At 62.1% G+C, this 40861-nt stretch carries 47 protein-coding genes; 33 read left to right on the forward strand and 14 right to left on the reverse strand.

Translation table 11 applies throughout. The features are described 5' to 3' along the window. The 18 genes from Q7J58_RS06860 to Q7J58_RS06945 all read left to right on the forward strand — a co-directional run. The coding region (locus Q7J58_RS06860; RefSeq protein WP_304825272.1) for a type I restriction-modification enzyme R subunit C-terminal domain-containing protein at window positions 1-275 on the forward strand (275 nt) is incomplete at its 5' end. A gap of 18 nt (window positions 276-293) precedes the next feature. Further along, window positions 294-620 carry a nucleotidyltransferase domain-containing protein gene (locus tag Q7J58_RS06865; protein ID WP_304825274.1) on the forward strand — a complete coding sequence of 109 codons (327 nt, stop codon included), beginning with the start codon at window positions 294-296 and terminating at the stop codon, window positions 618-620. Further along, window positions 592-936 (forward strand): HepT-like ribonuclease domain-containing protein, encoded by a 345-nt coding sequence (locus Q7J58_RS06870; RefSeq protein WP_304825275.1) that lies wholly within the window; start codon window positions 592-594, stop codon window positions 934-936. Before Q7J58_RS06865 ends, Q7J58_RS06870 begins: the two co-directional genes overlap by 29 nt. Before the next feature lie 50 nt (window positions 937-986). Next, complete coding sequence (locus Q7J58_RS06875) at window positions 987-1439, forward strand: hypothetical protein (RefSeq protein WP_304825277.1); 453 nt, start codon at window positions 987-989, stop codon at window positions 1437-1439. After that, window positions 1436-1594 carry a type I restriction-modification enzyme R subunit C-terminal domain-containing protein gene (locus tag Q7J58_RS06880; RefSeq protein ID WP_304825278.1) on the forward strand — a complete coding sequence of 53 codons (159 nt, stop codon included), beginning with the start codon at window positions 1436-1438 and terminating at the stop codon, window positions 1592-1594. The genes Q7J58_RS06875 and Q7J58_RS06880 overlap by 4 nt, the downstream gene beginning before the upstream one ends. Then, window positions 1591-2547, forward strand: a complete 957-nt coding sequence (locus Q7J58_RS06885) for a restriction endonuclease subunit S (RefSeq protein WP_304825281.1) — start codon at window positions 1591-1593, stop codon at window positions 2545-2547. The genes Q7J58_RS06880 and Q7J58_RS06885 overlap by 4 nt, the downstream gene beginning before the upstream one ends. An 18-nt stretch (window positions 2548-2565) precedes the next feature. Further along, window positions 2566-2937, forward strand: a complete 372-nt coding sequence (locus tag Q7J58_RS06890; RefSeq protein WP_304825381.1) for a restriction endonuclease subunit S — start codon at window positions 2566-2568, stop codon at window positions 2935-2937. Between the two features lie 9 nt (window positions 2938-2946). After that, window positions 2947-4605 (forward strand): hypothetical protein, encoded by a 1659-nt coding sequence (locus tag Q7J58_RS06895; protein ID WP_304825284.1) that lies wholly within the window; start codon window positions 2947-2949, stop codon window positions 4603-4605. Between the two features lie 27 nt (window positions 4606-4632). Continuing rightward, on the forward strand, window positions 4633-4872 hold the full coding sequence (locus tag Q7J58_RS06900) for a hypothetical protein (protein WP_304825286.1): 240 nt from the start codon (window positions 4633-4635) through the stop codon (window positions 4870-4872). After that, the gene (locus Q7J58_RS06905; protein ID WP_304825289.1) at window positions 4869-5315 is read left to right on the forward strand and encodes a hypothetical protein; all 447 of its coding nucleotides are present in this window, start codon (window positions 4869-4871) and stop codon (window positions 5313-5315) included. Before Q7J58_RS06900 ends, Q7J58_RS06905 begins: the two co-directional genes overlap by 4 nt. Window positions 5316-5442: 127 nt before the next feature. Then, window positions 5443-5613, forward strand: a complete 171-nt coding sequence (locus Q7J58_RS06910) for a hypothetical protein (protein WP_304825292.1) — start codon at window positions 5443-5445, stop codon at window positions 5611-5613. A 6-nt stretch (window positions 5614-5619) separates the two neighbouring features. Next, window positions 5620-6459 (forward strand): ATP-binding protein, encoded by an 840-nt coding sequence (locus Q7J58_RS06915; RefSeq protein ID WP_304825294.1) that lies wholly within the window; start codon window positions 5620-5622, stop codon window positions 6457-6459. Window positions 6460-6464: 5 nt separating this feature from the next. Then, the gene (locus Q7J58_RS06920) at window positions 6465-7355 is read left to right on the forward strand and encodes a GIY-YIG nuclease family protein (protein WP_304825296.1); all 891 of its coding nucleotides are present in this window, start codon (window positions 6465-6467) and stop codon (window positions 7353-7355) included. After that, on the forward strand, window positions 7352-8095 hold the full coding sequence (locus Q7J58_RS06925; RefSeq protein ID WP_304825299.1) for a HipA family kinase: 744 nt from the start codon (window positions 7352-7354) through the stop codon (window positions 8093-8095). Before Q7J58_RS06920 ends, Q7J58_RS06925 begins: the two co-directional genes overlap by 4 nt. Next, window positions 8092-8928, forward strand: coding sequence for a DUF3037 domain-containing protein (locus Q7J58_RS06930; RefSeq protein WP_304825302.1), 837 nt, complete (start codon window positions 8092-8094; stop codon window positions 8926-8928). The genes Q7J58_RS06925 and Q7J58_RS06930 overlap by 4 nt, the downstream gene beginning before the upstream one ends. Before the next feature lie 106 nt (window positions 8929-9034). Next, the gene (locus Q7J58_RS06935; protein WP_304825305.1) at window positions 9035-9688 is read left to right on the forward strand and encodes a hypothetical protein; all 654 of its coding nucleotides are present in this window, start codon (window positions 9035-9037) and stop codon (window positions 9686-9688) included. 7 nt (window positions 9689-9695) lie between these two features. Then, window positions 9696-11198, forward strand: a complete 1503-nt coding sequence (locus tag Q7J58_RS06940; RefSeq protein ID WP_304825307.1) for a class I SAM-dependent DNA methyltransferase — start codon at window positions 9696-9698, stop codon at window positions 11196-11198. 22 nt (window positions 11199-11220) lie between these two features. Beyond that, on the forward strand, window positions 11221-11649 hold the full coding sequence (locus Q7J58_RS06945; protein ID WP_304825310.1) for a PPC domain-containing DNA-binding protein: 429 nt from the start codon (window positions 11221-11223) through the stop codon (window positions 11647-11649). A 22-nt stretch (window positions 11650-11671) separates the two neighbouring features. Here the strand turns inward: Q7J58_RS06945 and Q7J58_RS06950 are convergent, their stop codons facing one another. The 3 genes from Q7J58_RS06950 to Q7J58_RS06960 form a co-directional block, all read right to left on the reverse strand. Further along, the gene (locus Q7J58_RS06950; RefSeq protein ID WP_304825312.1) at window positions 11672-12916 is read right to left on the reverse strand and encodes an FAD-dependent oxidoreductase; all 1245 of its coding nucleotides are present in this window, start codon (window positions 12914-12916) and stop codon (window positions 11672-11674) included. After that, window positions 12913-13236, reverse strand: a complete 324-nt coding sequence (locus Q7J58_RS06955) for a 2Fe-2S iron-sulfur cluster-binding protein (RefSeq protein WP_304825314.1) — start codon at window positions 13234-13236, stop codon at window positions 12913-12915. Before Q7J58_RS06955 ends, Q7J58_RS06950 begins: the two co-directional genes overlap by 4 nt. 62 nt (window positions 13237-13298) lie before the next feature. Then, a complete protein-coding gene (locus Q7J58_RS06960; RefSeq protein ID WP_304825317.1) occupies window positions 13299-14477 on the reverse strand; it encodes a cytochrome P450 in 1179 nt (392 codons plus the stop codon). Window positions 14478-14588: 111 nt separating this feature from the next. Between Q7J58_RS06960 and Q7J58_RS06965 the strand changes: the two genes are divergently transcribed. Then, window positions 14589-15527 carry a helix-turn-helix domain-containing protein gene (locus tag Q7J58_RS06965; RefSeq protein ID WP_304825319.1) on the forward strand — a complete coding sequence of 313 codons (939 nt, stop codon included), beginning with the start codon at window positions 14589-14591 and terminating at the stop codon, window positions 15525-15527. Window positions 15528-15707: 180 nt separating this feature from the next. Here the strand turns inward: Q7J58_RS06965 and Q7J58_RS06970 are convergent, their stop codons facing one another. Then, window positions 15708-16664, reverse strand: coding sequence for a LysR family transcriptional regulator (locus tag Q7J58_RS06970; protein WP_304825322.1), 957 nt, complete (start codon window positions 16662-16664; stop codon window positions 15708-15710). Window positions 16665-16758: 94 nt separating this feature from the next. Here Q7J58_RS06970 and Q7J58_RS06975 point away from each other — a divergent pair, with 94 nt between their 5' ends. Both Q7J58_RS06975 and Q7J58_RS06980 read left to right on the forward strand, forming a co-directional pair. Continuing rightward, window positions 16759-17100 carry a protocatechuate 4,5-dioxygenase subunit alpha gene (locus tag Q7J58_RS06975; RefSeq protein ID WP_336623478.1) on the forward strand — a complete coding sequence of 114 codons (342 nt, stop codon included), beginning with the start codon at window positions 16759-16761 and terminating at the stop codon, window positions 17098-17100. Between the two features lie 16 nt (window positions 17101-17116). Continuing rightward, entirely contained in the window at window positions 17117-17962 is an 846-nt protein-coding gene (locus tag Q7J58_RS06980) for a class III extradiol dioxygenase family protein (protein WP_304825324.1), read from the forward strand. Window positions 17963-17995: 33 nt separating this feature from the next. Here the strand turns inward: Q7J58_RS06980 and Q7J58_RS06985 are convergent, their stop codons facing one another. Further along, window positions 17996-18982: an NADPH:quinone oxidoreductase family protein gene (locus Q7J58_RS06985; RefSeq protein WP_304825327.1), complete on the reverse strand. Its 987-nt coding sequence runs from the start codon at window positions 18980-18982 to the stop codon at window positions 17996-17998. Window positions 18983-19139: 157 nt separating this feature from the next. On the opposite strand from Q7J58_RS06985, the gene surE reads away from it, so the two are divergent. From surE to rlmD, 5 genes are all read left to right on the forward strand, one after another. Further along, window positions 19140-19949: a 5'/3'-nucleotidase SurE gene (gene surE, locus Q7J58_RS06990; protein WP_304825330.1), complete on the forward strand. Its 810-nt coding sequence runs from the start codon at window positions 19140-19142 to the stop codon at window positions 19947-19949. Further along, window positions 19946-20794, forward strand: coding sequence for a protein-L-isoaspartate(D-aspartate) O-methyltransferase (locus Q7J58_RS06995; protein WP_304825333.1), 849 nt, complete (start codon window positions 19946-19948; stop codon window positions 20792-20794). Before surE ends, Q7J58_RS06995 begins: the two co-directional genes overlap by 4 nt. Window positions 20795-20908: 114 nt before the next feature. Continuing rightward, window positions 20909-21769 (forward strand): peptidoglycan DD-metalloendopeptidase family protein, encoded by an 861-nt coding sequence (locus Q7J58_RS07000; protein WP_304825387.1) that lies wholly within the window; start codon window positions 20909-20911, stop codon window positions 21767-21769. Between the two features lie 44 nt (window positions 21770-21813). Then, the gene (locus Q7J58_RS07005; protein WP_304825336.1) at window positions 21814-22599 is read left to right on the forward strand and encodes a 3'-5' exonuclease; all 786 of its coding nucleotides are present in this window, start codon (window positions 21814-21816) and stop codon (window positions 22597-22599) included. Window positions 22600-22637: 38 nt separating this feature from the next. Then, complete coding sequence (gene rlmD / locus Q7J58_RS07010; RefSeq protein ID WP_304825338.1) at window positions 22638-24101, forward strand: 23S rRNA (uracil(1939)-C(5))-methyltransferase RlmD; 1464 nt, start codon at window positions 22638-22640, stop codon at window positions 24099-24101. 114 nt (window positions 24102-24215) lie between these two features. Here rlmD and Q7J58_RS07015 read toward each other — a convergent pair whose 3' ends face one another. Further along, window positions 24216-24911: a Bax inhibitor-1/YccA family protein gene (locus tag Q7J58_RS07015; RefSeq protein ID WP_304825339.1), complete on the reverse strand. Its 696-nt coding sequence runs from the start codon at window positions 24909-24911 to the stop codon at window positions 24216-24218. 255 nt (window positions 24912-25166) lie between these two features. Here Q7J58_RS07015 and Q7J58_RS07020 point away from each other — a divergent pair, with 255 nt between their 5' ends. Then, window positions 25167-25574: a heme-binding protein gene (locus tag Q7J58_RS07020; RefSeq protein WP_304825342.1), complete on the forward strand. Its 408-nt coding sequence runs from the start codon at window positions 25167-25169 to the stop codon at window positions 25572-25574. A gap of 169 nt (window positions 25575-25743) precedes the next feature. On the opposite strand, the gene Q7J58_RS07025 is transcribed toward Q7J58_RS07020, so the two are convergent. From Q7J58_RS07025 to Q7J58_RS07055, 7 genes are all read right to left on the reverse strand, one after another. Beyond that, window positions 25744-25968: a hemin uptake protein HemP gene (locus Q7J58_RS07025; protein ID WP_304825344.1), complete on the reverse strand. Its 225-nt coding sequence runs from the start codon at window positions 25966-25968 to the stop codon at window positions 25744-25746. A 3-nt stretch (window positions 25969-25971) separates the two neighbouring features. Further along, window positions 25972-26391 carry a biopolymer transporter ExbD gene (locus Q7J58_RS07030; protein WP_304825347.1) on the reverse strand — a complete coding sequence of 140 codons (420 nt, stop codon included), beginning with the start codon at window positions 26389-26391 and terminating at the stop codon, window positions 25972-25974. Between the two features lie 18 nt (window positions 26392-26409). Then, window positions 26410-27156: a MotA/TolQ/ExbB proton channel family protein gene (locus Q7J58_RS07035; RefSeq protein WP_304825350.1), complete on the reverse strand. Its 747-nt coding sequence runs from the start codon at window positions 27154-27156 to the stop codon at window positions 26410-26412. Window positions 27157-27182: 26 nt separating this feature from the next. Next, window positions 27183-27881 carry an energy transducer TonB gene (locus tag Q7J58_RS07040; protein ID WP_304825353.1) on the reverse strand — a complete coding sequence of 233 codons (699 nt, stop codon included), beginning with the start codon at window positions 27879-27881 and terminating at the stop codon, window positions 27183-27185. Window positions 27882-28162: 281 nt separating this feature from the next. Beyond that, window positions 28163-29365, reverse strand: a complete 1203-nt coding sequence (locus Q7J58_RS07045) for an alpha-hydroxy acid oxidase (RefSeq protein WP_304825356.1) — start codon at window positions 29363-29365, stop codon at window positions 28163-28165. After that, window positions 29362-30048 carry a Fe2+-dependent dioxygenase gene (locus tag Q7J58_RS07050; RefSeq protein ID WP_304825359.1) on the reverse strand — a complete coding sequence of 229 codons (687 nt, stop codon included), beginning with the start codon at window positions 30046-30048 and terminating at the stop codon, window positions 29362-29364. Before Q7J58_RS07050 ends, Q7J58_RS07045 begins: the two co-directional genes overlap by 4 nt. Window positions 30049-30082: 34 nt before the next feature. Next, window positions 30083-32224, reverse strand: coding sequence for a TonB-dependent siderophore receptor (locus Q7J58_RS07055; RefSeq protein WP_304825390.1), 2142 nt, complete (start codon window positions 32222-32224; stop codon window positions 30083-30085). A 435-nt stretch (window positions 32225-32659) separates the two neighbouring features. Between Q7J58_RS07055 and ahpC the strand changes: the two genes are divergently transcribed. From ahpC to Q7J58_RS07080, 5 genes are all read left to right on the forward strand, one after another. After that, the gene (gene ahpC, locus Q7J58_RS07060) at window positions 32660-33223 is read left to right on the forward strand and encodes an alkyl hydroperoxide reductase subunit C (RefSeq protein ID WP_304825362.1); all 564 of its coding nucleotides are present in this window, start codon (window positions 32660-32662) and stop codon (window positions 33221-33223) included. Between the two features lie 227 nt (window positions 33224-33450). Then, complete coding sequence (gene ahpF / locus Q7J58_RS07065; RefSeq protein ID WP_304825364.1) at window positions 33451-35040, forward strand: alkyl hydroperoxide reductase subunit F; 1590 nt, start codon at window positions 33451-33453, stop codon at window positions 35038-35040. Between the two features lie 318 nt (window positions 35041-35358). Continuing rightward, a complete protein-coding gene (locus Q7J58_RS07070; RefSeq protein WP_304825367.1) occupies window positions 35359-35619 on the forward strand; it encodes a DUF4212 domain-containing protein in 261 nt (86 codons plus the stop codon). Between the two features lie 15 nt (window positions 35620-35634). After that, window positions 35635-37488, forward strand: a complete 1854-nt coding sequence (locus Q7J58_RS07075; protein ID WP_304825370.1) for a sodium:solute symporter family protein — start codon at window positions 35635-35637, stop codon at window positions 37486-37488. A gap of 202 nt (window positions 37489-37690) precedes the next feature. Next, a complete protein-coding gene (locus Q7J58_RS07080; RefSeq protein WP_304825373.1) occupies window positions 37691-38068 on the forward strand; it encodes a hypothetical protein in 378 nt (125 codons plus the stop codon). Between the two features lie 67 nt (window positions 38069-38135). Here the strand turns inward: Q7J58_RS07080 and Q7J58_RS07085 are convergent, their stop codons facing one another. After that, window positions 38136-38957: a pyruvate, water dikinase regulatory protein gene (locus Q7J58_RS07085; RefSeq protein ID WP_304825376.1), complete on the reverse strand. Its 822-nt coding sequence runs from the start codon at window positions 38955-38957 to the stop codon at window positions 38136-38138. 266 nt (window positions 38958-39223) lie between these two features. On the opposite strand from Q7J58_RS07085, the gene ppsA reads away from it, so the two are divergent. Beyond that, window positions 39224-40861: phosphoenolpyruvate synthase (gene ppsA / locus Q7J58_RS07090; RefSeq protein ID WP_304825378.1), on the forward strand; the 1638-nt coding region annotated here is incomplete at its 3' end.

A 40861-nucleotide genomic window follows, 5' to 3' on the forward strand; every position in this document is an offset into this window, starting at 1 on the left:
AATCTCCATCCCCGAATTCCCCCCCTCTCCCTCGGGGAGAGGGCCGGGGTGAGGGCTCCCCCGGCTCCCCGCCCCCGCATCCCCCCTTCACCCCCGACCAACTCCACTGGCTAGAAATGATCCGCGACCACATCGCCGCCAACCTTGGCATCGACATTGAAGACTTCAGCTACGCCCCCTTTGAACAAGAAGGCGGGCTGGGTAAGGTGCACCAGCTCTTTGGCGCGGAACTGCCCAAGGTCATTGAGCAATTGAATCGGGAGTTGGCGGCATAATTCCAGCGAGAAAACACCATGATCAGCCTTATCGAACAACACCGTCCTGAAGTCGCCACGCTATGCGGCCGCCTTGGCGTGCAAAGCCTAGAGGTTTTCGGTTCGGCGGCAGACGGCGCGTTTGACCCGGCGCGTAGCGATATTGACTTTCTGGTGACCTTTAGCGCCGAAGACCGACGCAACCTCTTTCACCGTTACTTCGAGCTACAGGAGTCGCTGGAAAAGCTTTTTGACCGTAAGGTGGATCTGGTATCCACCGCTGCGCTAAGCAACCCATATTTCATTGCTGCAGTGAACCAGTCACGCCAACCCGTCTATGCAGCCCCGCGCCCCCAAGCTGCTTGAAGACATCCGCAGTGCGGCGGAGTTTGTCAGGGTGGAAACCCAGGGTTTGACGCTCCAGGAGTTCCAGCACAACCGCGTGCTGCGTCATGCGGTGGAGCGCAATTTTGAAATCATCGGCGAGGCCATGCGCCGACTCGAAAAAGACGACCTAGCCACTGCTGCCCGCATCACCGACTACCGCCGCATCATCGCTTTTCGCGATGTGTTGATTCATGGTTACGACATCATTGATCCGGCTATCGTCTGGGGCGCGATTGAAGATGACCTCGCACCTTTACTTGCGGATGTTCATGCGCTACTGAATAGCGTGGTTTAACGGTGGACAACCTGCGCTGCCCGCACGCGTCCATTCCCCGCAACCCGCGCATGGCCGAGCCCCTGTTTCTGGCCCGCTACATCGAAAAAGCAGGCACCGGCACGCTGGACATGATTGACCTGTGTGCCCAGGCGGGCCTGGCCACACCGGCGTTTCGGCAAGACGGCGGGCAGTTTGTGCTGACCCTGTGGCGGCCCCAAGGGGGGGCTGTTGGGGGCGAGTTGCCTCCAGCCGCACCCAGCGGCGGCACCAAGCTGGCACCAAGCAGGGACCAAGTCAGAATCCTCGCCAAAGCCAGCAACGGCGTGGCTTTGACCGAGCTGATGCAAGTGGCCAAGCGCAGCGACCGCACCAAGTTCAGGCACCAAGTCATTCAGCCCCTGATACAAGACGGCTGGCTGGAAATGACCCACCCCCAATCCCCCCGCAGCCCACAACAGAAATACCGCCTGACCGCGCAAGGCCAGGCGCTGCTGGACGAACAAGCCAAAGGCAAAAAATGATCCGCGACCCCATCGCCGCCAACTTGCGGCTAAACATCGAAGACTTCAGCTGCGCCCCCTTTGAACAGGAAGGCGGACTGGGCAAGGTGCTCCAGCTTTTTGGGGCCGAGCTGCCGCAGGTGATTGAGACGCTGAATCGGGAGTTGGCGGCGTGAGTGATGGTCAGGCTGCTGAGGTGATGTCCCGTCCCCTCGCCAAAGGTTGGCAATGGATTCAACTCGGAAAATACGTTGAAAACCTCGATGGTCGTCGTATTCCGGTTTCCCAAAGGGAAAGGGAAGCGCGGCGTGGTGACTTTCCCTACTACGGCGCGTCGGGCGTCATCGACTCGATTGACGGTCACACCCACGATGGCGAGTTCGTTTTGATTGGCGAAGACGGCGCCAATTTGTTGACTCGCTCTAAACCGATTGCTTTCCAGGCGACGGGAAAGATCTGGGTCAACAACCATGCGCATGTCTTGCGCTGCAAGCCTGGTTATTCAAACGCCTACCTGGCGTACTACATCAACTCCATCGACCTTTCGCCATACGTGACCGGCACAGCGCAGCCCAAGCTGAGCCAGTCGATGATGAACAAGATTCCAGTGCCTGTTGCGCCGCCCGAGCAGCAGGTCGAAATCGTCGCCGAAATCGAAAAGCAGTTCTCCCGCCTCGACGAAGCCGTCGCCAACCTCCAGCGCGTCAAGGCCAACCTCAAACGCTACAAAGCCGCCATCCTCAAAGCTGCCGTCGAAGGCCGCCTCGTAGAAACCGAAGCCAGCCTCGCCCACCGCGAGGGCCGTAGCTACGAAACCGGCGAAAAACTCCTGCAACGCATCCTCGAAACGCGGCGCAGCGGATGGGCGGGGCGCGGCAAGTACAAGGAGCCAGAGGGGCCTAAGTCGCAAGAGCTGCCCGAGGTGCCCGAAGGATGGACATGGGCCACGCTTCCTCAAATTGGTGAACTGAATCGAGGCAAGTCCAAGCACCGACCACGTGATGACAAGTCACTGTATGGCGGCCCCTACCCCTTCATCCAGACCGGTGACGTGCGCCGATCTGATGGCTCTATTGCCGAGTTTTCGCAGACCTACAGCGAAGCCGGCTTACAGCAAAGTCGTCTGTGACCGACAGGAACGCTCTGCATCACGATTGCCGCCAACATTGCCGAGACAGGAATATTGCAGATGAAGGCCTGTTTTCCGGACAGCGTGGTGGGGTTCATTGCCGATCAAGGGCCGATAACGACCGAATACGTCGAGGTTTTCATTCGGACCGCGAAAGAAAACCTGGACCGTTTTGCTTCAGCGACGGCCCAGAAGAACATCAATTTGGAAGTGCTGCAGGCGGTGGCAGTACCCACGCCACCGCTTGCAGAGCAGAGGCGCATTGTTGAAGAGTTGGATCGAATCCTGTCGATTCTTCGAGGAGTGGATCGCGAAGTCGATGCCAACTTCCAGCGCGCTCAGACGTTACGTCAGGCGACGTTGGTAAAGGCGTTCGCCATATCTGCGTAAGGGTTAAGTATGCCTGTGCAATTGAAACGAAGCCTGCTTACTTCATTCGACGAAGTTGAAAGCCACGCGAGTGGTCACGGTGGCGATCTTAATGCTCGTGGCTCATACAACACGTTGGATTTTGTAGTGCGACTGCGCCGTGATGTTCATTTGGCTCTTGAACCTTTCGGAGATAATCTGGACTTCAAACACGTTCGCACCTTTGAGGAAGTACAAGCCTTCTCAACCTACCTCCATGAGACTGTTCACTGGTGGCAGCACATTGGTACAACGGCGGGACTGATGCTCAGTTTTCTGCAGCCCGCGCATGCACACTTGAATCGACGCCATTTAGATGAGCTCTTGGGGCGCTTTGGCCCAGTCAAGCCATTAACACTGCTTGCTGAGCAATTACTCGACGACGACAAGCAAGATGGAGCACTGAATGCTGTGCTGAATAATTGGCACGATTTGGAGTTTTTCCGAAGGCTCGCATTGGACCCTGTCGGTCAGGTCGAGTCAGTAGCCGGTCATGCCTATTTCCACAGCGTCGGGCACTCCTACCAAATGGCTATTGGCGCTACCAGTTGGCTTATCGGTGCAACACTCGATCCTAACTATCAAGTTCTTCCGCATCCCAAGGATTGGGAGTCTGCTATGGACTCCTTGCGTGAAGCGAAAGAAGAGGGTTTCTATCGGGGATCTCCGATTAAAGTCCCGATGCTTGGTTTGAAACACATTTTTGAAGGGCAGGCTAGGTTTACGCAAATTCAATACTTGTATTGTGGATCCGGTCGAGAGTTGAGGTGGCAGGACCTGAGGGAGTTAGGGATGCTCAATGGGGTCTACGTTCATGCTTTCAATACCTTCTTGCAGTTGGTTAATAAAGAGTGGCCCGAAACAATTGAAGATCCATTGGTAGGGCTTTTCTTGTTGATTTGCGACCTCTCGCTTTCGCCATCTGAGGGGCTCTTCCTGCCGATGACTGATCCTTCAGCGTTAATTTGGTCAACAGATCCAGGTTGGCGTTTCATGTTTCTTTGTCGCATTGCGAAAAGTAAAGGCAAGGAAATCCTCGGATCAATTATTGACTACAGCGCAGATGATTACTGGCGAGTCAGTGAATCGCTCAGTGCTGTTTTGTTGAGCCCGAGTCCACGTACTCTGGCGGAAACCATTGTGGACTGGTCAGTAGGACATGAAGCCTGGATTGAATTGGCTGCAGAGGCAAAGACATTTGATTTCCAACTCGGGAACTATCCAATCCGCGTTTTGCTATCGCGCTTTGTGCAGTTTCAGAAAGACAAGTTGGATTTCCCGCATTTCTTCTGCTGGCCCGGGATGTGTATGACTACGGATCAACGTATCGCAGACCCGGCAGCAGTTTTGCGTCTTTTCAATGAGCACGAGGCGTTGTTTCTAAATAAGGCAGATGACCTTGATGTCTTTCCTCGATTGCTTAAAGGCGTGGATGAGTCAAAGTTACAGAGCCTGGTGGACGACTTCTATGCTTGGGTAACTATGTACGAGTTCACCCGGCAATGGCTAGTCGAGGCGGGCGATTTTGATTACGACTTTGGATGGCTCAGTAGCAAGTTTTCCAAGGATGACATGAAGAATTGGGTGGACCAATCTTTCAAGCTATCGACGGGCATCTTGCCGGCTGACTTCAAGGTCATTCAACGGTAGTAACTTACAACTTTGGTGCTTTGATTTGTGACCCCTTTCTCCCTCCGAATCTTCGTCGCCGACGGCGACCCCGACGGCTTGCGCATCGTCGAGCGCTTCAACGCCAGCGCCCGCGCCGTGGTGTTCCCGCGGGCCTTGCTGCCGCAGGTGAAGGCCCGGCCCGAGTCCGCCGCAGCAGCAGGTTGGTGCTTGATGCTGAAGGCGCACCTGCGCGGATTTCTGGATCATTTGCGCATCCTTGACCATCGTTCGCTTTTCCAGCCATGAGCAATGCCGACCTGTCCGCTTTGCTGGACCGCCTGAGAGCCGAGCCTCGCGAGACCGAGTGGCTGGAGTTCAAAGCCAACCGCTACGACCCACAAGCTAAGCGGCTGAAGGCGGCCAAGCTGGTGGAAGGCCGCTACCCCAATCTTCTGGTCGCCGGGAGCGTGTCGGCCGCCACCGGTGACAAGGCTCGGCACATTCGCAACCGGGGCTTTGACAACCGCTACTACCGTGACCTGATCGTGGACCTGGTGCGCGAACACCAGCCAGTGTCGCGGGAAGACATCGACAAACTGCTGCTGGACAAGTTGCCTGAGGTTCTGAGTACCCAGCAAAAGGCTTCCAAGGTTCATAACCTGCTGACCTCTCTGTCTGGTAAGCGGATTCAAAACGTGGGAACCCGGCAGGTTTCCAAGTGGGTACTGTTGGCGCCGGAAAAACAATGATCAGGGAAACCTAACAAAGCGCTTGTGGCAAGCGCACCCAGAAAGTCTTTTAAATTCAAGCACTTGAGCTTTGTTTTTTTGCTAAACGCTTTGTTGAACAAAGAACATGCATGGCGTTGAACCACTTATGCAGTCCCCTTTCTCCCTCCGCATCTTCGTCGCCGACGGCGACCCCGACGGTCTGCGCATCGTCGAGCGCTTCAACGCCAGCGCCCGCGCCGTGGTGTTCCCGCGGGCCTTGCTGCCGCAGGTGAAGGCTCGGCCCGAGTTGCAGCAGTCCGGGGTGAATTTTTTGTGAGCCACCATGCGCCAACTTGACCTGTTCTCCGCCCTCCAGTCCAGCACCGAGGGCATCGACACCGAATTCAAATCGGCGCGGGGCGGGTTGCCGGGCAGTTTCTGGGAGTCGTATTCCGCGTTTGCCAACACGCAGGGCGGCACCATCGTGCTGGGTGTGGCCGAAAAAACCGCCGGTTTGGTGTGGGAGGGCGTGCCCGCTTTGCAGCCTGACCGCGTGAAGCTGGTGCTGCCGATGGTCAGCTTGATTCCCGACGAGGTGGAAAAGGCGCTGCGCCTGCGCTTTGGCGACCGGTTTGCCCAGCTGGACAAAACGGCGGTGCAGGCGGTGGTGACGGCGCAGGTGGAAGGCGGCGTGACCAATGGCCGCATGCAGGAAATCACCGGGGAGCACTCGAAAGACATCACCGGCGTGTTGCAAGGGTTGGTGCGCGATGGCCTGCTGACGCAGCAGAACCAGCGCCGTTGGGCCAGCTACCGGGTGGCGGAGGACTCCCCTCATTTGGCGGGGAACTCCCCCCAAGACTCCCCCCAATGGGCTGGGGACTCCCCTCATTTGGCGGGTAGCTCCCCTCATTTGCAGCCTGAACTCCTGTCATTGGCTGAGCCCGCGCGAAACAAAAAGAAGCTGCCAGTGGCTGAAATGGAGGGTCTGGTCTTGCTGCTGTGTGAGGCGCGTTGGCTGACTTCCAAGGAGCTTGCTCTGCTGCTCAGCCGTGATGCGGAGAACCTGCAAAGTCGCATCCTCGGCGGGATGGTGAAAAAACATCTGTTGGAACTGCGCTTCCCCGATGTACCCAACCGCCCCGATCAAGCGTATCGCACGGTCGCCAAGGCACCTGAATGAACAGCATGAGCACCCCTTTCTCCCTCCGCATCTTCGTCGCCGACGGCGACCCCGACGGTCTGCGCATCGTCGAGCGCTTCAACGCCAGCGCCCGCGCCGTGGTGTTCCCGCGGGCCTTGCTGCCGCAGGTGAAGGCCCGGCCCGAGCTGCAGCAGACCGGGGTGTACTTGTTGCTCGGTCCGCGGCCAGACGGCGAGGGCGAACTGCTCTACGTGGGCGAGGGCGATCCGATCCTCCCGCGCCTGCAAGACCACCAGTCGAAGAAAGACTTTTGGACCCGCGCCATCGGCTTTGTGGCGGTGGGCGGGCTGCTGAACAAGGCGCATGTGCAGTTTCTGGAAGCGCGGCTGATCGCGCTGGCCCGCGCGGCCAAGCGCGTGCCGCTGGACAACGGCAACTCGCCTGGCGAACCCACCCTGAGCGAGGCCGACCGGGCCGACATGGAGGTGTTTCTCAGCCACATGCTGGGCATGCTGCCGGTGCTGGGGGTGCATGCGTTTGAGTCCGCGCCGGCGGCCGCGGTATCGGTGTTGACGGCCGGTGGGCCCGGGTCTGCGGTGCCTGCCTTGCTTTACTGCAATGGCAAAGGTGTGGAGGCCACGGGGTACGAGTCCAGCCAGGGTTTTGTTGTGAAGGCGGGTTCGCAGGCGGTGAAGGCTGTGACGGCCAGTTTCACCCAGATGGCTGGTGCTTGCGAGGTTCGGGACGACCTGCTCAAGAACGGGGTGCTGGTGGATGAGGGGGACGCCTTGCGGTTCACACAGGACTATGTGTTTTCCGCGCCGTCGTCGGCGTCAGACATCGTGCTGGGTGGCTGCACCAACGGACGCCTGACCTGGAGGGATGCGAAGGGGCGGACGCTGAAGGAACTGCAGACGGCGGAGGCGAGCACATGATCGTCATTGAAGAAGTGATCAAGCGGGCTGAGCAGGGCCAGACAGCGCCTTACTTGTGTCGTGCAGACGATGGGCAGGTGTATTTCGTCAAGAGTGGCGCGCTGCCCAAGCGCGAGCTGGTGGCGGAGTGGTTGGCCGCCCATCTCGCGAAAGAAGTGGGCCTGCCGATTCCCGTGTTTCACCTGGTCGAGGTTCCCGAGGCGCTGTGTGACCGCAGGATGGGGCCATGGTTGAGGGACCTGGTGCCCGGTGTGGCGTTCGCGTCGCTAAGGGTGGAGGCCGGGGATTTTGCATGGAGCATGACAACGCACGTTCCCCCGCAGCAGCGGGCGCTGATCGTGGCGTTTGACTGGTGGATTCACAATGCGGACCGGACACTTTCGGCGCTGGGGGGGAACCCCAATCTGCTGTGGCGCCAGGGTGAGCACGGTGGAGAAGTGGTGGTGTTCGACCACAACCTGGCGTTTGAAATCGGGTTCAATGTCGAGGCATTTCTGGATTCCCACGTTTTCGCCGACGACCTCAAGCTGCTTGCCTCTGACTGGGTGGCGCGAGAACAGGTTCGGCAAGGATTTGTAGCGGCTCTCCACTCGTTGGAGGGGGTGTGCGCTAACATTCCCGAAGCTTGGCATTTCGCAGATGCCGAGCAGACCGTGCAGGCTGCATGGAACCTGCCGGAGTTTGTGACGACGCTGGAGCGTTGTCAGGACGATCAGACCTTCTGGAACCTCACACCATGAAAACCGCATGCCATTACGCGATCGTGCTCTTCATGCCCTTCGTGGAGACCGAAGAGTTTGCCAATGTCGGCGTGGTCTTGTTCGCGCCAGACGGGCGCTACTTTGGCTTCCGGCTGCTCGGCAACCGCACGAGCCGGATCACCAACTTCTTTGAACAGATGGAAGTGGCCTCTTATCGCGCCTTCATGCGCGATCTGCGGGAAGAGCTGGTGCGGGTGAGCACTGCTTTCAAGACCATGGGTACCGACCGGCGTTTGAAGACGCTGGATGTGTCGGCCACTTGGGCCATGTGGTCGGAGCTGATCAAGCCGCGCGCCAGCCTGGTGCGGTTCGGCGAGGGGCGGGTCGTGCTCGCCAGCGACCCGGAGGCCAAGCTCAACGATCTGTTCGGCTACTACGTGGAGCGCAATTTCGTGACGCGCGAGTACCGTGAGCAGGTGTTGGAGCGCAATGTTCGCCAGGTGCTCAAGGCGGCTGATCTGGCCAAGCGCTTTCAACCTGCGCGCGTGGGCAATGAGGAATACCACGCGCAGTTTCCTTTCGTCCAGATGGACGGCGAGACGCCGGTGAAGGTCATCAAGGCTCTGACACTGAGCCAGCCTGACCCGGCGCGGATCATTGACCACGGCGGGCAGTGGGTATTGCGCGTGACGCAGTTGCGCAAGCGTGGGCTTTTGCCTGAGCACGTGCTTTTTGCGGTGGACGACGACGCCAAGGCCACAGGTTTGCGCGCCCGTGCACGGGAAGAAGTGCTGGCGGAGCTGCGAGGGCTGAATGTTGAAGTGGCGGGCCTGGGGCAAAACCAGCGCTTGCTGGATTTCGCAAGGAACTGAGAGCAAGGGTTGCGCCCCTGAGCACTGAAAAAAATGCATGGTCGGCGTTGTCCGGCCATCTTTCGGTTGCAATAATTCGCAATTCGCAATTCGCGAATAAAGATCAATGCTGCTTAAACCCCAAGACTTGCTGCTTGCGCTCAAGCTGGTTGCCCTCGGCAGCGAGCGGTGGACCTATGCACGGCTGGCCAAAGAACTGGGGTTGAGCGCGTCCGAGGCGCACGCGGGTGTGCAGCGGTGTCTGCGATCCAGCTTGTTGCTGGAGAACGTGGCAGCGTACCCGGCAGATGAGGCGACTCGTGCAGTGCTGCTAAGCCAGGATATTTACCCAGTGATGCAACGTCGGCGCAGGGGACCGCAGGCAAATGCCTCTGGCAACCCGGTGCGCCCACACGACCGCTTTCTTGCAGAGTTCGTCATTCACGGCGCGCGATTCGTTTTTGTGCCCGACCGGACGCCAATGACTGTGGGCGTTCCCACCAGCCACAGCGCCCCCGCATTTGCCGGCGTGTTTGCACCTGGCTCCAACGACTACGTGTGGCCTCACCCGAACGGGCAGGTCCGTGGACTGGGCATAGAGCCCTTGCACCCCAACGTACCGTTTGCGGCCATTCAGGACGGCAAGCTCTATGAGATGCTGGCCCTCTTCGATGCATTGCGCGTCGGCCGCGCCCGAGAACGGGGCATGGCCATGGACAGGCTGGCTGCCATTCTCGACCCCCATACGCCAAGACCACCCAAGCCCGCTCCGAAGGGTTGAAACCGACATGAACACCAACACCCACTCCCTCGTCCAGAAGCTCTGGAACTACTGCAACGTGCTGCGCGATGACGGCATGAGCTATGGCGACTACGTGGAGCAGCTGACCTACCTGCTGTTCCTGAAGATGGCGCACGAGCGCAGCCAGCCGCCGCACAACCAGCCGAGCATCGTGCCGGCGGGCTACGGCTGGCCCGAGTTGCTGGCGCGTGACGGCGACGCGCTGTTTGACCACTACCGCCACACGCTGGAGCGGCTGGGCATGGAGCGGGGCACGCTGGGGCTGATTTTTGCCAAGGCGCAAAACAAGTTTCAAGACCCGGCCAAGCTGCGCCGCGTGGTGGCGGACCTGATCGACACCGAGACCTGGACCATCCTGGGCGCGGATGTGAAGGGCGATGCCTACGAGGGCCTGCTGGAGCGCAACGCGCAAGACACCAAGAGCGGTGCCGGCCAGTACTTCACGCCGCGTGCGCTCATCCAGGCCATGGTGGACTGCATCGCACCGCAGCCGGGCGAGACCATTTGCGACCCGGCCTGTGGCACGGGCGGCTTTCTGTTCACCGCGCACAACCACATCACCGCACACCACAAGAACCTGACGCGCGACCAGCTGCGGCACCTGAAAGAGAAGGCCTTCACCGGCTACGAGCTGGTGCAGGCCACGGCGAGGGTGTGCGCCATGAACCTGATGCTGCACGGCATCGGGTCTGAAAAGTCGGTGCCGGTGGTGGTGGGCGATGCGCTGGGTTCGGACCCCGGCGCGCGCTTTGACGTGGTGCTGGCCAACCCGCCGTTTGGCAAGAAGAGCAGCACGGTGATCGTGGGCGAAGACGGCCGCACCAGCACCGAAAAAGACATCATCGAGCGCGACGATTTCTGGGCCACCACGAGCAACAAGCAGCTCAACTTTGTGCAGCACATCAAGACGCTGCTGGCCACGCACGGCCGCGCGGCGGTGGTGCTGCCCGACAACGTGCTGTTTGAAGGTGGGGCGGGCGAAACCATTCGCCGCCGCCTGCTGCAGGAATGCGACCTGCACACGCTGCTGCGCCTGCCCACGGGTTTGTTTTACGCGCAGGGCGTGAAGGCCAATGTGCTGTTCTTCGACAAGAAGCCGGCCAGCGAAACGCCCTGGACGAAGAAGCTCTGGATCTACGACCTGCGCACCAACAAGCGCTTCACGCTCAAGACCAACCCGCTCAAACGCGAAGACCTTGAAGAGTTCGTGAGCCTCTACAACGCGGCCAACCGCAACCAGCGCGAAGCCACCTGGAGCGCGGAGCAGCCCGAAGGCCGTTGGCGCGCCTACAGCTTTGACGACATCGTGGCGCGCGACAAGGCGAGCCTCGACATCTTCTGGTTGAAAGACGATTCGCTGGCCGACAGCGACAACTTGCCAGCGCCCGCCGTGATCGCGCAGGAGATCGTGGAAGACCTGCAGGCGGCGCTGGAACAGTTCAAGTTGATCGCAGGCGACCTGGGCGCTGATGTGGTCGAAGAGGCCTGAGCAAGTTGAACGGTACAGATGCATGAAAACCCTCCCCATCCGCCTCACCCCCGGCCAGGACCTGCGCGAAGCGCTCGAAGCCGCCGTGCGCGCCCAAGGCTTCCAGGCCGCGTTCGTGCTGTCGGGCATCGGTAGTCTGGTGGATGCACGCATCCGCTTCGCCGGGGCGGACGAGCCGCTGTGTATCTGTGGGGATTCGGAAATCCTGAGCCTGTGTGGCACGGTGGGCGTGGGTGCCACGGGTGATGCCGTGCTTGGCCACTCGCATTTGCACATGGCCGTGGCGGCTGCCACGGGTGAGGTGTTTGGCGGTCACGTGGCGCCGGGTTGCCGGGTGCGGACCACGGCCGAGGTGTTGCTGGCGCTGTTGCCCGAATGGGCGTTCAAGCGCGATCTGGATGCCGCCACCGGCTACGCCGAGCTGGTGGTGATGGTGCGTGATGGCACGTGAGGCCTGAGCCTCGCGCAGCCGCTCACTTCACCAGCAGACTCGCCAGATCAAACGCCACATCGCCCGCCTGTTCGCGCGTGGGCGAGACACCCGCATCCAGCAGCTTGCGTACCAGCAAGTGGTCTTTGCTGGCGTTGACGCTGTCGGCGGCGATGAGTCGGTCGCCCTTGAAGTGATACACGGTGAAGCTGCCGGCGGCCATGTCGCCGCGCACGGCCCAGCCGTCTGCGCCCATGGAGAGGCCGGCCATCTGCAGCTTCTTGTCGTACTGGTCGCTCCAGAACCAGGGCGTGGCGGTGAAGGGGCGGTCCTGCCCGAGCAGCGCGGCGGCGGCGCTCTTGCCCTGTTCGGTGGCGTTCTGCACCGATTCGAGCCGCAGCAAGTTGCCGTCGGCCAGGCGGCGCGCGGTGCAGTCGCCGGCGGCCACGATTGAAGGGTCGCTGGTGCGGCCGCAGGCGTCGACCACGATGCCGCGGTCGCATTCAAGGCCAGCGGCTTGCGCGAGCTGGTGATTGGCGCTGACGCCGATGCCGACCACTACGAGACCTGCAGGCACGACGCTGCCGTCGGCGAGCTTGACGCCAGTCACACCTTGGGCGTCGGCTTCGATGGCGGCGACCTGCGCGCCCAGCACCAGCTGCACGCCGTGGCCGCGGTGCAGCTCGGCGTACCAGTCGCTCAGCACCGGCGCGAGCACGCGGCCGAGCAGGCGCGGCGCGGCTTCGAGCACGGTGACGGTCAGGCCCTTCTTGCGCGCGGTGGCCGCCACTTCGAGGCCGATGAAGCCACCGCCGATGACCACCACCGGGCGCTGCTGTTCGATGCACGCGGCCAGTCGGTCGGCGATGGCGCTGGCGTCGTCGCGCGTGCGCAGGGCCAGCACACCGGGCGCGTCGCCGCCGGGCAGGGGCAGGGCGCGTGGCGTGCTGCCGGTGGCGAGCACCAGGCCGGCGTAGGGCAGGGTGCTGCCTTCGCCAAGGATCACGGTTTTCGCGCTGCGGTCGATGGCCTTGACGTTCACGCCGGTGCGCAGCGCGATGTTCTTGCGCGCCAGCATCTCGGGCGCGCGCATCACCAGCTGGGCCGCTTCGATTTCGCCGGCCATCCAGGCTTTGGAGAGCGGCGGGCGGTGGTAGGGGCCGTGGGGTTCGTCGCCCAGCACCGTGATGGGACCTTCGAAGCCACCGGTGCGCAGGGCTTCGGCCGTCATCACGCCGGCCTGACCCGCGCCGACGATGACGATGCCGGCCGTGGTGTCTGCGCTCATTCCTGGCACTCCGGCAGGTGCACCACGCCGCCTTCCAGCGCGGGGCTGGCCTTGATCTGGCAGGCCAGGCGGCTGTTGGGGCGGCGCTCGGCGACCACGTTCTCCAGCATGTCCAGTTCGCCCTGTGTGGGCGGGGGCAGCACGCCGGCCAGCAGGTCGTCCACATAGCAATGGCAGGTGGCGCAGGCGCAAGAGCCGCCGCATTCGCCGACGATGCCGTCCACGCCGTTGGCGGTGGCGCCCTGCATCAGGCTCCAGCCGTCGGCCAGGTTGAGGGTGGTGGATTGGCCGTTGGCCTCGATGAAGGTGATGTTCGCCATGGTGTCTCCAGAAAACAGAAAGGCGCTGCCCGGTGGCAGGCAGCGCGATGATGGGATGCAGCTTAAGCGGCTCTGAGTTCGAGCACCAGCGGGCTGCGGAAGGTGCTGGAGGGCATCCAGGGCAACTGGTCGGCCACGCGGCGGTAGTCGGGCACCACCTTGTGGAACTCGTCGAAGGCGATCTTCACCGCCAGGCGCGCGATGGCCGTGCCGAGGCAGGCGTGCACACCACCACCGAAACCGAGGTGGCCGCGCGGCTTGCGGGTGATGTCGTACACGTCGGGGTTGGGGTATTGGCGCTCGTCGCGGTTGCCGCTGCCGTAGGCCAGGCAGACGAAGTCGCCTTCCTTCATGGTCTGGCCGTGCAGGGTCACGTCTTTCATCAGGCGGCGGCGGAAGCGTTGGGCCGAGGTGTTGAAGCGCAGGCTTTCTTCGATCGCGTCGGGCAGCAGCTCGGGGTTGGCCACCACGGCCTTGCGGGCTTCGTCAAACGTGGCGAGGTTGTAGGCGAACATCATCATGAAGCCGCCGAGCGATTCGACGCCGGCCATGATCAGCGTGGTGGTGGTCAGCAGCACCTCGCGGTCGTCCAGCCGGTCGCCGTCGATCTCGGCCAGCGCGAAGTTGCTGATCAGGTCGTTGCGCGGTTCGGCGCGGCGCATCGCGATGACCTTGGCGGCGTATTCCTGCATCCAGTTGTAGGCGGCGATGTGCTCCGGGCCCTTGGCGCGGGTGCGGGCGTCGCTCTGCACCATGAGCACGGCGTTGTCGCGCACGATCTGCTCGTCCACGATGGCCTCGTCGCCCATGGGCAGGCCCAGCGCGGCCATCAGCACCTTGACGGTGAACTGCGACGAAACTTCCTTGAAGTCGAATTGCTTCACATCTTTCAGCTGGCCGAACACCTGTTTGGCCACATCGCGGATGGGCTCTTCGAGCGCCAGCAGGTTGCGCTTCATGAACGCGTGCTGGATCAGGCCGCGCAGGCGGTCGTGTTTCGGTGGGTCGGAGCTGCCGAGCGTGGCGCCAGCGCGGCCGGGCAACTCGGTCATGAGGTTGCCGCTGGCGCTGGAGTAGGTCTGCCAGTCCTGGCCGGCGGAGACGATGTCCGCATAACGCGAGAGGATCCACATCTGGGCTTCTTCGCTCCAGAAGCAGGGCTGCTCGTCGCGCAGCTGCTTGTAATAAGGAAAGGGGTCGGCGTCAACGGCCGGCGAGTACGGGTCGAAATGGAAGCTCATGGCTTTTGTCTCCTGTGGGTGGAACCGGGTTGAACTGTAGGCTTCCCGGCGCGCATTGGCACTGCATTTAGCAGGGATAATTCTTGTACTTTTGGATCAAGGTGTTCCGCCATGCCTCAAGCGAACGACTCCCCGCCACGCACCCGGTCATCGCGCGGCCAGCCAGCGGCCATTCCGCGTTTTGCGCTCTATGGCGAGGCGGCCACGCCCGGCCAGGAGATGCTGCACATCGAAGACGTGCAGTCGCGCAGCCGGCTCTACCACTGGGAGATCGAGCCCCACGTGCACCAGGGCCTGTACCAGATCCTCTGGCTGCAAAGGGGTTCGGCCGAGGTGGTGCTGGACGAATGGCGCGCATCGGTGGCCGGGCCGGCGGCCATCGTGGTGCCGCCGGGCGTGGTGCACGGCTTTGTCTTCGCGCCCGAGACCGATGGCCGCGTGCTCACGCTCAGCGCCCGTTTTCTGGTGGAGGGCGAGTTCCAGGCGGTGGGGGAGGCGTTCCGTGCGCTTTTCTCGGCGCCGGGGGTCTTGCATTTTTCACCCGACGATGGTGAGGCCGAGCGCCTGAGCGTGCAGCTCGGCGAGCTGGCCGCCGAGTTCGCCTTGCCCGGCTCGGCCGACGCGCCGGTGGTGCAGTGGCTGGCGCGTGCCGTGGTCTGGCGCCTGGCCCGCGCGAGCGAGCAGGGCCAGCGCGAAGGCGGCGAGCGCGCCCACCAGCACCAGGCGCTGTTCACGCGCTTTCTGCTGCTGGTGGAGCAGCATTTTCTGGAGCACTGGCCGCTGGAGCGCTACGCCTCGCGGCTGGGGTTGTCCACGCAGCGGCTCAACCGCCTGGCGCGCGCGGGCAGCGGGCGCAGCGCGCTGGAGCTGGTGCACGAGCGCCTCACGCGCGAGGCTTGCCGGCGGCTGGTGTACATCGCCGCGCCCGCGGCCAGCCTGGCGCTGGAGCTGGGCTTTGAAGACCCGGCCTATTTTTCGCGCTTCTTCAAACGCCGCACGGGCCTGAGCCCGCAGCGCTGGCGCGAGGCGCAGCGCCCGCCGGTGGCGTGAAGTGCTCCCCCCCCTGCGCCGCTTCGCGTCACCCCCAAGGGAGCTGAGGGCCGCGGCTCCAAGCCTGCCTGCGCAGGCTTGGACGGCCCGAAGAAGCCTCACCTCCGGCGAGGCTGCGGCCTGCAAGGCGCACTGGCCGTCCGGCCAAGCCGGCCCGGCGGTGCCCTGGGTTGCACCGTTTCATGCGTCGGGGTGGCGCTCCGGTGCCATGGAAAACTGATCAACGCTGGGTGCCCTGGCCGCGGCGCCCGGCGCCAGCGCGTCGAGCCGTTCGCGCAGCCAGCGGTGGGCCGCGTCGTCCTGGTGGCGCCGGTGCCAGATCATGTACATGGGCAGCGTGGGGCAGGGTGTGGGCACCTCGGCGCGGGCGAACTCGCGCATGAAGCTGTCGTGCAGCAGGGCAGGCGCCGTGGCCAGCAGCGGGCTGCCGCGCAGGAAGGCGGGCAGGCCACCGAAGCCGGGCACCATGACGGCAAAGCGCCGGTGCACGCCTTGCGCGGCGAGGGTGCGGTCGAGGTAGAGCGTGCGTTTCGGTTCGTAGACCACGGTGATGTGGTCGGCGGCGAGGTAGTCGGCCAGCGTGGCCGGCGCCTCGCGCACCGCCGCGTCGTAATAGACGCAGTAGCGGTCTTCGAAGATGCGTTTCTGCACGATGTCGCTGCCTTCGGGCGGGCGCGGGCTGATGGCGATGTCGCACACGCCATCGCGCAGCATCTCCAGGCTCGGGATGTCCGACGGAATGACGCGCAGCGCCACACCGGGCGCCTGCTCACGCAGCACCCGCGCGAGCGCGGGCAGCAGCACGTCGCGCTGGAAGTCGTTGGCGGCGATGGTGACCGTGGTTTGCCAGCGCGCAGGGTCGAAGGCGCCGGTGTGGGCAAAACCCTGCAGCTGGCGCAGCAGTTCGCGCGCCTGCACCGCCAGCTCGCCCGCCCGCGCCGTGGCCACGATGCCGCGCCCGCTTTTCACGAACAGCGCGTCGCCGGTGATGCGGCGCAGCTTGTCGAGCTGGTGGCTCACGGCCGACTGCGTGACCCCCAGCGACTGCGCCGCGCCGGTGATGCTGCCCGCCTCGACCACCGCCACCAGCAGTTGCAGCAGGCGGGCATCCAGGTCTGACCAATCGAAATCATTCATGTGTCTGATGATCATTCATCTGTTTATCTTTGGCAATGGTCTGGGAATACTCGCGACTTGACACACGTCAATCCACCCCACGCAGGAGACCCCCGTGAGAAAAACCATTCCCGGCACCACGCCGTTTGACGGCGACATGGCCCAAAAAGGCTACGCCCTGAACAAAATGTGCTTCTCTTTCAATCACCAAGCCAACCGCGATGCGTTCGTGGCCGATCCCGAGGCTTACATGCAGCAGTACGGCCTGAACAACGAGCAGGCCGAGGCCATCCGCTCCAAGCAGGTGCTGGCCCTGATCGCGGCCGGCGGCAACGCCTACTACCTGGCCAAGTTCGCTGGCATTTTCGGACTGGACATGCAGGACATCGGCGCGCAACAGACCGGCATGACCAAAGAGCAGTTCAAGGCCAAGCTGGTCGCGGCCAACCATTCATAAGCAGGAGCAGATTCACATGGCACAACTCATCGGCGGCCTCGGCACGTCCCACATTCCCGCCATCGGCGGCGCGATCCACAAGGGCTTGCAGCAAGACCCCTACTGGAAGCCGTTCTTTGACGGTTTCCCGCCCATTCGCGCATGGCTGGGTGAGACCAGGCCCGACGTGGTGGTGATGTTTTACAACGACCACGGCCTGAACTTCTTTCTGGACAAGATGCCCACCTTTGCCGTGGGTGCCGCACCGCAATACTGCAACGCCGACGAAGGCTGGGGCATCCCCACGTTGCCGCCGTTCAAGGGCGAGCTGGACCTGTCCTGGCACATCATCAACACCTTGGTGGACAAAGAATTTGACATCGTCACCTGCCAGGAAATGCTGGTGGACCACGCCTGCACGCTGCCCCTCAAGCTGTTTTGGCCCGAGGGCGATTGCCCGGTGACCGTGGTGCCGGTGTGCATCAACACCGTGCAGTTTCCGCTGCCCAAGGCGAGCCGGGTTTACGCCATGGGCAAAGCGGTGGGCGAGGCCATTCGTTCCTGGGACAGCAACAAGAAGGTCGCGGTGATCGCCTCTGGCGGCTTGAGCCACCAATTGGACGGTGAACGCGCCGGCTTCATCAACAAGGCGTTTGACCTGCAGTTCATCGACAGCCTGGAGAGCAACCCGGAGTGGGCCACGCAGTTCAGCATCCACGAGATCGTGGAAAAAGCCGGCACCCAGGGCGTGGAGCTGCTGCAGTGGCTGGCCATGCGGGCAGCCCTCACGGCCGCAGCCCCCAAGGTGCGCCGCGTGCACAGCAACTACCACATACCGATTTCCAACACCGCCACGGCGGTGATGGCGCTGGAGGCCGTTTGACTTGAGACGCGGCTGTTTTCTGGCGTGGTTTGTTCAGTTCACCATCACCAGCTTGCCCTTGACCGAGCGCGAACCCATGATGGCGTAGGCCTGGGGCAGCTCGCTCATGGGCAGGGTCTGGTCGATCACGGGTTTGATCTTTCCTTGGCCATACAGGGTCGCCAGCGTTTGCATCATGTCGGCGTTGGCCTTGGGTTCGCGCCGGGCAAAGTCGCCCCAGAACACGCCGACGATGCTGGCGCCCTTGAGCAGGGTGAGGTTCAGCGGCAGGCTGGGAATGGGGCCGCTGGCAAAGCCCACCACCAGGTAGCGCCCACGCCAGGCGATGGAGCGGAACGCGGGTTCGGCAAAATCGCCGCCCACCGGGTCGTAAATCACGTCGGGGCCTTTGCCGTCGGTGGCCGCCTTGATGGCGTCGCGCAAACCTTCCTTGGGCGTGTGCACGCTGTAGTTGATGGTGGCATCAGCCCCCAGCTGGCGGCAGAGTTCGCATTTTTCGTCGCTCGATGCCGCGGCAATCACCCGCGCGCCTGCCGCCTTGGCAATCTGAATGGCTGCCGTGCCCACACCACCTGCAGCGCCCAGCACCAGCACGGTTTCGCCGGCTTTCAGGGCCGCGCGGTCCATAAGGGCGTGCCACGAGGTGGCGTAAATCATGATGAAGGCCGCCGCGTCCACTGCGGGGAAGCCGGCCGGCAGCGGCATGCACAGCGCTGCGGGCGCCAGCGTGTGGGTGCCAAAACCGCCGGTGCCACTGAGGCAGGCCACGCTCTGGCCCACCTGCAGGTGTTTCACACCCTCGCCCACGGCGCGCACCACACCCGCGTATTCCGAGCCTGGCACAAAGGGCAGGGCGGGCTTCATCTGGTATTTGTTCTGCACGATCAGCAGGTCGGGAAAGTTCAGGCTGGCCGCCTGGATCTCGATCAGCACCTCGCCCGCCTTGGGCTCGGGGGTGGGCAGTTCTTTCCAGGTCAGGGCTTCGACGCCCACAGGGTTTTCGCACAGCCAGGCTTGCATGGGGGTTCCTCGTTGGTTCGTTCAAAGCGGCCCATGATAGGCACGCAGGTGGGTGCTGGCCCAGCGGGAAAGCCCTGTGCATGTCCCTCGTGTGACGCCGGGGGTGTTCGCTTGCTGCACCGTTTTCTCAGAGGCGCCAGCACCTAAAATCAGGCGCATGAACATACTCATCTCCAACGACGATGGATACCAGGCGCCCGGCATCGTGGCCCTTTATGAAGCCATCAAGGCTTTGCCCGGTGTGCAGGTGGAGGTGGTGGCACCCGAGCACAACAACAGCGCCAAGTCCAATGCGCTCACGCTGCATTCGCCCTTGTATGTGCACACGGCCCCCAACGGGTTTCGTTACGTGAACGGCACACCGGCCGACTGCGTGCACATTGCACTGACCGGCTTGCTGGGTTACAGACCCGACTTGGTGGTGTCAGGCATCAACAACGGCGCCAACATGGGCGACGACACCATTTATTCCGGTACTGTGGGTGCTGCCATGGAGGGTTACCTTTTCGGCATTCCGGCCATTGCGTTTTCCCAGACCGAAAAGGGCTGGGCCCACCTGGACGCGGCGGCGCAAAAAGCCGCCCAGTTGGTCACGCAGCTCATGCCTTCGTTGCCCGAGGCGGCCCAGCGCGGCCAGCCTTGGTTGCTCAATGTGAACATTCCCAACCGCCCGCTGGTCGACATCAAGGGCTTCAAGGTGGCCCGCCTGGGGCGCCGCCATGCGGCAGAACAGGTGATTTCGCAGGTCAATCCACGCGGTGACACCATGTACTGGATTGGCAGCGCCGGAGCTGCCAAAGACGATGCCGAGGGCACCGACTTTCATGCCGCGGCCCAGGGCTACGCCACCATCACGCCGCTGCAGGTGGACTTGACGGACCATGAGCGTCTGCCTTACTGGGCGCCCACCGCAGCCCATTTGTCGGCACCCGGTGAGACGCCGCCCTGCACCGGAGCGCCTGCATGAAGCGCCACCTGCCGGACGCATCCCCACCGGCCCGCCCACGGCCGGGTTTTCCGGCCAAGCTGGCACCCAGCGTTCAACCCGTGGTGGGCAAATCTCTGGGGGCTTCGGCGTTCAAGCCTGCGTCATCCGTTGGGGCCGAGCCCGCGGGCGCGAAGCCGCCACAGGCCAGCGTTCAACGCCCGGTGGTGACCATCGGCCACGGCCCTGACCTGCAAGCGGTGCGCGCTGCCATGGTTCGCAAGCTGCAAGCACAAGGCTTGGCACACCCGGCGGTGCTGGCTGCGCTGCAAACGGTGGAGCGCCACCGTTTTGTGGACTCGGCGCTCGCCAGTCAGGCCTATGAAGACACCAGCCTGCCCATTGGCCTGGGCCAGACGATTTCAAAACCCAATGTGGTGGCCCGCATGCTGGAGCTGATGTGCCACGGCCGCACCGAAAAGCTGGGTCGGGTGCTGGAAATCGGCACCGGCTGTGGTTACCAGGCCGCATTGCTCAGCCATTTGTCACATGAGGTGTACAGCATTGAGCGTCTGCGTGGCTTGCACACCCGTGCGCGTGAGAACCTTCGCTGGTTTCGGCTGTCCAATCTGCACTTGCTGTTGGGCGATGGCATGCTGGGGTATGCCCAAGGGGCACCCTATGCCGCCATCATTGCGGCTGCAGGGGGCAACGACATTCCCCAGGCCTGGATCGACCAACTGGCGGTGGGTGGGCGCCTGGTGGCTCCGGCCATGGCCGAATCGGGCCGTCAGCACCTCGTGGTGATCGACAAAACCACCACGGGCGTGGTTCGCACCGTGCTCGAAACGGTTCTTTTCGTGCCCCTAAAATCGGGTGTCGCATGATGTTCTGCCTGCAGTAGGTTGGGCGTATTTTTTTGTTGGGTGTGTCCACTGGCCGCGCCGTGTTCACAGGTGGGAGCTTTCATGAACCAATTTTCAAATCCTTTGCGGGATCGCATGCCGTTTGCAGCCCGCTCGTCCAGGGCGGGTCGGGTGGTGCTGGCCGCGCTGGCCGCCTTGCTGGTGTCCGCAGGCTGCTCCACGCAGCGGCTGGCCCAGCCCGCTCCGGTGGAAGACCGGTCTGCGGTACGCCCCACCGTCAAGATACTGCCGGGTGCTGAACATGCGGGCAAACCGGGTTACTACACCGTGCGGCCAGGCGACACGCTGTACCGCATTGCCCTGGACAACGGTCAGGCCGTGCGCGACGTGCAAGCCTGGAACAACCTGAGCAGCCCCCATCTGATCGAAGTAGGCCAAGTGCTTCGGGTGGTTCCTCCCGTCAGCAGTGCTCCGGTGGTGGTCGCTGCCGCTCCGCTGGGTGCTTCCACATCAGCGGTCTCACCCCCCGGTGTGGTGGCCCGCCCGTTGGCGCCGGCCAGCACCACGGCCGCACCTGCACCTGCACCTGTGCCTGTTCCTGCGCCAGCCCCCGAACCGGCTGCCGCTGGGGACATCAACTTTGTCTGGCCCGCACAAGGCGCGGTGGTTGCCACGTTTGACGATGCCAAGAACAAAGGTATTTCGATTGCAGGGCGCGTGGGCGATCCGGTGGTGGCGGCGGCCGATGGCCGTGTGGTGTATGCCGGTGCCGGGCTGCGCGGCTACGGCAACCTGATCATCTTGAAGCACAACAACACCTACCTCACGGCCTATGCCCACAACCAGGCCTTGCTGGTGCGCGAAGACCAGGCGGTCAAGCAAGGTCAGAAAATTGCCGAGATGGGCAGCAGCGACGCTGACCGGGTGAAGCTGCATTTTGAGGTGCGCCGCCAAGGCAAACCGGTGGACCCATTGAACCACCTGCCCAAGCGCTGAGCGTGCCGTGGCTGGGTTGAACGCAACGGCGGGTTAAAAACACCATGGGATGGCCGGTTCTGGTTTTTGACATCGAGTCCATCCCCGACATCGCCGGCCTTCGGGCTTTGCGCGGCACGCCCGCTGAAGCCACCGACGAGCAGGTCTACGCCGCCTGGCTGGCCGAGCGACAGGCAAAAGGCCTAAGCGATTTCATGCCGCTGCACCTGCAGCGGGTGCTGTGCATCAGCGTGGTGTTTCGAAACTCGGAAGGTTTGCGCATCCACTCGTTTGTGGACCGTGACGACCAGAGTGAAGGCAAGGTGGTTCAGACCTTCTTTCATGCGGTGGAAAAACACATGCCCCAGCTGGTCAGCTGGAATGGCAGTGGTTTCGACTTGCCGGTGCTGCACTACCGCGGTTTGCGCCACGGGGTGGAGGCCAGCAAATACTGGGACATGGGCGAAGACGACCGCGAGTTCAAGTGGAACAACTACATCAGCCGCTACCACATGCGCCACCTGGACCTGATGGACTTGCTGGCCATGTACAGCCCGAAGAACAACGCGCCGCTGGACGCCATGGCCAAGCTGTGCGGCTTCCCGGGCAAGCTGGGTATGGACGGATCGCAGGTCTATGCCCAGTACCTGGCGGGGCAAACCGAGGACATCCGGCGCTACTGCGAGACCGACGTGATGAACACCTACCTGGTGTATTGCCGTTTCCAGAAGATGCGCGGTGGCCTGACCGAGGCCGAGTACGAACAGGAAATGGCGCTGGTGAAAGACACCCTGGGCCAACTTGCACCCACCGAAAGCCATTGGGACGAGTACCTTAAAGCCTGGGTCTGAGGTACTTCAAAGCACGGGGCCTCTGAGACAATCAGGGAATGACAGCCTCCACCCTTCACGAAAACAGCCTCCTCACCACCGCCAGCGACAACCCGCAGGCCACCCCCGCCGAAGAACTGCCCCAAGGTTGGCTCGCGGTGGAATCTCTGGATATCGACGCCCAGGGCATCGCCCGCCGACCCGATGGCAAAGTCGTCTTCATTGAAGGCGCGCTGCCGTTTGAAGTCGTCAGCGTCAACATCCATCGCAAAAAAAACAACTGGGAAGCGGGCACCGTCACCGCCATCCACCGCGAATCGGCACAACGCGTGCGGCCTGGATGCCCCCACTTCGGCCTGCATGCGGGCGCCTGTGGGGGTTGCAAAATGCAACACCTGCACGAAACCGCGCAGGTCGCGGTGAAGCAGCGCGTGCTGGAAGACAACCTCTGGCATCTGGGCAAGGTCAAGGCCGAAACCCTGCTGCGTCCCATTGAAGGCCCGGCCTGGGGCTACCGCTACCGCGCGCGGCTGTCGGTGCGTTTCGTGCACAAGAAGGGCGAGGTGTTGATCGGTTTTCACGAGCGCAAGAGCCGCTACGTGGCCGACATGAAGGTGTGCCATGTGCTGCCGCCGCACGTCAGCGCGATGCTGATGCCGCTGCGCGATCTGATTTTTGGCATGGATGCCCGTGAAACCTGCCCCCAAATTGAACTGGCTTGTGGCGACGATGTGACCGCGCTGGTGCTGCGCCATTTGGAACCCTTGTCCGACGACGACCTGACCCGTCTGCGGGCTTTTGGCGCACAACACGGCGTGCAGTGGTGGTTGCAGGCCAAAGGCCCCGACACGGTGAAGCTGCTTGACGAGACCGGCCCGGCGTTGTGCTACCGCTTGCCCGAATTCGGCATCACCATGCCGTTTAAGCCCACCGATTTCACCCAGGTCAACCCCCACATCAACCGCGTGCTGGTGGCGCGTTCGTTGCGCTTGCTCGACGCGCAAAAGCACGAGCGCGTGATCGACTGGTTCTGTGGACTCGGCAATTTCACGCTGCCCATCGCCACCCAGGCCGGTGAGGTGCTGGGTATTGAAGGCAGTGAAGCGCTGGTGGCGCGTTCGCGCGAGAACCTGGCGGGCAACCAGGCTGGGCGAGAGGCGCCGCTGGCACCCACCGCCTTTGTGGCACGCAACCTGTTTGACATGACGCCGGGCTTGCTGGTGGCCGACGGGACTGCAGATAAATGGCTGGTGGATCCACCGCGCGAAGGCGCCTTTGCCCTGGCCAAGGCACTGGCCGATCTGCATTTGCAGCCCGAACTGCGTGGCGGCTGGAGGCCCCCGAAGCGCATTGTGTATGTCAGCTGCAACCCCGCCACACTCGCTCGCGACGCGGGGTTGCTGGTGCATCAGGCGGGTTACCGCTGTGTGGCGGCGGGTGTGGTCAATATGTTCCCGCACACGGCGCACGTGGAGAGCATGGCGGTGTTCGAGCTGGACGATCGCCGGACTGTCGACGCATGACCACCAAGCAACGGCAAGCGCAGGCTCACCACGTCACCTGCGTTTGCTTGGAGCACAAAAAAGGACCCGAAGGTCCTTTTTTGAGGGGGGAAATCTTGATCCTTGGCCAGCCGTTCAGTCGCGCTCGCCGCCAAAGATGCCCAACAGGGCCAGCAGGCTCTGGAAAATGTTGAACAAACTCAGGTACAGGCCCAGCGTGGCGCTGATGTAGTTGGTTTCGCCGCCGTCCACGATGCGCTTCAGGTCGTACAGCAGGTACAGGCTGAAAACGATGATGGCCAGGGTGGCAATGGCGGCCATGCCAGCGGTGCTGCCCACGAACACGTTGACAATGGCACCCACCATGATGGCCAGAGCGCCCACAAACAGCCATTTGCTCATGCCCGACAGATCGCGCTTGATCACTGTGGAGAGATTGGCCATGACGAAGAACACGCCTGCGGTACCGCCGAAGGCGGTCATGATCAGGCTGGATCCGTTGCTGAAGCCCAGCACCCCGGCCAGCATGCGCGAGAGCATGAGACCCATGAAAAAGGTGAATGCCAGCAGCACCGGCACGCCAGCCGCGGTGTTCTTGGTTTTCTCAATGGCAAACATGAAGCCAAAGGCGCCTCCCAGGAACACGATCAGGCCCAGGCCGCCACTCAGGCTGGCGGTGATGCCAGTGGTCACGCCGATCCAGGCGCCCAGCACCGTGGGCAGCATGGACAGCGCAAGCAGCCAATAGGTGTTGCGCATCACTTTGTTGCGCTCGGCGGCCGTGGCGACGGTGGTGCCAAAAGGGCCGCTGGTTTGAACGTGGTCGGTCATGGTGGTGATCTCCTTCATCATCTGACTTGATAAAACATACATCTGCCAAGCCCGAGGGCCGACAACACTTGCGGACACATTGTAGGGTCTGGCAACCGCACGAGACCCCATGGACCAGAGCGCATTTTTTTTCGTAAGGTCACTTGTGACCTCAGAGCACCCAATCCACGCGGTATCGTCGAAGCCCTGCGCCTGAGCGTTTAAGCTTGGCTTTTTGCTACCGTATTTACGACTCAACAAACTGGAAAAAAGTTCATGAAAAACAAAGCCGTTCTCGAACTTGCTGACATCAAACAAATCGCTGCTGCAGCCGAAGCCGAAGCGCTGCAAAACAAATGGGCCGTGACGATTGCCATCGTGGACGACGGTGGTCACCTGTTGTGGCTGCAGCGGCTGGACGGCGCTCCCGCCATTTCCTCGCATATTGCACCCGCCAAGGCACACACGGCCGCGCTGGGTCAGCGCGAAAGCAAGGTATATGAGGATGTGATCAACCAAGGCCGCGTGTCGTTCCTGAGTGCACCCGCTGTGTCCGGCATGCTGGAGGGCGGTGTGCCCGTCATGAAAGACGGCCAGTGCATCGGTGCGGTGGGCGTGAGTGGCGTGAAGTCGAGCGAAGACGTGCAGATTGCCCGCGCCGGCATTGCCGCACTCGGCCTGTGAGCCGCAGGGGCGTCAGGCCCCTGAAAAAAAGGCTGGCTACCGAAAGCGCTGAAACAGGCTTTCCTGGCTGGCCAAAAAAACGACGCTGGAGCCCATGAAAGCCCCAGGTCGCCCCACGATGAAAAGGGGTGGCGCGCTGCTTGCGCCGGTGGTTTCGGGTTGTTCCGGTTTATTTGGTGAGGATCAACTTGCCGGCCCGTGTGCTTTGCAGGCGGTACACGGTGCCGTTGTGCTCGATGACAACCGTCTTCTGCCCACGCAGCAGGTCCTGGCTGGGCAATGCGGCGGCTGTTGATCCGCTCGGCTGCGGTTGCTCGGCGGTCGCCCCCAACGGTTTGTTCGTATCGTTCAAATGGCTCACGCTGTGTTTCCTCTCGGGGTCGACGGGCTGCATGGCTCACTGTCCTGTTGCGGTGGGCTCGGTGATGAACCCGATTTTGCGCACACCAGCGCTTTGCGCGGCGGCCATGGCCAGGGCCACGCGTTCGTAGCGCACCGCTTTGTCGCCGCGAATGTGCAGCTCGGGCTGCGGTGTTTGATCTGCGGCTGCGCGCAGCCGGTTGTTCAAATCGGCATCTTCAACGCGTTGCTCGTTCCAGAAGTAGGCGCCGTCGGCGTCGATCGACAGGCGGATGTTCGCCGGTTTGTCCAGCACTTTTTCGTTGCTGGCGCGTGGCAGATCGATGTTGACCGCGTGTTTGATCACAGGCACGGTGATGATGAAGATGATGAGCAGCACCAGCATGACGTCGATGAACGGGATCATGTTGATCTCGCCCAGCATGGCGTCGCTGTCTTCCTGGGTTCCAATGGCCATGGTCGTGTCCTAAAAGGTTCAGGCCTTCTTCATGGGCAGCACCTTGCCGTCGCCACCCGCTGTGACGCGGGCACCGGTGACAAAGTAGGCGTGCAGGTCGTGTGCGAAGCGGTTGAGCTTGTGGATGATGCCCTTGTTGCCCCGCAGCAAGGCGTTGTAGCCCAGGACCGCCGGAATGGCCACCACCAAGCCAAGCGCGGTCATGATCAGCGCCTCGCCAATGGGCCCAGCCACCTGGTCAATGCTGACCTGGCCCGCTGCGCCAATGCCCAGCAGGGCGTGGTAAATGCCCCAGACGGTGCCGAACAAGCCCACAAACGGCGCGGTGGAAGCCACCGACGCCAGCACCGACAGGCCGCTTTGCGCACGGGCCTGGAAGTCGTCCACGCTTTTGCGCAGCGAGCGCTCCACCCAGTCGCTCACATCCAGCGTGTCGTGCAACTGGCGCAGGGGCGGCGAGCCGTTGTGGCCGTCTTTGTGCAGGATGTGGCGTGTGGCTTCGCGCCCTTCCATGGCCACGGCCCGAAACGGGTTGCCATCGGGCTGGCCGAGTTTGTCCAGGCCCTCGGCAAAGTCGGCGCTGTGCCAGAAGCCTTCAACGCCTTTGGCTTGTGCGCGTTGGGCGCGTTGGTCAAGCGCCTTCCACAAGATGATGACCCAGGTGGCCAGCGACATGGCCAGCAGCACCAGGGCCACGGTGCGGGTGACCCAGTCGCCTTGGGTCCAGACGTGGGCGAGGCCCGAGGTGGCGAATTGCGTTTCCATGGTTTCAGACTCCGGGAGAAAAATACTTACTCAAGAACAAAACTGATCGGCACGTTGAACCACATACCTTCGGCCACGCCGTTGCGTTTGCCGGGGGTGTAGCGCCATTTCAAAACCGTTTGCAGCGCGGTCTGGTCCAGCCGCTCGTAGCCGCTGGAACTGCGAATTTCTGCCTGGGAGGCCGTGCCATTGGCTTCGATGAACACCCGCACCACCACCTTGCCTTGTTCGCCCAGGCGTTTGGACAGCGCCGGGTAGGGTGGGCGTGGGTTGTTCAGGTAGTCGGCGTTGCTGGACGGCAGTTCAATGCGGGGTGGTGCGGGCGGTGCCGGTGGGGCGGGTGGCGCAGGTGCTGGCGCGCTCACTGCGACCAGCAAAGCGGGTGGTGCGGGGTCGGGCGCCGTGACGCCTGTGGGTGCGTCGGGGGCCGGTGTGGTGTCGGCAATGGCCACAGGCTGTGGCACTGGCGCCGCGACAGGCTTGGGCTGTGTTGGCTTGGGCTTGGTGGGTCGCGCTTGTTCGGTGGGCGGTGCGGGCGGCAGCGGGGTGATCTCGGGTTGCGGTGCCTCGATCAGGTCGGCCAAGATCTGCACCGGAATCACCAGCTCAGCGGCACGGCGCAGCAAGCCGCTTTGCAGTGCCCAAAGTCCAGCCACGTGCAAACCCAAGACCGCTGCAACAATGAGCAGGCGGCGCTGGGTTCCGGTCGACGTTGTGGCAAGCATGGGGCTGAAGGGAGGCGCAAAGTCTGCGCGGGCGGCGGTCATAGTTTAGGCGTGGGACGAGACGGAGTCAGTGCCTGCGGTGGTGCGTATCGCTGCGCTTGGGTGCGACAGGCCGCAGCACCCATCGAAGGGCTGCGAGCAAGATCGCGAGACTGAACAAGAGCATTGTGAGACCAGACACCATGGCAGTTCCTTGGAAGGCGGTTGCAAAGTGGGTTCTGAAAATCAAATCATTCTACATGAGAATGATTCGTAATAATTTTAAAAAACCATTGGAATGGTCATCTTGGATGATGAGCGGTGTGCGGCGCTGTCCAGGTCACCACTGGCGGGGCGTCTGCCAGCGTGCGGCATCCGGTCAGCGCCATGGCCATTTCCAGTTCATCACGCAACAGCCGTATCACGTGTGCCACGCCGGTGGCGCCGGCGTTGGTCAGTCCGTGCAAGATGGGGCGACCGACCAGCACCGCCGAGGCGCCCAGGGCCATGGCTTTGAGCACATCGGTGCCCCGGCGGATGCCGCCGTCCACCAACACCGGCACGTTGCCCTGCACCGCCTGCACCGCCTGCACCACCTGTGGCAGCAGCCGGGCGGTGGCGGGCACGGTGTCCAGCGTGCGCCCACCGTGGTTGGACACGATCACACCGGCCGCGCCGCAGCGCACGGCCTCCACCGCATCGGCCGGGTGGGTGATGCCCTTCAGCAGCAGGGGCAGCGGGCTGATGGAGCGCAGCCACGTCACGTCATCCCAGGTGGGGGCGTGGTTCAACAAGCGGTCAAACAGGGCGCTTTGACCGGGTTGCAAGGGGGGGTGGATGGGCTGCTCCATGCCCACGAGGTTGACGGCAGACACCCCAGCGGGCAGGGCAAATCCGGCGCGGCGCTCGCGCTCGCGCAGGCCTTGCACGGGCGCATCCACCGTCAGCACCAGTGCCTCAAAGCCGGCCGCTGCGGCGCGTTGCACCAGTTCGTGGGTGAAAGCCCGGTCGGGTTGCGCATACAACTGGAACCACAAGGGGCCCCGGTCGGGGTCGGGCAGGTAGGTGCGGGCGATGTCTTCCAGCCGGGTGCTGGCCTGGGTGCTCAGCACCAGGCCGGCGCCCAAGGCGGCGGCGGCCAGCGCGGTGGCGTGTTCGCCGTGCGGGTGGGCCAGAGATTGGTAGGCCATGGGCGCCACCAGCATGGGGTGGGCCAGTGTGCGGCCCAGCAGGTGTACCCGCGTGTGGCCGCCCGCCAGGGGGCGTAGCACACGGGGCAGCAGTTCCAGGGTTTGCCAGGCCAGGGCATTGGCGTGCAGGGTGGTTTCGTCGGCGGCGCCGCCATTGAAATAGGCACACACCGCATCGGGCAGCAAGCGCTGTGCGTGCTGCGCGTGGTCCAACAGACTCACCAAGCCTGGGGGCAGGGTGCTGGCGCCGCGGCCGCTGGGGGGCTTTGATGTCGAGTCCGAACCTGTGGGGCCTGGATTGACGGATTTGCTCATACGGCGGCCCACATGCGCAGCAGGTTGTGGTACGTGCCGGTGAGTGCCGTGGTTTCGGCGGTTTCACCGTGTTGCTGGCGCAGCTTGAGCAGGTTCATGTCCAGGTCAAACAGCAGGCGGCGCTGCTCGTCGCTGCGCACCATGCTTTGAATCCAGAAAAAGCTGGCCAGGCGCTGCCCTCGGGTGACGGGGCGGACTTCGTGCAGACTGGTCCCGGGGTACAGCACGGCGTGGCCCGCGGGCAGCTTGATGCTTTGGGCGCCGTAGGTGTCGTGCACGGTCAGTTCGCCGCCGCCGTAGTCGGCGGGGTCGTTCAGAAAGACCGTGCACGACAGGTCGGTGCGCACCCGTTCGCCGGTTTGCCTGGAATGCAGGACGGCGCCGTCGATGTGAGGACCGTAGTGGTTGGATGCCCCGCTGTAGCGGTTGAACAGCGGGTTGAAAATTTTGTGCGGCAGAGCCGCTGAAAAAAACAGCGGGTCGGCCTGCACGGCGTGCAAGATGCGCTGCTGCAGTGCTTTGGCCAAGGCGCTGTCTTGGGCCAGTTGCTGGTTGTTTTTTTGGGTCACGGCCTGCCCGCCCGCGCTGGATGCGCCTGAGATCCAGGGCGCTTGTGGCCCCAGGTCAGACCGGATCGAAGCGAGTTCCTCGGGGCTGAACAGGTTTTTGAGAACGAGGATCATGGTGCAGGCCGTGGCATTGTCGCGTTAGAGCGTTTTAGAACAAGGTTTTCAGGCTCAGTTGAACGCTGCGTGCAGCGCCTGGCACATAGAAGCCGCGGTACAGCGAATCGGCGTACAGCTTGTCGGTGAGGTTGGTCACGTTGAGCTTGACCGAGGTGCTGTCTGACACCGTGTATTCGACCATCGCGTCGGCGGTGGCAAAGCTTTTGGCCACCAGCGTGCGCTGGCCTTCGGGGTTTTGTGCACCGCGGTAATTCAGGCCGGCACCCACGCGCACCCGTGGGGTGACGCGGTAGGTGGTCCACAGGCTGGCGCTGTGTTTGGGCGTGAGGGCTGGGCGGTCGCCTTGCACCTGCGCGCCGGTGCCGGCAGCGTTGAGCACCACGTTGCTTTCGTCAATGCGGGCGCTGGGAATCCAGGTGTGGTTGTAGAAAATGTCCCATTTCGGGTTGATACGGCCCGAGAGGTTGAACTCCATGCCGGTGGCATGGCGTTTGCCCGAGAGCAGGTATTGCGTTGCAGCGCTGTCGGAATCGGTGTTGCGCTCGTTGAATTTCTCGGAACGGAACAGGGCCACACCCAGGCTGGCACGGTCTTCAAACAGCTCGAACTTGCCGCCGATTTCGATGTTGCGGCTCTTCTCGGGGGGCGTGTTGGCCAGCTTGTCGTTGTTGCTGCCGGGCGCAAACGAGCCCAGCGCAAACTGGTAGGTGTCGCCCGAGGTGTTGTACGAGGTGCCTGCCGAGGCGTAGTACGAAGCGGTGGCATTGGGTTGGAACATCACCCCCAGGCGCGGACTCCACAAGCCTTCGCTGACCTCTTTGCTGTTGCCTGCAGTGTCGCTGTAAGAGCCCTTGAACTTGTCGTAGCGCAGTCCCCCCAGCAATTTGAGTTCGCTGGTGATGGCCACTGTGTCTTGCAGGTACAGACCCACGCCGCTGGCCTTGAACCGGTTCAGAGGGGGCTCGCCACGCACCACGGTGCTGACCGCGCCGTCGTTGGGCGTGCCCACGGTGGTGGTCAGGCCGCTTGGCGTGCCCGCAAAGCTGTTGTTGCGTTGTGCGTCCTCATAAGACAGGTCCACGCCCGCAATGAGGCTGTGCTTTTTGCCCCACGCCGAAAACTGGTTGGTGTAGTCGCTCTGAATCTGGGTCAGGTCGCTGGTGCCCACCCGGCCCTTGGGTGTGCGCGTGACCACGGTGGCATCGTTCAGGTTGTCGATGGTGGTGCCAGCACCGAAGCGCACCACGCTGGCCCACAAGTCACGCTCGTAGGTGCCGTGCCGCACCTGGGTTTTGATCTGGCTGTTCTGGTCGAAACGGTGCACGTGGCTGAAGCTGGCGTAGGTGCTTTCGGTTTTCAAATAGTCGCTGGCCAAGCCGTAGTAGTTTTTGGCCGGCAGCGTGGGCACGATTTCGTTGTTGACGGTGAACCAAGGGTGGTTGTAGAGCGGCTTACCATCGGTTTCCAGGTGGTACAGCCCCACCGAGAACTCGTCTTTCAGGCCAATGCCCCAGCGGTAGGTGGGCGCTATGCCTTTTTTGTTGACCTTGGCCCCATGGTTGTCGGCGTCGTGGGCCATGGCATTGATGCGCAGCGCGGCGTCGTCACCGGTCTTGATGTTGAAGTCGCCTGTGAGTCGCACCTCTTTGCCGGTGCCCACTGTGAGGTTGACCTCGTGCTGGTCCATCAAGAACGGTTGTTTGCTGACCTGGTTGACCACACCGCCGGTGGACCCTTTGCCAAACAGCATGGAAGCCGAGCCTTTGAGAATCTCGACCCGGTCGTGGTTGAAGGTGTCGCGCTCGATCAGCGGCGCGTCGCGCAGCCCATCCACGTAAATATCACCCGCCTGACCCAGCGAAAAGCCGCGCAGGCGCACATCTTCTTCTCCGGTTTCACCGGCCAGAAAGGTCACACCTGCGGTGGTTTTCAGCACCTCACGGAAATCGTCCAGGTTGCGGTCGTTCAGCAGCATTTCCGTCATCACCGTGACCGATTGCGGGATGTCTCGCAGCGCTTGCTGGCCTTTGCCGATGGTGCTTTCGGTGGTGCGCAGGTTGTTTTTGGACTGAGGCGTCTCGATCTGTTCACGCACTTCCACGGTCGCGAGGGTTTTTTCTGACGCGTTTGGCACGGTTTGCGCCATGGCGCTCACAGAGCCTGCCAGCAGCATGGCACCCAGCGGGAGCAGGGTGGCGTTGGCGGTGCCGCCTTTGAACGTTGGTGTCTGGGTGGGGAGGGCGTTGTCGGCCTGGGCGGTCTGGAGACGTTTTTTCCGGTTGGGCATGGTTGTGTGGTCAGTCGATCGGGTTTTCGGCTGGCTAAGACGCACGGCATGCGGCGTTGTGGCTGGCTAGGACGTTGAAATGTATAGCAAATGCGAACGATTCGCAATAAATTGAGAGCAATCTCCTCCTGCTGTCGCGGCACAGCGACACCGCCGCGGGTGCTGTGCTGGCGACAGTCTTGGGCATGTTGCAAAGCAACAAAATCTATGGATTGGATAGAAACTATCAATAATCCTAATCAATAGATATGGGCTATGATTTATCCATCGCCGAACAGCGAGCCCGTTCTTGAATCCCCTCAACCCAAGCAAGGAAAAACCATGTCCCTGATCAATACCCCAGTCCAGCCCTTCAAAACCCAGGCTTTCCACAACGGCAAGTTCATCGAAGTCTCCGACGAAAGCCTGAAGGGCAAGTGGTCGGTCCTGATCTTCATGCCGGCCGCCTTCACCTTCAATTGCCCGACCGAAGTGGAAGACGCTGCCGACAACTACGCCGAGTTCCAGAAAGCCGGCGCCGAGGTCTACATCGTCACGACCGACACGCACTTCTCGCACAAGGTGTGGCACGAAACCTCCCCCGCCGTGGGCAAAGCCAAGTTCCCCCTGGTCGGAGACCCAACCCACACGCTGACCAACGCCTTTGGCGTGCACATTCCTGAAGAAGGTCTGGCCCTGCGCGGCACGTTCGTGATCAACCCCGACGGCATCATCAAGACCGCCGAGATCCACTCCAACGAAATCGCCCGCGACGTCAAGGAAACCCTGCGCAAGCTGAAGGCCGCCCAGTACACCGCCGCCAACCCCGGCCAGGTGTGCCCGGCCAAGTGGAACGAAGGCGCCAAGACGATCGCTCCTTCTTTGGAACTCGTCGGCAAGATCTGAAGCAACAGTTCCACCCTGCGCCGCGCCCAGCGGCGCACCACCCCTTTCAGGGGGCAACGCAGGCGGTCCGGCCAAGCCGGTTCCGCTGCGTTCCGGGTCAACAACTGCCCTTCGTTGGTCTTTTTTCTTCTGGCAGTACCGCTGCCTTATGGGCTTCCGTCACGAGCGGGCGGCCCATGCACCAGCGGCATTGGTTCCGCATACCCATCTTTCTCAAGGAGTCCACCATGCTCGACGCCACCCTCAAATCCCAGCTCCAAACCTACCTCGGCATGCTGCGCCAGCCGATTCAGCTGATCGCTTCGCTGGACGACAGCGGTACCGGCGCCGAGATGCGCAGCCTGTTGAACGACATCGTTTCGCTCTCCGACAAGGTCACGCTGGACACCTCGGGCAACGATGTCCGCAAGCCTTCGTTCGTGGTCGCCCGTTCCGGTGAAACCCAAGGCGTTCGTTTTGCGGGCCTGCCGCTGGGTCACGAATTCACGTCGTTGGTGCTGGCGCTGTTGTGGACGGGTGGCCACCCGCCCAAGGTCGAGGCCGACGTGATCGATGCCATCAAGGCCCTGGATGGCGACTTCAGCTTCGAGGTCTACATGTCCTTGACCTGTCACAACTGCCCTGACGTGGTGCAGGCGCTCTCCCTGATGGCCATCTTCAACCCCAAAGTCAAGACCGTGGTGATTGAAGGCGGTGCATTCCAGCAAGAAGTGAACGACCGCGAAATCATGGCCGTGCCCATGGTGTTCCTGAACGGCAAGGTCTTCGGCTCCGGCCGCATGACGGTGGAAGAAATCGTGGCCAAGCTGGACACAAACGCGGGTGACCGAGATGCCGCCAGGCTCAGTGCCAAAGATCCTTTTGACGTGTTGATCGTTGGGGGTGGTCCAGCCGGTGCGGCTGCTGCGGTGTACGCAGCCCGCAAGGGTATTCGGGTGGGTGTGGCGGCCGAGCGTTTCGGCGGCCAGACCAACGACACCATGGCCATCGAAAACTACATCTCGGTGATGGAAACCGACGGCCCCAAGTTCGCTGCCGCGCTGGAAGCCCAGGTGCGCCACTACGAGGTGGACATCATGAACCTGCAGCGCGCCGACAAGATCATCCCGGCAGAAGAGCCGGGTGGACTGGTGCAGGTGCACATGGCCAATGGCGGCGTGTTGAAAGCGCGCAGCGTGATCCTGTCCACGGGTGCACGCTGGCGCAATGTCAACGTGCCTGGCGAGCAGGAATACAAAAACAAAGGCGTGGCCTATTGCCCGCACTGCGATGGCCCGCTGTTCAAAGGCAAGCGTGTGTCGGTCATCGGTGGCGGCAACTCGGGCGTGGAAGCCGCCATCGACCTGGCTGGCGTGGTGGCCCACGTCACGCTGATTGAATTTGCCGATGCCCTGAAAGCCGATGCGGTCTTGGTGAGCAAGCTCAAGAGCCTGCCCAACGTGGACATCCATGTGAACGCGCAGACCACCGAAATCACGGGTGCCGACGGCAAGGTCAACGGCCTGAAGTACAGGGACCGTGCGACGGGCGAAGAACATCTCGTGCCGCTGGAAGGTGTGTTCGTGCAGATTGGCTTGGTGCCCAACACCGAATTCCTCAAAGGCACGGTTGAGTTGAGCCGTTTTGGTGAAATCGTGGTGGACGCGAAGGGCCATACCAATGTGTCCGGCGTTTTTGCTGCGGGCGACTGCACCACCGTGCCGTACAAGCAGATCGTGATCGCCGCGGGCGAAGGCGCCAAAGCCGCGCTGAGTGCGTTTGACCACCTGATTCGCCAGCCGGTGGTGGCTGCGCCGGCTGAAGCCGCTATCGCCTGAGGCGCGCTGCGCGCCCTGTGGGTGGGGCGCTGCGATCCAAAAGTCAAAAGCCAAAAGGGCTTCGGGAAACCGAAGCCCTTTTGGCTTTTGCCGCGTGCTTTTAACCGTGCACGATCGGGTCCTTGTCTCGAAGATCATCTATTTGCTAGGGGCTTACCCTAGGGCCGCACCGGAGGGCCCTGATCAGCAATTTAGCTGTAAGGAAGCGCCTCCACAGTCGCTCCCGTAATGCCAGAAACCTCACGGTGAACGGCATGCAAAACGTGGCGGCGCAAGCCGTCGAAACTGCAAAAGCATCACTTTGAGGAGATGGCTTTCATGACAACTGATAGCAACGCAAAGGCCTACTGGTCTGCCACGCTTGGTCTGCTGACCAAGGTGCTGATCATCTGGTTTCTCGTGTCCTACGGCGCAGGTATCCTGTTTGCCGAAGCCCTGAACAACATCAAGCTCGGCGGCTACCCCGTTGGGTTCTGGTTTGCCCAACAGGGTTCCATCTACGTGTTCATCGCGCTGATCTTCTGGTACGCCAACCAGATGGGCAAGATCGACCGCAAGTTCGGCATGCAAGAAGACTGATCAAGGAAGACCACCATGGAACTCCAAACCACCATTTACATTTTCGTCGGGTTGAGCTTCGCGCTGTACCTCGGCATCGCCTTCTGGGCACGCGCGGGCAGCACGTCCGAGTTTTACGTGGCCGGCGGTGGCGTGCACCCCGTGACCAACGGCATGGCCACGGCCGCTGACTGGATGTCGGCCGCCTCGTTCATCTCCATGGCCGGTCTGATCTCCAACATGGGCTACGGCGGCGCCGTGTTCCTGATGGGCTGGACCGGTGGTTACGTGCTGCTGGCGATGTTGCTGGCGCCGTACCTGCGCAAGTTCGGCAAGTTCACCGTGCCCGAGTTCGTTGGCGATCGCTTCTACTCGAAGGCCGCTCGCAACGTCGCCGTGCTGTGTCTGCTGGTGGCGTCGCTCACCTACATCATTGGTCAAATGACCGGTGTGGGCGTGACGTTTGCGCGCTTCCTGGGCGTGTCCAGTGAGCAGGGCATCTACATCGGTATGGCGATCGTGTTTGCCTACGCCGTGTTCGGTGGCATGAAGGGCATCACCTACACCCAGGTGGCCCAGTACTGCGTGTTGATTGCGGCCTACCTGGTGCCTGCTTTCTTCATCTCCCTGAACCTGACCGGCAACTTCCTGCCGCAGTTGGGCCTGGGCTCCAGCATGGCCGGCACCGACGTGTCGCTGCTGACCAAGCTCGACCAGGTGGTGACCGATCTGGGCTTTGGCCAGTACACCACGACCCGCGCCGGTTCGATGCTGAACATGTTCTTCTACACCGTGTCGCTCATGATCGGTACCGCCGGTCTGCCGCACGTGATCGTTCGCTTCTTCACCGTGCCGAAAGTGGCTGACGCCCGTTCGTCCGCTGGTTGGGCACTGGTGTTCATTGCTTTGCTGTACACCACCGCTCCGGCAGTGGGCGCCATGGCCAAGTTGAACCTGCACGGCACCGTGAACAGCGCTGTGGGTCTGACACAGACCGTCAATGGTATCGAGGTGAATCCTGATGTTGTGAAGGCCAATGGCGACTTGTACGCCACCGAAGCCAGCCTGGTTTACGAGCAGCGTCCGGACTGGATGAAGCGCTGGGAAAAAACCGGCCTGCTGAAGTGGGAAGACAAGAACGGCGATGGCCGTATCCAGTACTACAACGACAAGACCAAGAACGAAGCCGCCAAAGGCAAGGCAGAAGCTGCTGGCTGGAAGGGCAACGAGCTGACTGTGAACGCCGACATCATCGTGCTGGCCAACCCGGAAATCGCACTGCTGCCCAACTGGGTGATCGCCTTGGTGGCTGCTGGTGGTTTGGCCGCTGCGCTGTCCACCGCTGCCGGTCTGCTGCTGGCCATTTCCTCGGCCATCTCCCACGATCTGATCAAAGGCGCCATCAAGCCTGACATCAGTGAAAAGGGTGAACTCATGGCCGGCAAGGTTGCCATGGCTGTGGCTATTTTCGTGGCAGGCTGGCTGGGCCTGAACCCACCGGGCTTTGCGGCAGGTACTGTGGCGCTGGCCTTCGGTATTGCAGCATCCACGATCTTCCCCGCGTTGATGATGGGCATTTTCAGCCGCACCGTCACCGACAAGGGTGCCATCGCCGGTATGTTGTCTGGTCTGTTCGTGGTGTTGTTTTATGTGTTTGCACACAAAGGCATTTTCTTCATCAAAGGCACCGACTACCTGGACCTGATCGGTGGTGCCAACTCGTTCTTCACGATCACCCCCGAAGCCTTCGGTACCGTGGGTGCCATGGTGAACTTTGCGGTGGCCTACATTGTGAGCAAAATGGGCAAGCCTGTGCCCAAGCACATCCAAGAGTTGGTGGAGTCGGTCCGCGTGCCCAAGGGTGCTGGTTCGGCTGCCGCTGGCCACTGAGCTGCAGCAATCGACGGGGTGTTTGGCGCAAGCTGTACGCCCTGTCTAAAAAAGGGCCCCGCTGGTTCGCTGGCGGGGCTTTTTTCGTGGAGGACAATCCGGTACTTGACGGGTTGCCTTCCAGGTCTGTTGTGCACAGCCCGTCGAGCAGGCCGTTTGCGCACAGCACATCTGTGGGCTGTTTTTAACAAGGACTTATCGGATGCACTTGCCGAGCGTATTTATATTCAACTGGGTATTTTTGTTGGCCTTGTTTCCGGTGAGCTTCTTTTGGCTGCGCCGGGCTTACCGGATTTTGGTGAAGCGCGATTTTTCCGAAGTGGCTCTCAAGAAAGGCATTCCACCAGCCAATGCTGAGAAATACGCACCCTATGAAATGACCATCAACATGATCGGTGGGGTGGTGCTGGTGGTGTTGCTGGTGGCTGTGCTGGGTTTCCAGGCGCTGGCTTCAGAGGACTGGATCGCCGTAGCCGGTGTGACGCTGTGGGTCAAGCTGTTTGCTTCGTTTGCGCTGGGCCGCCAGGCGCATGGGTTGGGGCCCAAAAAGAAGCCGGTGGCTGGCAAAGAACTCCCGTAAAGCAGGTCTGTCCAGCCGTTGCGGAGGGTGCGGGCCGATGCCAGGCGCAGCACCACCGATTCAGGGATCAGTACATCAGCCGATCGGGCTGAATTTCTTGCAAGATGGTTGTGGCAATCTCTTCGATGGACTTGGTGGTGGTGGACAGCCAACGAATACTTTCGCGGCGCATCATGCTTTCAGCCTCGCTGATTTCCATGCGGCAGTTCTCCAGACTCGCGTAGCGCGAGTTGGGACGCCGTTCGTTGCGAATTTCGCTCAACCGCTCGGGTGAAATCGTGAGGCCAAAGATTTTTTTGCGGTGCGGCACCAATGCGGGTGGCAGCTTGCGGCGCTCAAAATCTTCCGGAATCAGTGGGTAGTTCGATGCCTTCAGTCCGTACTGCATGGCCAGGTAAAGCGAGGTGGGGGTCTTGCCGCTGCGGCTCACGCCCACCAGGATCACGTCAGAGCCTTGCAAGTCCTTGTGGCTTTGGCCGTCGTCGTGAGCCAGCGAGAAGTTGATGGCCTCAATCCGATCGTTGTACGCTTGGCTTTTTGACGCATCCGAAAACCGCCCAACGCGGTGGTTGGACTTGAGGCCCAGCTCTTGTTCCATGGGCTCGACAAAGGTGCCAAACATATCCAGCAGCAAGCCTTGGCTGTGCTCCTTGACCACCTGCAGCACGTCCATATTGACCACGGTGGTGAATACCAGAGGGCGCCTGCCTTCCACCTCGGCGGTGTGGTTGATTTGCCGTATGGCTTGGTGGGCCTTGTCCACGCTGTCAATGAACGGCAGACGGACCCGCCGCACAGTCGTTTCAAACTGCGCCAGGATCGCGTTACCAAAAGTTTCGGCGGTGATGCCTGTGCCGTCTGAGATGAAAAAGACTGTTCGGTTGGGCATGGTGGTGGCGTGCTGGTGCGAAAGGTTGGCAAAAAAGGTTGCGAAAAATTCAAACCGTGGCGCAGCGGCTTTCACGTTCGGACAGGTTTTTGCACAGCCTCGTCCGGTGCATGCACCCTACAATCACGCATCACGGCCAAAGCCATTATCCCGGTTCCAGCCGCCAGATTTCAGCCCCTTTGCCCGGTGCCAGACCCACAACAGAACCACAGGTCGCAAGCACGGTGCATGGAGCCCCCGGTTTTTTAACCTTGAGGAGTTTTTCCATGTCCAACCTGTTTTCTCCGACCGATCTGGTCGTGCCGTTCGAGCATCTGCGGATGACCGATGTTGACGCTGTCGGGGGCAAGAATGCCAGCCTTGGCGAAATGATTTCGCAGCTGCCCAGTGGCGTGAAAGTGCCCACCGGCTTTGCCACCACCGCCCATGCGTTTCGTGAGTTTCTGCAGTTTGACGGCCTGACCGAGCGCATCAACGCGCGCCTGGATGCGCTGGACACCGAAGACGTGCGCGCGCTGGCCGAGGCCGGTGCCGAGATCCGCGCCATGGTGGAAAACCAGCCGTTCCCGGCCGATCTGGAAAAAGCCATCCGCGATGCGTTCACCACGCTGGTGGGTGAGAACGACAAAGCCACCTTCGCCGTGCGCTCATCGGCCACCGCCGAAGACCTGCCCGACGCCTCCTTCGCCGGCCAGCAGGAAACCTTCCTCAACGTGCACGGCATCGACGAAGTGCTGCACAAGATGAAGGAAGTGTTCGCCTCGCTGTACACCGACCGCGCCATCAGCTACCGCGTGCACACAGGCTTTGCCCACGCCGACGTGGCCCTGTCCGCCGGTGTGCAGCGCATGGTGCGTTCCGACACCGGTGCGGCTGGCGTGATGTTCACCATCGACACCGAGTCCGGCTTCGAAGACGTGGTCTTCATCACCTCCAGCTACGGCCTGGGCGAGACGGTGGTGCAGGGCGCCGTGAACCCCGACGAGTTCTACGTGCACAAACCCATGCTGAAGGCTGGCAAGCGCGCGCTGATCCGCCGCAACCTGGGCAGCAAGCTGATCCAGATGACCTTCACCACGGCCGAAGAAAAAGCAGACGAGGGCGCGCTCAAGGGCAAGCTGGTCAAGACGGTGGACGTGCCGGTCGAACTGCGCAACCGCTACAGCCTGACCGACGCCGACGTCGAGCAGCTGGCGCACTACGCCATGGTGATCGAGCAGCACTACGGCCGCCCGATGGACATTGAGTGGGGCAAGGACGGCACCGACGGCCAACTCTACATTCTGCAGGCCCGCCCCGAGACGGTGAAGAGCCAGTCGGCCGGCAAGACCGAGGTGCGCTACAAGCTCAAAGGCAAAGGTGCTGTGCTGGCTTCGGGCCGAGCCATTGGCCAGAAAGTGGGCACTGGCCCCGTGCGCCTGGTGAGCCACATCAGCGAGATGGACAAGGTTCAACCGGGTGACGTGCTGGTGACCGACATGACCGACCCGAACTGGGAACCGGTGATGAAGCGCGCCAGCGCCATCGTCACCAACCGGGGTGGCCGCACCTGCCACGCCGCCATCATCGCGCGCGAGTTGGGCATTCCGGCTGTGGTGGGTTGCGGGAACGCCACCGAGTCGCTCAAAGACGGCACACTGGTCACGGTGAGCTGCGCCGAGGGCGATACCGGCCACATTTACGACGGCCTGCTGGAAACCGAGATCACCGAAGTGCAGCGCGGCACCATGCCCGAGGTGGACGTGAAGATCATGATGAACGGGGGCAACCCCCAGTTGGCGTTCGACTTTTGCCAGATTCCCAATGGCGGCGTGGGTCTGGCGCGCCTGGAATTCATCATCAACAACAACCTCGGCGTGCACCCCAAGGCCATTCTGGACTACCCGAACATCGATGCTGACTTG

The sequence above is a fragment of the Hydrogenophaga sp. genome (genome assembly GCF_030656115.1).
Lineage (GTDB): Bacteria > Pseudomonadota > Gammaproteobacteria > Burkholderiales > Burkholderiaceae_C > Hydrogenophaga.

Coding starts and splice junctions, on each gene's coding strand:
- Q7J58_RS06865 (WP_304825274.1), top strand. CDS start 294: ATGATCAGCCTTATCGAACAACACCGTCCTGAAGTCGCCACGCTATGC.
- Q7J58_RS06870 (WP_304825275.1), top strand. CDS start 592: ATGCAGCCCCGCGCCCCCAAGCTGCTTGAAGACATCCGCAGTGCGGCG.
- Q7J58_RS06875 (WP_304825277.1), top strand. CDS start 987: ATGGCCGAGCCCCTGTTTCTGGCCCGCTACATCGAAAAAGCAGGCACC.
- Q7J58_RS06880 (WP_304825278.1), top strand. CDS start 1,436: ATGATCCGCGACCCCATCGCCGCCAACTTGCGGCTAAACATCGAAGAC.
- Q7J58_RS06895 (WP_304825284.1), top strand. CDS start 2,947: ATGCCTGTGCAATTGAAACGAAGCCTGCTTACTTCATTCGACGAAGTT.
- Q7J58_RS06905 (WP_304825289.1), top strand. CDS start 4,869: ATGAGCAATGCCGACCTGTCCGCTTTGCTGGACCGCCTGAGAGCCGAG.
- Q7J58_RS06910 (WP_304825292.1), top strand. CDS start 5,443: ATGCAGTCCCCTTTCTCCCTCCGCATCTTCGTCGCCGACGGCGACCCC.
- Q7J58_RS06915 (WP_304825294.1), top strand. CDS start 5,620: ATGCGCCAACTTGACCTGTTCTCCGCCCTCCAGTCCAGCACCGAGGGC.
- Q7J58_RS06920 (WP_304825296.1), top strand. CDS start 6,465: ATGAGCACCCCTTTCTCCCTCCGCATCTTCGTCGCCGACGGCGACCCC.
- Q7J58_RS06925 (WP_304825299.1), top strand. CDS start 7,352: ATGATCGTCATTGAAGAAGTGATCAAGCGGGCTGAGCAGGGCCAGACA.
- Q7J58_RS06930 (WP_304825302.1), top strand. CDS start 8,092: ATGAAAACCGCATGCCATTACGCGATCGTGCTCTTCATGCCCTTCGTG.
- Q7J58_RS06935 (WP_304825305.1), top strand. CDS start 9,035: ATGCTGCTTAAACCCCAAGACTTGCTGCTTGCGCTCAAGCTGGTTGCC.
- Q7J58_RS06940 (WP_304825307.1), top strand. CDS start 9,696: ATGAACACCAACACCCACTCCCTCGTCCAGAAGCTCTGGAACTACTGC.
- Q7J58_RS06945 (WP_304825310.1), top strand. CDS start 11,221: ATGAAAACCCTCCCCATCCGCCTCACCCCCGGCCAGGACCTGCGCGAA.
- Q7J58_RS06950 (WP_304825312.1), bottom strand. CDS start 12,916: ATGAGCGCAGACACCACGGCCGGCATCGTCATCGTCGGCGCGGGTCAG.
- Q7J58_RS06955 (WP_304825314.1), bottom strand. CDS start 13,236: ATGGCGAACATCACCTTCATCGAGGCCAACGGCCAATCCACCACCCTC.
- Q7J58_RS06960 (WP_304825317.1), bottom strand. CDS start 14,477: ATGAGCTTCCATTTCGACCCGTACTCGCCGGCCGTTGACGCCGACCCC.
- Q7J58_RS06965 (WP_304825319.1), top strand. CDS start 14,589: ATGCCTCAAGCGAACGACTCCCCGCCACGCACCCGGTCATCGCGCGGC.
- Q7J58_RS06970 (WP_304825322.1), bottom strand. CDS start 16,664: ATGAATGATTTCGATTGGTCAGACCTGGATGCCCGCCTGCTGCAACTG.
- Q7J58_RS06980 (WP_304825324.1), top strand. CDS start 17,117: ATGGCACAACTCATCGGCGGCCTCGGCACGTCCCACATTCCCGCCATC.
- Q7J58_RS06985 (WP_304825327.1), bottom strand. CDS start 18,982: ATGCAAGCCTGGCTGTGCGAAAACCCTGTGGGCGTCGAAGCCCTGACC.
- surE (WP_304825330.1), top strand. CDS start 19,140: ATGAACATACTCATCTCCAACGACGATGGATACCAGGCGCCCGGCATC.
- Q7J58_RS06995 (WP_304825333.1), top strand. CDS start 19,946: ATGAAGCGCCACCTGCCGGACGCATCCCCACCGGCCCGCCCACGGCCG.
- Q7J58_RS07000 (WP_304825387.1), top strand. CDS start 20,909: ATGCCGTTTGCAGCCCGCTCGTCCAGGGCGGGTCGGGTGGTGCTGGCC.
- Q7J58_RS07005 (WP_304825336.1), top strand. CDS start 21,814: ATGGGATGGCCGGTTCTGGTTTTTGACATCGAGTCCATCCCCGACATC.
- rlmD (WP_304825338.1), top strand. CDS start 22,638: ATGACAGCCTCCACCCTTCACGAAAACAGCCTCCTCACCACCGCCAGC.
- Q7J58_RS07015 (WP_304825339.1), bottom strand. CDS start 24,911: ATGACCGACCACGTTCAAACCAGCGGCCCTTTTGGCACCACCGTCGCC.
- Q7J58_RS07020 (WP_304825342.1), top strand. CDS start 25,167: ATGAAAAACAAAGCCGTTCTCGAACTTGCTGACATCAAACAAATCGCT.
- Q7J58_RS07025 (WP_304825344.1), bottom strand. CDS start 25,968: ATGCAGCCCGTCGACCCCGAGAGGAAACACAGCGTGAGCCATTTGAAC.
- Q7J58_RS07030 (WP_304825347.1), bottom strand. CDS start 26,391: ATGGCCATTGGAACCCAGGAAGACAGCGACGCCATGCTGGGCGAGATC.
- Q7J58_RS07035 (WP_304825350.1), bottom strand. CDS start 27,156: ATGGAAACGCAATTCGCCACCTCGGGCCTCGCCCACGTCTGGACCCAA.
- Q7J58_RS07040 (WP_304825353.1), bottom strand. CDS start 27,881: ATGCTTGCCACAACGTCGACCGGAACCCAGCGCCGCCTGCTCATTGTT.
- Q7J58_RS07045 (WP_304825356.1), bottom strand. CDS start 29,365: ATGAGCAAATCCGTCAATCCAGGCCCCACAGGTTCGGACTCGACATCA.
- Q7J58_RS07050 (WP_304825359.1), bottom strand. CDS start 30,048: ATGATCCTCGTTCTCAAAAACCTGTTCAGCCCCGAGGAACTCGCTTCG.
- Q7J58_RS07055 (WP_304825390.1), bottom strand. CDS start 32,224: ATGCTGCTGGCAGGCTCTGTGAGCGCCATGGCGCAAACCGTGCCAAAC.
- ahpC (WP_304825362.1), top strand. CDS start 32,660: ATGTCCCTGATCAATACCCCAGTCCAGCCCTTCAAAACCCAGGCTTTC.
- ahpF (WP_304825364.1), top strand. CDS start 33,451: ATGCTCGACGCCACCCTCAAATCCCAGCTCCAAACCTACCTCGGCATG.
- Q7J58_RS07070 (WP_304825367.1), top strand. CDS start 35,359: ATGACAACTGATAGCAACGCAAAGGCCTACTGGTCTGCCACGCTTGGT.
- Q7J58_RS07075 (WP_304825370.1), top strand. CDS start 35,635: ATGGAACTCCAAACCACCATTTACATTTTCGTCGGGTTGAGCTTCGCG.
- Q7J58_RS07080 (WP_304825373.1), top strand. CDS start 37,691: ATGCACTTGCCGAGCGTATTTATATTCAACTGGGTATTTTTGTTGGCC.
- Q7J58_RS07085 (WP_304825376.1), bottom strand. CDS start 38,957: ATGCCCAACCGAACAGTCTTTTTCATCTCAGACGGCACAGGCATCACC.